The sequence below is a fragment of the Rhodococcus sp. BP22 genome, from assembly GCF_014281965.1.
Classification (GTDB): domain Bacteria; phylum Actinomycetota; class Actinomycetes; order Mycobacteriales; family Mycobacteriaceae; genus Rhodococcoides.
Map to the genome: position 1 here is coordinate 56,168 of NZ_JACFTB010000003.1, position 56,654 is coordinate 112,821.

Consider the following 56,654-nt stretch of genomic DNA (forward strand, 5'->3'; position numbering starts at 1 on the left):
AAGGACGAGACCACCATCGTCGAGGGCTCGGGCGATTCCGACGCTATCGCCGGTCGCGTCAGCCAGATCCGTGCCGAGATCGAGAACTCCGATTCCGACTACGACCGCGAGAAGCTGCAGGAACGTCTGGCCAAGCTGGCCGGCGGCGTTGCAGTCATCAAGGCCGGAGCAGCAACCGAGGTCGAGCTCAAGGAGCGCAAGCACCGCATCGAAGATGCTGTGCGTAACGCCAAGGCTGCTGTCGAAGAGGGCATCGTTGCCGGCGGTGGCGTCGCGCTGCTGCAGGCTGCGCCCGCACTCGATACCCTCAAGCTGGACGGCGACGAGGCAACCGGCGTGAACATCGTTCGCGTCGCCCTCGAAGCACCGCTGAAGCAGATCGCGTTCAACGCCGGCCTCGAGCCTGGCGTCGTCGCTGAGAAGGTCCGCAACTTGCCCGCAGGTCACGGCCTCAACGCCGCGACCAACGAGTACGAGGACCTGCTCGCTGCAGGCATCAACGACCCGGTCAAGGTCACCCGCTCGGCACTGCAGAACGCAGCGTCCATCGCGGCTCTGTTCCTCACCACCGAGGCCGTCGTAGCCGACAAGCCCGAAAAGGCCGGAGCGCCCGCTGGCGATCCGACCGGTGGCATGGGCGGCATGGACTTCTGAGTCCGTTCCCCCCGCTTCACCGCTGAAAAAGCCCGACTCCCTCGTGGGGTCGGGCTTTTTCGTGTGCACGCAAGAATCTGCAGCGATGCGGCGGAGCTGCACCTAGGCTTTCGAGATGGCCCGCGCAGCATCACCGGCGATCGAACTCGAGGTGGGGGAACGCACGGTGCGCATCTCGAACCCCGATCGGGTGTATTTTCCCGAGAGCGGAGCGACCAAACTCGACTTGGTGAACTATTACCTGAGCGTCGGAGATGGGATCGTTCGCGCGCTGCGTGAACGCCCCTGCATGATGCACCGCTTTCCGAGTGGCCTCGCAGGGGACAAGGTCCACCAGAAGCGAGTGCCCAACGGCGCACCTCCGTGGCTCGAGACCGTACGCGTGAAATTTCCGCGCTACAACCGGACGGCCGACGAGCTGTGCGTAACGGAATTGGCGCATGTGGCCTGGGCAGTCCAGATGTCGACGGTCGAGTTCCATCCGTGGAACTCGCGGCGGGCGGATGTCGAGAGTCCCGACGAGTGGCGTATCGACCTCGACCCGATGCCGGACTGCCCGTTCGACCGAGTTCGACGCGTAGCAGGCGTCGTGCGCGAGGTTTTGGAAGACCTCGGAGCCGTCGGCTGGCCGAAAACCTCTGGTGGACATGGCCTTCACGTCTACGTACGGATTCAGCCGGACTGGGGTTTCAAGGATGTTCGAAGGGCCGCACTGGCTTTCGCGCGTGAAGTCGAGCGCCGGGCACCCGAGGACGTGACTACTACCTGGTGGCGTAAGGACCGTGACCCGCAGAAGCTCTTCGTCGACTACAACCAGAATGCCCGCGACCACACGATCGCGAGCGCCTACTCGGTACGAGGAAACCCGAAAGCAACTGTCTCGACGCCAATTTCCTGGGACGAGGTGGTCGATGTCGATCCACACGCATTCACGATGTTCACCGTCCCGGCGAGGTTCGCCGAACTGGGCGACCTGCACGAGGGCATCGACGACGCCGTGTTCTCCATCGACCCGCTCTTGGAATGGGCCGAACGCGACGAGCGGCAGGGATTGAAGGAACCGGACGAATAGCCGAACCGAGTCGACATCGTTGCTTGGAACAATTCGATGACTCGGTGAACCGAGCAGATACAGTGACAGCCGAGTCGGTGGGGAGCCGACTCGGAACCAGGAGTACCAATGACCGTCGCTCGGAAATACGTCATGCTCATCGGAGTTCTATCGGCTGCGCTCCTGACAGTCGGTGCCTGCTCGGGAGGAGAGCCGGAGAGTACTGGGCCCGCGTCGTCGGTCGTCGACCAGACCTCCACCGTCGGAACAGAACCAGAGCCATCTCAGTCGATCGCCATTGTTCCGGGCATACCTCCCACGGAGGTATCGGACCTGAAGCCGACGACCCCCACACGGCCGAGCCTGGACTCGGGAAATGTCGACCCGACGCTGTTTGCCTCCGATCCGAGTCGGTTCGGCTTCACGACGCCGACGGGCAATATTCAGTGCAGCATCTGGGCCGGTGGTTCACCTGCAGGCCAGGTGGGCTGTCAAGCCAGAACCAGTGTCAATCCAGCGTCGGGTAGGACATGCACCAACGCCGAGAACGACAAGTTCGCGGTGCGCGTCAACGACGGCGGCGCGCAACATATTTGTACGACCCAGGGTATCTACACGTCCAACGAGCCCCGTGTTCTCGAGTATGGTCAGGTGCTTGCCACGGTGGGTGTGGTGTGTTCGTCCGACGCAGCCACCGGAGTCACCTGCTGGGGGACCCAGGGTGGTTTCACCTTCTCGCGCGACATCAACGTAACCTTCTGACGACAGAGGGCTGGTATCAGCGACGCGAGGACTCCACTGCGCCCCGAACTGCGTCCAGGTGCACACGTCGCTTGGCGGCGCTCGGCATCATCAGTGCGTGGGCTGTCAATGAATGGTTTTGTGCTGCAACAGGATTCGCACTCTGCAGCCGAACGAGAGGTATGACTTCTGTGTCTCACATCGCCCTGCTGACCACTGGCGGAACCATTGCCAGTAGCCGTGACGAGAACGGCATCAGCCGTCCGGGCAGTGATCCGCTCGGGTTCGCGTTGGCCGCCGACGTCGAGGTTCGTGAGGTCTTGTCCAAGGACAGTTCGGCGTTCGACTTCGCCGACATGGACGCCGTTGCCGACGCTGTCGCGAATGCGCTGACCGATCCGGACTGCGTCGGCGTCGTGGTTCTGCACGGTACGGACACCATGGAGGAGACGGCACTTCTCGTAGACCTGTTCCACGATGATCCGAGGCCGGTGGTGTTCACCGGTGCGCAGCGGACATCGGATCACAGCGAGCCCGATGGGCCCTACAACGTCACGGCAGCGATCGAAGCAGTGCGGAACCCGAGTAGCAGGGGAAGGGGAGTCCTCGTTTCCTTCGGTGGCAGAACGTTGCCTGCGCGCGGCTTGATGAAATGGCATACATCAGACCTGGACGCATTTTTCGGATCGGCGCAGGAACGCTCCGTCTTCGACCGTCGGAAAATTTCGAACACCAGAGTCGACATCGTTGCGCTGTACCCAGGTGTGGATGCGGTCGCCATCGATGCGTACCTCGGCGCAGGAAGTCAGGGGCTCGTGCTGCAGGCACTCGGTTCGGGGAACGCGAACAGCATGGTCGTGGCGGCGGTGAAGCGTGCCACGGCCGCAGGGATCCCTGTCGTCGTTACGACGAGGGTTCCGCTCGGCTCTGTCGAACCGAGCTACGGCGGCGGAGGTGGCGGTGCGGACCTCGTCGATGCCGGCGCAGTGTTCTCACCGCTGCGAGCGGGTCAGGCGCGAATTCTGCTCGCCGTGCAGATAGCTAGTGGTCGAGACCCGGAGACTCCTCCGCGAGAACGGTGAACTCGTCCCCGACCGACAGCCGGCCGACGGTGTTCACCGAGAACTTCGCGCCGAAGACGACGCCTTTGGTGGGGCCGCGGCGGTAGGCGGCAAGAGTGCGCAGTGGTTCGGGGCCGGAGCGGATGCCGGTTGTTTGCTCGACGGTCGTGACGGCGCACCGGATGGCAATCTTGTCGAACGCGAGTTCGCAGGTGCCGACGGAGGCCAGGCGTACCAGGTCCTCCCGGTGCGCATCCGCCCAACCGGTGACGACGATGTTGGGCCGGAACCGATCGAACGGAATCGGTGCGTCGAGCCGGGCGTTGAGGCCGCGCATCGACGCATCGGACAGGATGTGGACTGCGGTACTGTCCGCGAAGCTGGGGGCAGTCGAGGTGATCCTGACCAGTCGACACTCCTCGCCGAGGATCTCACCGAGCCAGCGTGCAACGTCGTCGCCTTGGTCGATGCCCTGAAACGGTTCGTCGAACATCGTGACATCTCGTAGCTGCGAATGCCGATTCACCTCGACGGTGATCGATCCGAAATCGTCGTGCGAGAGGGTGAGGACGTCGTCGACGATAGAGGGATGGACGACGGCGAGGACAGGGTCGCTGCGTTGACTGCGGAACGATCCGTTCGCGCCCACGATCATGAACTCGCGATCGTGTTCGAGTCCCCGGAACAACATCGACGCGGTGCGGAGAGACAGGCCCGCGCATCCCTTGACCGGGTAGCAGATTATGTCGGCGACACTGCCGTTGTCTGTCAGCGACTTTCGATCCACGACCGAAGACTACTGCCACGGGTTCGACTGCCGGTAAAGCTGCCCCGTTGCCGATGATCGGTGGGACGATCGGGACATGAGCGAAACAGCGTCGGTTGTCGTCGGAGTCGATGTAGGCGGAACCAACATCGAAGTCGGTGCCGTCGACGAACGTCATCACGTACTTTGCCGGGCGAAAGCTGCTACTCCTGAAGGTGGACCCGAAGATGTCCTGAAGGTCATCATCGAACTCGTAGGTTCCCTCGACGCCGACCCCATCGCTGTCGGAGTCGGGATTCCAGGAGTCGTGCACGAAGGACGCGCTCTCACCGTGCCCAACCTGGTCGGTTGGACCGAAGATGTCGACCTGATCGGGCCACTCTCTGACGAACTCGGAGTTCCGGTCACCTTGGGGAACGACGCCAACGTGGGTCTGCTGGGTGAATGGACAGCAGGAGCAGCCCGAGGCGGTCGGAACGTCCTCGGTCTCTGGATGGGAACGGGGGTCGGCGGCGGCCTCATCCTGGATGGTCGGCCCTACGTCGGAACGCGAGGAGCAGCCGGAGAAATCGGACATGTCATCGTCGCTGCCGGTGGTGCACTCTGCACGTGTGGGCGCAGGGGATGCGCCGAGGCCTATGCGGGACGACGATCGATGCGTGGCGTAGCAACGACGATGGTCGATGCAGGTAGGAAGACATCTTTGTTCACGATCCGCGACGACGAGGGCAAGACGAAGTTGACATCCAAAGTCTGGGCCCGCGCCCTCGAAGAAGAAGACACACTTGCAACGACACTGTTCGACACGGCGATCGAGACCCTGGGTGTTGCGGTCGGCTCCACCATCAACCTGCTCGATCTGGATCGGGTCGTCGTAGGTGGTGGGCTGGCCGAAAAGCTCGGGCAGGATCTCGCCGACAAGCTGTACAAGGCGACCAGACCATGGATGCTGCAACCGAGCCCCGACCTACAGTTCGTCGTGTCCGAGTTGGAAGATGATGCGGGGGTCGTAGGCGCCGCAGTACTCGCCCGAGCAGCCGTGGTCACCGGCTGATCGAAACTCGAGTCGACCTTTGCTTCACCGCCGAAGAATGCGGCTCCGAGCATGCGGGGTGTGACGGGTTAGTTTGGACGCATGACTCGTGCTTTGTTGGTAGTGGATGTACAGAACGATTTCACCGAGGGCGGCGCCCTGGGCATCGACGGTGGCGGTGAAGTAGCGCGCAAGGTCAGTGAGTTGTTGGCGAAGAAGGGCGACGAGTACGACGTCATCGTTGCCTCGCGTGACTGGCACGATGCTGTCGGCGACAACGGTGGCCACTTCGCGACCGATGAGGCGCCCAACTTCGTCGACACGTGGCCCATGCACTGCGTCGCGGACACGGTCGGGTCGGAGTACCACGGTGAGTTCGTCACCGGATCGGTGGACGTGCACGTCTACAAGGGCCAGGGGAAGCCGTCGTACTCGGCGTTCGAAGGCATCACCGACGAGGGCGTCACTCTGGCGGAGGTGCTGCGAGTCAACGAGGTGACCGATCTCGACGTCGTCGGACTGGCTACCGACTACTGCGTGCGAGCTTCGGCTCTCGACGCGATCGCTCTCGGGCTGAAGGTACGTATTCTCACCGATCTGATCGCCGGCGTTGCTCCCGAGTCTTCGGAGAAGGCGCTGACCGAGCTCGTCGCCGCGGGTGCAGTGCTGGTCTGACGAGTCAGTCGTCGATGGTGGTGGTTATGTAGGTGACGCTCGGGGCCTGGGGTGTGGAACCGAATCCGAATCGGACCGGTGGCGTGACGCGGGTCAGTGAGCCGAGGGTCTTTCCGTCCCACGACGCCTCGACTGCGGTGACGCGGTATTGGGTGTGAGCTCCGTAGTACTCGCGACGCCCACCGCCGGCACTGCCGCGGGTCCGTACGCCGCGGAGCGCCACTCGGGCGATGGGGTCGGTCAGTGTGCAGAACCACGGGGCGGTCGAGATGGCTGTGGGGACGAGCTTCAGCAGCACGCCGAGCGGTGTGATTCGGCCGGTGTGGATTTGCAGGTCCAATCGACCTGCCTGCACTTTCCTCGATCCGTCCGGTAGGCGCTCGAAGGTCACCGACGTGAGAACTGTCTCGTCGAATGTGTATGTCGCCGAAACGAATTCACGTACTGCGTCATCAGGGGCCAAGAGTAGGCGGTGGCCGTTCTCGAACTCGACCATGACGTCGGTGAAGGTACCGAGCGGAGACCGCGTCCAGTTGCCGACGACGATGCGTGTGCCCGAGGATGTGCCCATCCCGTAGATCTCGCCGTGGAATCTCGATCGTGTCACCAGATCGACTTTAACCACACCGCACGATCGGTGCGGGCATGATGGAACCCATGGCGTCTCTGCAACCAACGATATTCGTCCTGTTCGGTGCGACCGGTGACCTCGCGAAGCGCATGGTCCTGCCCTCGTTCTATCAACTCCATGTCGAGGGACTGCTGCCGGAGAAGTGGCTGCTCATCGGCAACGGTCGTCACGACACCTCCGACGACGAGTTCCGCGACCACGTCCACGGTGCGTTGAAGGATTACGGCTCCGAACTCGGCAACAAGGACTGGGACGAGTTCGCGAAACGGATCCGATTCGCAGGTAACGGATTCACCGTCGAAGACCCGGGTGCGCTACCGGAGGTGGTGGCGTCGGCCAAAGACGAGGTGGGCGAGGACGCGCAGTTGGTGCACTACATCGCACTGCCGCCGAACACGTTTCAGGACTACACCAAGGCCCTCGGTGCGCACGATCTCGCCGCCGGTGCACGGGTGGTGTACGAGAAGCCGTTCGGCACGTCGCAGCAGGCTTTCGAGGAGCTCGACAAGGTCGTGCACGAGGTTCTCGACGAGAAGCAGGTCTACCGAATCGACCATTTCCTCGGCAAGGAGGCGACCCAGAACCTGCATGTCCTGCGGTTCGCGAACGGAATGATCGACGGCATCTGGAACGCCGAACACGTGGCTCAGGTGCAGATCGATGTCCCCGAGACTCTGAACATCGACGATCGAGCCGAGTTCTACGACAGCACCGGGGCCGTGCTCGACATGTTGGTGACTCACCTCTTTCAGGTCGCTGCCGAGATCGCGATGGAGCCTCCTGCGTCGTTGGCCGCCGACGATCTGCAATCCGCCCGAGAAACGGTCATCGGCTGCTTCCGGCCGATCGACACGGCCGAGGTCGTACTCGGTCAGTACGACGGATATCGCGACGTCGAGGGTGTCGCGGACGACTCGACCGTGGATACGTTCGTCGCCGCCAAGCTGTGGGTCGACACCGATCGCTGGCGCGGCGTGCCGTTCTTGCTTCGAACCGGAAAGATGTTGGGGGTCAGTGCTCAGCGCGTGTCGCTGGTGTTCCGGAAGCCGGAGAACAGCCCGCTGACCGATCTCCCGGACGACGGGGCGGTGCTGTCCTTCGACTTGTCCGGCAGCGGTTCGATCGATATGGCGATGACGGTGAAGGAGCCGGGACCGGAATTCGATCTGTCCGTCGGGCATCTGTCTCTGCCGTTGCCGTCCGTTCCCAACGCCGACCCACTGTCGCCGTACTCACGCCTGATTCTCGACGTGCTCAACGGTGATCGTTCGTTGTTCACCCGGCCCGACGGGCTCGCACACGTCTGGGAAGTGGCGGCACCGCTGTTGAACGATCCACCCGAGGTGAAGCCGTACGCGGAGGGGTCGATGGGTCCGGAGGGATCTGCGGACCTCGCGGCGCCGTGCGGGTGGTTGGTGCACTGACTCAGTGGTCGGCCGTGCCGGGTTCGACGGGGCGATGAGTTTTGCGCTTCGTCGAGGTCTCAGGCCCATGATCATTGTTGCTGGTTATCTGACTGTGGACCCGAACGAGCGAGACTCGTATCTGCAAAGTTGTGTCGAGGTGGTTCGGCTCGCGCGAGAGTCCGAAGGATGCGAGGACTTCGCGATCGCTGCGGACCTGTTCGACGCGCGACGGATCAACGTGTACGAGCGTTGGGCCGACGAAGCGCAGCTGCACGCCTTTCGTGAATCCGGTCCCGATTCCGAACAGCAGGCCGCGATCCTCGACGCCGACGTCCGCGAATTCGACGCGTCCGAGCGGCCTCAGCGGTAGATCCGGCGTGTCGCTTCGGTAAGGCGGGTGGCAAAACTGTGCTTCAGATATGAAGTCCCGCATAGTCGGTCGGCGTTGCGCACCGAATTCGGGTGTATCCGGCGTAGCGTGCACGGTGCAACGCCAGTGCAGTGACTGGCATGTCATAGGTGAGGATTCCGAATGGCACAGCGAGCATCTCGTGGCGACATGGACCGGCGAATCGATAGCACGTCGTGACGGTGCGTAGTGGCGACGGGAAGACTGTCACCGCTGTTCGAGGCGCCGTCTCGACTCTCAACCCGGGTTACTTCGCGCTGGTCATGGCCACCGGGATCATCTCCGTCGCGATGAAGAACAACGACCAGCCGTTCATCTCTGCTGCACTGTTCGTGATCGGAGTTTTCGCCTGGGTCGTCCTGGTGGTGCTGACTTGCTGGCGGTTGCTGCGCTTCGGGTCACTGCTGCGCGCGGACTTCACCGACCCGCGACGCGGATTCGGATTCTTCACCTTCGTCGCCGCCACCGACGTCCTGGGCACCCGCTTCGCGGCCGGGGGAGCGCACACCGTGGCGCTGGGGTTCCTGGCACTCGGGGCGCTGAGTTGGTTCGTGCTCGGTTACGTGGTGCCCTCGACGGCGATACTGAATCCGTCGATTCGCCCAGCACTCACGGGCGCGAACGGTACCTGGTTCATCTGGGTGGTTGCCTGTCAATCCGTTGCCGTACTCGCTGCTGCCCTCGAACCTGTGGTCACAACCGGTAGGAACGAACTCGCACTGGTGGCCGTGTTCTCCTGGTCTGTCGGCGCCTTTCTCTATGCGGGCGTCGCGATTCTGGTCGCGGCGAGGCTGTTGCTGTATCCGCTGAACCCGGTCGACCTCACTCCGGTCTACTGGGTTGCGATGGGCGCGACCGCGATTACCGTCCTCGCAGGTGCCCGCATCGTGCAAATGGCCGATGCTCCGATGGTCGACGCCACCCGCGGCCTCATCAGTGGCACTGCGGTGATGTTCTGGGCCTTCGGTACTTGGCTCATTCCTGTACTGTTCGCCGCGGCGTGGTGGCGGCACGTCAGCAATCGAGTTCCGTTGGTCTACGACGCGACTCTGTGGAGCATCATCTTCCCGCTCGGGATGTACGGCGTCGCCTCGCACTACCTGGGTCAGGCGGATGACTTACCCATGATGGAAGTTGTCGGCGACGTGGTGTCCTGGGTTGCGTTGGGTGCGTGGTCGATCGTTTTCGTGGCGATGATCTGGCATCTCGTCGACCGATTGGTGGTTCACCCCTGACGATTTCGGCTCTACTTGCGTCGCTACTCCAATTCTCGGGAGGACTTTTATGAGCGCCACCATGAACAGTGGATTGACAGATGCTTTGATCAAGACTCGTCGCTTCTTTCGGAGCAACCAGCCTGTGTCTGCCGATGGGCGGACGCTGCTCGCGATCGGCGGGCGTTCGGGCGATTCTTTCTACCGGGATCGTTGGAGTCACGACAAAGTGGTCCGGTCGACCCACGGGGTGAATTGCACCGGATCGTGCTCCTGGAACGTCTACGTCAAAGACGGCATCATCACGTGGGAGACCCAGGCCGTCGACTATCCGACTGCCGGGCCGGACAAGCCCGAGTACGAGCCGCGCGGGTGTCCTCGCGGTGCATCCTTCTCCTGGTACACCTACTCGCCGACGCGAACCCGGTATCCCTACATTCGTGGGGTACTGCTCGAGATGTACCGGGAAGCGAAGTCCCGGTTGGAGGATCCAGTACTTGCCTGGGCCGACGTGACCGAGGATCCTGAGCGCGCCGCGCGCTACAAGCGCGCGCGAGGCAAGGGCGGCTTGGTGCGTGCCACGTGGGACGAGGCCATCGAGATAGTGGCGGCAGCGCACGTGCACACGATCCGGAAATGGGGTCCCGACCGTGTCGCCGGGTTTTCTCCCATTCCCGCGATGTCGATGGTCTCGCACGCTTCCGGTGCCCGCTTCGTGAACCTCATCGGGGGATCGATGCTGAGCTTCTACGACTGGTACGCGGACATGCCGGTCGCTTCCCCGCAGATGTTCGGGGATCAAACGGACGTCCCCGAATCCGGGGACTGGTGGGATTCGAGCTACCTGATCATCTGGGGTACCAATGTGCCGGTCACTCGGACACCGGACGCGCACTGGATGATCGAAGCCCGCTACCGCGGACAGAAAGTCATCGTCGTCTCACCGGACTTCGCCGACAGCACCAAGTTCGCCGACGAGTGGCTCCCTGCCGAGCCTGGTACCGATGGCGCTCTGGCGATGGCCATGGGTCACGTGATCCTCAAAGAGTTCCACGTCGACCGGCAGACTCCCTACTTCACCGGTTACGTCAAGAAATTCACGGATCTGCCGTTTCTCGTCACTCTCGACGAAACACACGATCCGGACGGCGAGGTCACATATACCGCCGGAAAGTTCTTGACCGCATCGGACCTCACCGACGAGATAGCGAGTGAGCAGGAGAACTCCGAGTTCAAGACGGTCATGGTCGACGCCAGAACCAACCAACTCGTCGTGCCCCCTGGCACGCTGGGCCATCGCTACGGTGAAACCGGTGAGGGCAAGTGGAACCTCGATCTCGGCGACATCGATCCGACACTGTCTCTGATCGACAGTGCGGATCAGTACGTCCCGATCGATATGCCGCGCTTCGATGCCGGCCAGGGCAATGTCGGCGTGATTCGACGCGGCGTACCAGTACGACGCGTCGCAGGGAGACTCGTCACCACGGTCTTCGACCTGATGCTCGCCCAGTACGGCGTCGGTAGACCCGGGCTACCCGGGAGCTGGCCCAGCGGTTACGACGACGCAGAATCCCCCTACACGCCCGCGTGGCAAGCCGCGATCACCGGAGTCTCGGCGGACGCTGCCGAACGTATCGGCCGTGAGTTCGCCCAGAACGCCGAGGACTCCAAGGGCCGGTCGATGATTCTGATGGGTGCGGGCACCAATCATTGGTTCCATTCCGACACCATCTATCGGACCTTTCTGACGATGACGACGATCACGGGATGCCAGGGCGTGAACGGTGGCGGTTGGGCGCATTACGTCGGCCAGGAAAAGGTCCGTCCGCTGACCGGGTACAACCAGTTGGCCAATGCCCTGGACTGGGTACGGCCGCCTCGAAACATGGTGCAGACCGCCTACTGGTACCTGCATACCGACCAGTTCCGCTACGACCAATTCGGTGCCGACACGCTGACAGCGCAGACCGGCAAAGGCCAACTGGCGGGCAAGACGACTGCCGACGTGATCGCACAGTCCGCGCGTCTGGGCTGGATGCCGTCCTATCCCACGTTCGATCGAAATCCTTTGGTGATCGGTGCTCAGGCCAAGCAGAAGGGGCAGTCGGCCAAGGACTATGTCGTCGAGGAGCTCAAGGCCGGGCGGCTGAATTTCGCGGCCGAGGATCCTGATGCACCGGAGAACTTTCCGCGGGTTCTATCGTTGTGGCGGTCGAATCTGTTCGGATCCTCGGCGAAGGGAAACGAGTACTTTCTCAATCACCTCCTCGGCACGTCACACACCGTCAGCGCCCAGGAGACTGCGCAGCGCTTCCGACCGCAGGACGTTCGCTGGCATGACGAGGCTCCCATCGGCAAGCTCGACCTTCTGACGACCCTCGATTTCCGGATGACGAGTTCGACGCTTTTGTCGGACATCGTGCTGCCGGCTGCGACCTGGTACGAAAAACACGACCTGTCGACGACGGATATGCATCCGTTCGTCAACTCGTTCAATCCCGCGATCTCCCCGCCGTGGCAGTCGCGTACCGATTGGGATGCGTGGCAACAGATTTCCCAGGTATTCAGCAAGCTCGCGGTGCGTCACCTCGGTACGCAGACCGATGTGGTTGCCGCACCTCTGACCCACGACACCCCGGATGCGATGGCAGTACCGCATGGGAAGGTCCGGGACTGGAAGTACGGAGAATGCGAACCGGAGCCCGGTGTCACGATGCCGAAAATTATCGAAGTCGAGCGGGACTACACGGCGATCGGTGACAAGATGCGCGCCGTCGGGCCGTTGCTGGACACCTTGGGTGCGACCACCAAGGGAGTCACTTTCGATCTGAGCCGAGAGATCGCTGATCTCAAAGAGAAGAACGGTGTCGTGCGCGGTGGTCCGGCCGATGGCCGTCCCGACATTCTTCGTGACATCCAGGCCTGCGAGATGATCCTGGCCCTGTCCGGCACCACCAATGGAAGGCTCGCCACTCAGGGCTTCAAGACACTCGAAAAGCGCACCGGCAGAATGCTGCACGACCTGGCCTCCGAAAACGAGGGCAAGCGCATCACGTTCTCCGATACCCAGCACGGCCCGGTTCCGGTGATCACCTCACCCGAATGGTCCGGATCCGAGACCGGTGGCCGTAGATACTCGCCGTTCACGATCAATGTCGAACGGGAAAAGCCGTGGCACACGCTGACCGGTCGTCAGCACTTCTACCTCGATCACGACTGGATGACCGAGCTGGGAGAAGGGCTGCCCACCTTCCGGCCACCGCTGAACATGACCGCACTCTTCGACGAGCCCGAGATCGGAGCGACGCCCGACCACGGGGTCTCGGTCCGATACTTGACGCCGCACAACAAGTGGTCGATTCATTCCGAGTATCAAGACAATTTGCTCATGCTCTCGCTGTTTCGCGGCGGGCCAGGAATCTGGATGAGCCCGCAAGATGCGGAGAAGATCGGTGTGCGAGACAACGAGTGGATCGAAGCCGTCAACCGCAACGGTGTGGTCGACGCGCGTGCCATCATCTCGCATCGGATGCCCGAAGGCACTGTCTTCATGTATCACTCGCAGGACCGCCTCATCGACACACCGATTTCCGAGACGACCGGCCAGCGTGGCGGTAATCACAATTCGCTCACCAGGCTCATGATCAAACCCACGCACATGATCGGCGGATACGCCCAACAGACGTACGCCTTCAACTACATGGGACCTACCGGCAATCAACGCGACGAAGTCACCGTGATCCGCCGTCGTAATCAGGAGGTGGAGTACTGATGCGAGTAATGGCTCAGATGGCGATGGTAATGAATTTGGACAAGTGCATCGGGTGCCACACGTGCTCGGTCACGTGCAAGCAGGTGTGGACCAATCGCTCCGGCGCCGAACACGTCTGGTTCAACAATGTGGAGACGCGGCCCGGCCAAGGTTATCCGCGAACCTACGAAGATCAGGAGAAGTGGAAAGGTGGCTGGACACTCGACAAGCGCGGCCGGCTGAAGCTCAAGGCAGGCGGTCGACTGAAGAACCTGGCCACCATTTTCGCCAACCCCAACCTGCCCGGCATCAACGACTATTACGAGCCGTGGACCTACGACTACGAGAACCTCACCACCGCCCCGGCTCAGGATCATATGCCGGTAGCACGGCCCAAATCCTTGCTGACCGGTGAGAATACGAAAGTCACCTGGTCCTCGAACTGGGACGACGACCTTGCCGGGTCGGTCGAGCACGGGCACAACGATCCGATACTCCAGCAGATCGGCAACAAGATCAAATTCGAATACGAGCAGGCATTCATGTTCTACCTGCCACGTATTTGTGAACACTGCCTGAACCCGTCCTGTGTGGCGTCGTGTCCCACCGGGGCGATATACAAGCGAGTAGAGGACGGCATCGTCCTCGTCGATCAGGATCGCTGCCGTGGCTGGCGGCAATGCGTCAGCGGCTGCCCGTACAAGAAGATGTACTTCAACCACAAGACCGGCAAAGTCGAGAAATGTACTTTCTGCTACCCGCGTATCGAGATCGGCCAGCCCACAATCTGTTCCGAAACTTGCGTGGGACGGCTGCGGTACCTCGGACTGATGTTGTACGACGCAGACCGGGTGCTCGACGCGGCCTCGGTGACCGACGAACACGACCTGCTGCAAGCTCAACGCGACGTCTTTCTCGACCCGAACGATCCGGAAGTTGTTCGACAGGCGCAGCGTGCCGACATCCCCGACGACTGGATCGAAAGTGCACAACGCTCACCTATCTGGGCGTTGATCAACGAATACAAGGTCGCGCTTCCGTTGCATCCGGAATTCCGGACGATGCCGATGGTCTGGTACATACCGCCGCTGTCTCCGGTTGTGGACGCAGTCCGCGAAACCGGTGAGGACGCCGAACGCAAGGGAAACCTGTTCGCTGCCATCGACTCGCTGCGGATCCCCATCGAGTATCTCGCCGGGTTGTTCACGGCAGGGGATACCGCTCCGGTGGACAAGGTGCTTCGCAAGCTTGCCGCGATGCGTTCGTTCATGCGCGATATCAATATGGGTTGGGAGGTAGATGAATCCATCCCGGAGTCCGTCGGGATGACCGGGCAGGAAATGATGGACATGTACCGTCTGCTCGCCATCGCAAAGTACGACGAGCGCTACGTCGTACCGGCGGCCCACTACGAAGACGCCCACAAGCTCGAAAACATCGCCACCGAGTGTTCCCTCGACGTCGAGGGTGGGCCCGGGATGGGCGGGATGGACGGCTCGTTCGGTGGCGACCCCGGTATGGGTGCCGATCCCGGTGTCGGTACACCGGCCGGGCCGGGACGCCCGGCGGGTGTGCGGATCAACCTGATGGACTGGAATGGGCAGGGCACCCCCGATGGGCTTTTCCCCGAGGCTGCCGGACCGTCCGAGTCTGCGGAGACGGAGCACCGGTCATGACCCCACGCGTGCCCAAACTCAGATACTCGACCGACGAACTCACCCGCACGTGGCAGTCCGCCTCGATGCTGATGGACTACCCGGACGCGCACCTGATGTCTCATCTCGACCTTCTCGGCCGAGTCGCTGCCACCCTGCCAGCGAAACTCGGTACGGGACTGCAGGAAACGATCGATCACTTACGCACTCGGCCGCTACCGGAGTCCGAGACCGACTACGTCGACACCTTCGACACTCGCAGGCGCGGTTGCCTGTTCTTGACCTACTTTTCGAACGGAGAGACTCGAAAACGGGGGCTCGCGCTGCTGCGTATCAAGCAGGTCTACACCAAGGCGGGGCTGATGCTTGCCGAGGATCAACTACCCGATCATCTCTGTGTCGTATTGGAATTTGCCGCTACGACCGATCAGCGCGCCGGCCTGAAGATGATATTGGACAACCGAGCCGGCCTCGAGTTGCTCCGCCTGCATCTACGCGACATCGAATCGCCGTGGAGCGGGGCGATGGAGGCAGTGTGCGCCACCTTGCCCCCGCTCAAAGGCAAGGATCACGAAGCTGTCGAACGATTGATCGCCGAGGGGCCGGAAGACGAGCAGGTGGGTCTCGATCCCTATGGTTCGCCCGATTTGTTACCGATGCCTGGAGGTGCATGATGGATAATGTCCGGGATGTGTTCCTGTGGTTGATCTTCCCTTACATATGCCTGACCATTTTTGTTCTCGGCCACATCTGGCGCTATCGCTACGACAAGTTCGGCTGGACTTCCAGATCGAGTCAGATGTACGAAAGCCGCATTCTGCGCTGGGCGAATCCGATGTTCCACTTCGGCATTCTTGCCGTATTCCTCGGGCATGTAATGGGCCTGGGCATTCCCGAGAGCTGGACCGAGGCCGTCGGGATTTCGGAGAGCATCTACCACTTCATGGCGGTCACGGTGGGCATCGTGGCCGGTGTCTTCACCCTCGTCGGCTTGGCAGGTCTGCTTTATCGTCGGCGCTTCACCAAGGCTGTTCTGGGGGCGACGACCAGGATGGACAAGCTGATGTATCTCATGCTTACTCTCGTGATCCTGGGCGGTCTGGTCAACACCGGGTCCGGCGTCGTCGGAGAATACAACTACCGCGAAGGTGTGTCCGTCTGGTTCCGTGGCATCTTCTTCTTCGACCCGCAGCCCGAATTGATGGCGCATGCCCCGTTCAGTTTCCAATTCCATGCGCTGGCCGCCATCAGTCTTTTCGCGGTATGGCCTTTCACCCGGTTGGTGCACGTATTCACCGCCCCGTTGGGATATTTCTTTCGGCCGTACATCATCTACCGCAGCCGCGATGCGCACGAAGGGTCCCGTGAACGCCGTCGTGGCTGGGACAAGGTCGACACGATACCTCGGCGAAGGTGAGCGTCGAATTACGCTGTGCCGCAGAAGTTGTGGTACCTAGGAGTAGGTGCGGGCGCTGAACCGCTCGGGGTCATCGGCGAAGAGACGTATTCGGTGATCGGGCTCGAAGGCGCCGACCCGATACACAATGAGGTCACCGTCCGGGTCGAGACCGACGGGAAGGTCCGTGAGCTGACGGCGACGGTGCGCATCGATACCCCCGCAGAAGCGGCGTACTTTCAGCACGGAGGGATCCTGCCGTACGTCCTGCGCCGTATGCTGGCTGACTGATGACAGCCGACTCAACGCCAGATCCCCACTCCTACAGTTCCGATGCTGTCTCCGACAGTGATGTCGAGCGTGTCCTAGTACTGGCCGCCCATCCCGACGACGTCGACTTCGGTGCGGCCGGCACGGTCGCCCTCTGGACCGAGCGCGGAATCGTGGTCAGCTACTGCTTGGCCACCTCGGGCGACGCCGGCGGGTTCGAGGACATCCCGCGCGAGGCGATGGCGGCGATGCGTGAAGCCGAACAACAGGCTGCTGCGGCTGCGCTCGGTGTGCACGACGTGGAGTTCCTCCGGTTCGCCGACGGCGCGTTGTACCCGACGATGGAGCTGCGCAAAGGGTTCAGTCGGGCTATCAGGAGGGTCCGCCCACAGCGGGTGCTGATCCAATCGCCGGAGTTCGATTGGAGCCGGGTTGGTGCCTCGCACCCCGATCACCGGGCGGCGGGCGAGGCCGCCTTCGCCGCCGTGTACCCCGATGCCAGGAATCCGTATGCGCATCCGGAGCTGCTCGAGGACGAAGGTCTGCAGGCATGGTCGGCGCACCAACTGTGGATCATGGGCGGACCTCACAACAATATGACCGTGGACATCACGGCAACGTTCGATTCCAAGGTCGCGGCTTTGCGGGCTCATCGCAGTCAAACCGAGCATATCCACGAACTCGACGCACTGTTGCGTGGTTTCGCGGGTGCGGCCGCGTCGCAGGCAGGGCTGCCCGAGGGCCGACTTGCAGAGGCGTTTCAGGTGGTCGCAGTTACCTGAGCTGCCCGCAGGCAGTCAGGACTGATTATCTGCTCGGCATGAGCATCCACGCGGCAAAGTAGATCAGCGCGACGGTTCCGCCCGAGACGACGGTACCCAGCACCGTCAGGACTCGTACGAGGTTGGCGTCGACGCCGAAGTATTCTCCGATGCCGCCGCACACACCTGCGATCATCTTCTGCGAGTTGGAGCGGACAAATTCTTTGGGTGGGTTGGTGGAAGTCATGCCGACAAGTCTGCGATGTGGTGGTGCCGGCGCACATCGGGAAATCCACCCATCTTCACCCTGAAGTTGCCGACGTTGTGCGCGGCGCCCGGACCTTTCAGGCAAGACTGAAAACAGCTTCCAGATAACAAACCTTACGCCCGCATGGAAGCCGAAAGACTTTTCTTTCGTGTGGTTTTCGCTGTGTCTCCAGTGAAAAAAATGTTGTACGGGTACCGATGAGGGCGTAGGAATTCGACACGACCGCTCAATGCTGCGCCGCGCTGCCAAGTGCGGTAGGAACGACATCAGGTCGTACTTTCTACGGCTGTTCCAAATGACTAGTACAGGAGTTTTCATGGGTTCAGCAGCAGGGTTCATCAGCGACATTTTCTCGGGCGTTCTCGACGGACTCGTCGAGTCGATCGTGGACCAGATCGTGGGCGTACTGACATCCGGTAGCGCTGCCTGATTTTGTTCTCGGTGCACGCTGTAGTCGCAGTCGGGGGCGGTTACGGTGTCATCGAGATCGTGGCCGATAAGTGATATTCAGCAATTCAATATGGATCGAATTTTAGATTTCGACGTACAAGATGTAATCCCGTGAGGTAGAAATACTGCTACAGAGACCGTTTTGTGATAACCGTCACAGAATCTCTGAGCCATTTCCTCTCACGAAGGAGTTCTCATATGGGATCCGCCGAACTTGCTGGACTTTTCGGTCTGCTGGCCAAGCTTCTCGGAGCGGCATCGGGTAGCTCAGCAACCCCTCCCGCCTAAATCTCTTCGACGATAGCCGGCATCCACCTAAGTCGAGATGCCGGCTATCGGTCTGTCCGGGGACGTACGCCCTAGTCTGGTTCGGTGCACACCGTTCCTATTCAAATGCCCGACGGTTCGACAGTGCCGGTATCGCTGTTTCCGGCCGACGGACCGGACGACGCCCCGGTCGTGGTGATCCTGCCGGGTCTCGGAATTCCGGGCGGCTACTACCGCCTCTTCGCCGAAGCCCTCGTCGCCCGCGGTTTCCATGCCGCTGTCGGTGATCTCCGCGGACAAGGCGACAGCGTCCCCAAACCCAGTTCCGCCAGCAAATACGGCTATCAGGAACTGGTATCGGTGGACTTTCCGGCCATCTTCGAGGTGGTGCGCGAGGAATTTCCGGCCGCCACTCCCTATCTTCTGGGCCACAGCATGGGTGGCCAACTCGGGTCGATGTATGCAGCTCGAATCCGCGGTCGACTGGCCGGGCTGATCTTGGTGGCCTCGGGGTCGCCATACCACCGAGGCTTCGGAACCGTGCGCGGTGTTCCATTGCTGTTCGGCGCCGCAGCCATGGCATTGACGAGCAGCATTGCCGGCTTCTGGCCAGGGGATCGCGTCGGTGTCGGTGGTTTCGGGCGGCAGTCGCGTGTGCTGATCGACGACTGGTCCAGATTCGCTCGAACCGGACTGATCGAGCCGTCCGGCGCAGATATGGACTACGAGGAGCGGATGCGCCGACTGAAGCTACCTGTTCTGACGATCACGATCGAAGGGGACGAGGTGGCACCGCCTGGGTCGATGAAGAACTTGGTCGACAAACTCGCCAACGCCGACGTCACCGCCGAACACGTCGCCGAGTCACTCGGCCACAACGGCTGGATTCGAAATCCAACGGCCGTCGCGGACCTCGTGAGCTCGTGGATACACCGCTGAAAGATCCCGTCGCCGACGCTATGGCCGTAGCGCGTTCCACAGGAATTGGAAGGACAGCGCCGTCTTGAAGGCCAGCTGAGCGTTGTCCGCTGCGCCGCCGTGCCCGCCTTCGATGTTCTCGAAGTAGGTGACGGGTTGGCCCAGTTCTTCGAGCCGCGCGGCCATTTTGCGGGCATGACCAGGGTGCACCCGGTCGTCGCGTGTCGAGGTCGCAATGAGGATCGGCGGATAGCGTTTCTCGTCCGGGGCCACGATGTTCTGGTACGGCGAATAGTCGGAGATGAATGCCCACTCGTCGGGGTCGTCAGGGTCGCCGTATTCCGCCACCCACGACGCCCCTGCCAGCAGCAGGTGGTATCGCTTCATATCCAGCAGTGGTACCTGGCAGACCAGCGCGCCGAACAGTTCGGGGTACTTGGTCAGCATGATTCCAATCAGGAGTCCGCCGTTGCTTCCGCCCTGAGCGCTGAGCTGGCTGGGTGTGGTGATCTCGCGCTCCACGAGATCCTTTGCGACCGCCGCAAAATCTTCGTGGACCTTGTGTCGGCCTGCGCGCAGCACCTGGGTATGCCATTCGGGGCCGTACTCGCCGCCGCCTCGAATGTTGGCCACTACGTACGTGCCGCCTTGCTCGAGCCAGGCCAGACCGGTTGCACCGCTGTACGACGGCGTCATCGAGATCTCGAATCCACCGTAGCCGTAGAGCATCGTCGGACCGGGGCCCATGCCTTCCTTGCGGACCACGAAGTAGGGCACGGAGGTGCCGTCGAGTGAAGTCGCAAAATACTGGGTGACGGCCATCGAATCGGTGTCGAAGAACGACGGCGCCTGTTTGAGGATTTCGAGGTCGCCGCCGACCGTGCCGAACAGCAGCGTGGCAGGCGTCAGATAACCACTCGACGACAGAAAGAACTCGTCACCGTTCTCCTCCGCATCGGTGCCGACTATCTCGGTGGAGGTCGAATCCGGTAGGCCGAGCAACGGCTGATCATCCCAGGCACCGGGCCCCGGAGTGAGCACTCGGAACTCGCTGCGCACGTCTACGAGCGTGACGACGAGCAAGTGGTTCTCGGTCCAGGCGAACTGATGCAGGGAGCGGTGCGCGTCGGGCGAGAACAGTACGGTCATCTCGCGGTCCCCGGCGAGGAAGCTCTCGAAGTTCGCGGCCAGTAGCGCGCCGGACGGATACGTCTTGTCGCCGATCGTCCACTCGGTCATCGTGCGGACCAGTAGCCACTGCTTGTGGACCGAAGTCGTCGCATCGGTCGGCGTATCGATCAGCGTCAGGTTCGTGCCGTCGAGCAGATACATTTCGGCGTTGAAGAAGTCCGTCGCGCGTTGCACGAAGTCACGTTCGAATCCGGGAGTTCGGTCGTGCCACGCCGAAATCGAGATGTCGTTCGGCGTTCCCTCGTACACGGTTTCGGCCTCGGCAAGCGGGGTACCGCGGGTCCACCGCTTGGCGATACGCGGATATCCCGAGTCGGTGAGCGAACCGGCGCCGAAGTCGGTCCCGACATAGACGGTGTCGGCGTCGATGTACCCGATGTCGGTCTTGGCCTCGGCAACGAAAAATCCGCCGTCCGACGGGTCGCGGAACGTGCGCGTCCGCAAGTCGAATTCACGGACGATCGACGCATCGGCGCCGCCGCGGGACATCGTGACCAACGCAAGGTGCTGATCGGGGCGCAGCACTTGCGCACCGCTCCACACCCAGTTCTCGCCTTCGGCTTCGGCGACGGCGTCCAGATCGAGCAGGATGTCCCAATCTGGAGAGTCCTTGCGGTATTCCGTCATCGTGGTCCGACGCCACAGTCCTCGGATGTGCTCGGCGTCGCGCCAGAAGTTGTACAGGTACTCACCGCGCCGCCGCGCGTACGGAATTCGTGCGTCGGTGTCGAGGACCTCGCGGACGCGCGCTTCGATCGCGTCGAATTCTGGGCCGGCCAACGCGGCGGTGGTGGCGGCATTGCGGGTGCGTACCCAGTCCAATGCGCGCTCTTCGGTGACCTCTTCGAGCCACAGGTACGGATCAGAGGTGTTGCTCATGCCCTATTTGTACCCTCGTAGGTACTGTCCCTCCCAAGGTGACCGGCCCACGTGTCGGTGCTCACTCTCGTGTCGGAGTCGTGGTGTTCGAGGAAGGATTGCCCGAGATGAATCTGTGGGAACAGCACTGTTGTCTGCCATTGGTGCCGACTGCGGACATCACGGAGCTGGCTCGCTACCCGCTCGGGTCGTACGTATCCGTCAACGTCGGTTTTTCGCCGCATTCCAAAGCTGTCGTCACTGCGCTGTCGCAGGATTTCCGTCGTAAAGCCCTCGCCGACGGGCGTTTTCGCATGGTCGACGCGGTGGACGAGCTCGAAGCTGCCGAGCTGATCACCCTGGCGTTCGACCTGGAGGATTCCGGTCCACTCGAGGGCGACCTCGACAATGTTCGCTACTTCCACAGCCTCGGTGTGCGTTCCATGCTTCCGACCTACAACCACGCCAATGCGGCAGGCGGGGGATGCCTCGACGTCGAAGACACGGGTCTGACGGCGTACGGGAGGGATGTGGTTCGCGAGATGAATCGTGTGGGGATGCTCGTCGACGGCTCGCACTGCTCGATCTCGACCGGGCTCGACGTGGCGCGCAGCACCGAGTGCCCAATGATCTACAGTCACTCCAATTTTGCCGCACTGTGGCAACATCCGCGGAACATCACCGATGAGCAGGCGCTCGAATGTGCGCGTACCGGAGGCGTCGTGGGGATCAACGGCGTCGGCATCTTCCTCGGCGTCAATGCGCCCGAGGACGATGACAAACGGGTGCAGGCGATGGCGGACCACATCGAGTACGGCGTGGAGTTGCTCGGCATCGAGCACGTGGGTATCGGCTCGGATTATTCTTTCGACCACGAAGACTTCAATCACGAGCTGAGAATCCACCCCGAGGCGTTCTCGGACATGTACACGCGTTGGGGACCGCTGCAGTGGGTTCCGCCGGAAGCAACGCTCACCCTGCCGGCGGTGCTGCGTAGTCGTGGTTTCGACGACAAGGCCGTCGAGGCCGTGTTCGGTGGGAACTTCCGGCGGGTCGCCCAGGCGACACACGCAGCTACCGGCAGGTAACCGGACCGTCTCGAGACAGGGAATCCGTACGCGACTAAGCTGGGGAATCGTGACCTCACACTATGACGTCGTTGTCCTCGGAGCCGGTCCCGGTGGGTACGTCGCTGCTATCCGCGCGGCACAACTCGGACTGAGCACTGCCATCATCGAGAAGAAGTACTGGGGCGGTGTCTGCCTCAACGTGGGCTGCATCCCCTCGAAGGCGCTTCTCCGCAATGCCGAACTTGCGCACCTCTTCACAAAAGAGGCCAAGTTGTTCGGCATCTCGGGCGAAGCGACCTTCGACTTCGGCGCAGCCTTCGACCGCAGCCGCAAGGTCGCGGAGGGGCGCGTCAAGGGAATTCACTTCTTGATGAAGAAGAACAAGATCCCCGAGTTCGACGGCCAGGGCACCTTCACCGACGCCAACACCATCGAGGTGGAGTTGACCAAGGGCGGCACCGAGACGATCACGTTCGACAACGCCATCATCTCCACCGGCAGCACCACCAAACTGCTGCCGGGAACGTCGCTGAGCGAGAACGTCGTCACGTACGAAGAGCAGATCATGACCCGTGAACTTCCGGGTTCGATGCTCATCGTCGGTGCAGGCGCCATCGGCATGGAGTTCGGCTACATCATGAAGAACTACGGTGTCGACGTCACCATCGTCGAATACCTCGATCGCGCGCTCCCCAACGAGGACGCCGACATTTCCAAGGAAATCGAGAAGCAGTACAAGAAGCTCGGCGTCCGCATCGTCACCGGTGCCGCTGTACAGAGCATCGACGACGACGGCTCCAAGGTGACCGTCAAGTTCAAGAACAACAAGTCCGGCGACGTCGAAACCGTCACCGTCGACAAGGTGATGCAGTCCGTCGGCTTTGCCCCTCGCGTCGAAGGGTTCGGTCTCGAGAAGACCGGTGTCGAGCTCACCGATCGCGGTGCCATCGGCATCACCAGCACGATGAAGACCAACGTCCCGCACATCTACGCAATCGGTGACGTCACTGCCAAGCTTCAGCTCGCTCACGTGGCCGAGGCTCAGGCCGTCGTGGCGGCGGAGACCATCGCCGGCGCCGAGACGCTGCCGATCGAGGACTACCGCATGATGCCGCGTGCGACGTTCTGCCAGCCGCAGGTCGCCAGCTTCGGACTCACCGAAGAGCAGGCTCGTGAAGAAGCGCAGGCACGTGGCTCCGACATCAAGGTCGCGAACTTCCCGTTCGCAGCCAACGGCAAAGCACACGGGCTGGGGGACGCTACCGGTTTCGTCAAGCTGATCGCGGACACCGAGCACGGCGAACTCCTCGGTGGTCATCTCATCGGCCCCGACGTTTCCGAGCTACTGCCGGAACTGACGTTGGCCCAGAAATGGGATCTGACCGTCAACGAGCTCGCTCGCAACGTCCATACACATCCGACGTTGTCCGAGGCATTGCAGGAGGCCATTCACGGCCTCGCAGGACACATGATCAACTTCTGACCCTCCATAGCAGTTCGAAGCTCGTTCGTCTTGTGTGCGCACAAGACGAACGAGCTTTTTTCATGCCCTGTCCGGACTCGTCATCGCGTGGCAGGATGGGCTGCGGATCGGGCGATTCGCGCGGTTGCATGGGGGTTCCTGTTGCCGACCGGTGTTTCTCGCGGCCAGGACGATACGACCGAGGCGAAAGAAGTGCATCGATGAGGAGTTTCGACAACAAGGTTGCCGTCGTCACCGGGGCCGGATCGGGGATCGGCCGCGCGCTCGCCCTCGATCTCGCGCACCGCGGCGCCAGGCTGGCGCTCTCGGACATCGACGGCGAAGCGTTGACGGAGACGGTCGTGTTGTGCGAGAAGATCGGTGCACGAACAGTGTCCTACCAGTTGGATGTCTCCGACCGCGCGGCAATGTATTTTCATGCCGATGCGGTCGTCAGCGAATTCGGACGCGTCAACCTCGTGGTCAACAACGCAGGTGTCGCGCTCGGCGCGGATGTTCTGGATATGACCTGGGACGATTTCGAGTGGGTCATGAACATCGATTTCTGGGGAGTTGTCAACGGCTCCAAAGCATTTCTGCCGGCACTCATCGAGTCCGGCGATGGTCACCTGGTGAACGTGTCGAGCGTGTTCGGGTTGATGGGCATCCCCGGTCAGAGCGCATACAACTCGGCAAAGTTCGCGGTGCGCGGATTCACCGAGGCGCTGCGCCAGGAAATGAAGGTCGCTCGCCATCCCGTCGGAGTCAGCTGTGTTCATCCCGGCGGAATCAAGACGAACATCGTTGCCAACGCGCGAGGAATGGCAGATCTGGGAGATCACGACGCTGTAGTCCGACGCTTCGAGCAGATCGCCGTCACCTCGCCCACACGCGCGGCCAAGGTGATCCTCGGCGGCGTCGAGCGCAACAAGCCGCGTATCCTGATCGGCCCGGATGCGCGACTGTTCGATCTGATCCCGCGCGTAGTGGGGCCACGGTATCAAGATATCTTGGCGCCGCTCAACAGAATTGGGCGAGCCACCGGTGCCAAGTTCGGGTCGAACAAGAGTTAGCCGCAGCGAATCTTTTGTCAGAAGTCGCGTTCTATTCGCAGAGTTTCGATAGTCGTCGCCAAGCTGTCGTACTGCCCGACCAGCAACAGGAATTCGATCAGCTGACGTTCGTCGAACTCGTGTGCCAAGGCTGCCCAGGTTTCGTCCGACAGATTCTTGGTGGCCAGTAGTTCGTCGGTCGCGGTGAGTATCGCTCGATAGCGATCACCCAGACCGACCGCTGCCGGCCCTTCTTTCACTTGTGCAAGAAGGGCTTCGGTCACTCCGACGCGTCTGCCGATTCGGCGGTGATGGTCCATCTCGTAACCGCAGTCACGTACGTGTGCGACGCGGTTGATCACCACTTCCGTTTCCTTGCGTGAGATCCGGCCGCCGGGCATCAGCTTCCCGCTGTAGAACAACCAGCCTCGGAAGAGGCCGCGGGTGCGTCCCAAGGTGCTGAAAAGATGCGCGTTGGGTGCGCCTGCGGCTTTCGACAGGACGCGCCACAACACCCAGTTGACCGGGCCGAGATCCTTGAACGTTCCGGACGCAATACGCGGTGAGCTCACGCCCCGACGCTACCTGCGGCTCCTGCCGTGTACCACCGAAAAGCGTAATCGGTGCTCGTGGACAGTCGATGTGCGTAATTCACCGATCGTTACACCCGCGACAGCACTACCTTGGCCGCATCTGCTGGGTGGGTATACGGCCACCAATGTTCGGCGTCGACTTTCATCACATGTAGGTCCGGTATCCAGCGCTCGAGTCCGTCGGCAAGGTCGGCGGAGAGAAACCGGTCATGGAGTGGAACGACGACGGTGGTGGGCACCTCGCACTTCGGATCCTGTCCGAAGAGAAGACGGCGGAGAATGTTCGCGCGATACAGCGCAATTCCGCGTTGTTGGTTCCGGCGCTCCGGTTCCGGGGCATCCTCGCTGCCGATCGATGCCATCATCGATGGTACGAACCGGCGAAGAACAGGAACGTGGAAACTCCAGATGTACCAGGACCGCACGAGTTGCGTCGCCAGCGAAGCCCACTGTCGGGGCGAAACGGCGCGGGCGCGAGAGACCTCGCGCAGGTGGTCCAGGCTCGGTCCGGACACCGATACGAACGATGCGAAAGTCGTTGCAGCACGGGGTGCGGCCATTGTTTCCCACATCTGGACCGAACCCCAGTCGTGTGCGAACACGTGCAAGGGCCCGGTTCGATCGGGGATCGAATCGACCACGGCGAACGTATCCTCGGTCAAACGGGCCAGGGTGTAGTTTTCGACACTGTCCGGATCGTCGACAGTGGTGGCGCCGCCGCCGCGGGTGTCGTAGGCAACAATCCGCACGCGCTGTCCGAGCGCACGGATCATCGGCTCGAAGATGCGATGATCGTCGGGATAGCCGTGAACGAGAAGCACCGTCGAGGATGCCAGCGGATCTCCGTACTCGTACACCGCGATACGGGCTCCGTATGAATCGACGGTCCAGGTTCTCACATCGCCTCGATCCGGTTGTAGATGGTTTCGCCCCGTAGTAGTCCGGCGATGAGATGGAATCGCAACTCCTCCTGCTCCGGCTGCGGATGCACGATTGCAGAGAGCGCTTCGCCGTCGAGCAGGTGCACCACGGTGAAAATGACCGTGTCGAGTTGCGCGGGTGGGATGCTGCCTGCGATCGGAAGTGTGCGAGCCAGCGCCGAAATCTGCTCGTGGTAGCGAACAGTGAAGGGAATCAATCGTTCCCGCAGGTCGATATCACTGCGCGCCGCAATGAGAAGTTCGTACCAGGCACCGTTTATCGGGGCTCGGCATGCAGCCCGGAGTAGAAGCAGACAGTGCTCGACGGACGCCGTACCGAAGCCGGCGAGGCCGGTTCGAAACTCGTCGAACTGCCGTCGCCGCACCTCGTCCGCAGCAGCCACGACGATGTCGAGGCGTGTGGGGAAATGTCGAAACAGCGCACCCGAGGATACCCCCGCACGGGAGACGATCTCGCTCACCGTCGTTGCAGCGTAGCCATTTTCGCACAGTGACACGATCGTTGCATCGAGCAGCTTCCCGATCGTCTCGGTACGTCGTTCCTGCTGGGTTCTGCTCATACTCGCTCTCGTGGATGCGGTGCCGTGGTGGTACCGGCGCGCAGGAAGCTACCAGCGCGTTCCGATACGCCGAACCATGGCGCGAATTCACCTTCACGGTAGACGATCCGCCCGGCGATCAGCGTCGCGGTGACGGCCTGATCGTTCCGGTTGACCATCCGGCTCAAGCCACCGAACTCGGGCATCGTCTCCTCGCGATACGCGAGGACCTCGTCGTCGAGGCCTGCCGGATCGATGACGACCACATCGGCGCGGTCGCCCACCCTCAGGTGTCCTGCGTCGACGCCGTAGAAGTCCGCGAGCTCGCCACTGAGCTTGTACACGGCATTTTCCACGGACATGAACGGCCGTCGATCGTCGCGGGCGCCGTGCACACGATGCAGCAACCGGATCCCGAAGTTGTAGAAGGCCATGTTCCGTAGATGTGCCCCGGCGTCGGAGAACCCGACGGTGACCCCCGGCCTCGTGATGAGCTTGTCCATCTGCTTCCGTCGATGATTGGCGATAGTTGTGTGCCAGCGCAGTTTTCGGCCATGCTCGACGACCAGATCGAGGAATGCGTCGACCACGTGGATGCCCCGCTCGGCCGCAACCTCGGCGATGTTCTTACCGACTACCGAGGCATCCGGACATTCGGTGATCTGGGCATCGGCGAAGTCTCGGTGCCATACCCGTGAGCTGAACTTCTTCTCGAAGTCGGCGCGGAACCAGCGGCGGTAGGCCTCGTCGGACAGCAGGTCGTTGCGGCCCAATTCCTCTCGTAGATGCAGAGCTGCGCGGCCGGATCCGAACTCCTCGAAGACGACGAGGTCGATACCGTCGGAGTAGACGTCGAACGTGGTGGGCAGGTGTTGCCAGCGGAACTGTCCGCGCCCGGGCCCGTTCACCAGTTGTGCGAGCGGACCGAAGATGCGGTGAATCCAGGGGGATGCTTTGGCATCGGCGGCAGCAAGAAGCGAGATTTTGAGTGGGGTTCGGCCCAGTCCCGTTGCGCTGCCGAGGAAGAAGAGCATGTCGTATTTGGTGTTGAGGTTAGGGATGCTCTGAAGCAATCGGCCGCGTCGGCGCAGAATCTTGTGCAGTGCGCGGAATTCCTTCCAACGCGCATACGAAGACGGCAGTGACCGCGAACGGTACCTATCACCGTCAAGTTTGTCCCAGGGGTTGGTCATGGTGGACATGCCGAGAAGCCCGGCGTCCAGGGCAGTGGTCAGCGCATCGGCCATCGCCGAGAATTCTTCACGTGTCGGTTTCTGGCTGCGGTCGGTTGCCCGATCCAACCCCATCACGTGGGCACGCAGGTCCGAATGCCCCACCAGCGAAGCGATATTGGGCCCGAGTGGGAGTCGCTCGAGCGCGTCGATGTACTCGTTCGGGTTCGTCCACGTCTTGTGTGCATCGACGGCCTTCAGCACGTGCTCGCGCGGCAACGCCTCGACTCGGCTGAACAGGTCGGCGATGTCGACAGGAGTCGAGTACAACGTCGACAACGAGCAATTCCCCAGCAGGACCGTGGTGACCCCGTGTCGAACCGACTCGGTGAGTCCTGGTCCGACCAGGACCTCCGCGTCGTAGTGGGTGTGTACGTCGACGAATCCCGGCATAACCCACTGGCCGGTCGCGTCGATGACCTCGGTACTCGGACCGACCGCGAGCGGTTCGGTCGTGATCGCGCGGACGACGCCGTCCGAGATGCCTACGTTGCGAACTACCCCCGGCCCGCCACTGCCGTCGTAGACCGTCCCTCCGGTCAGCACTGTGTCGTACGGCAGGCTCTCGTTCATGTGACCTCCATCACTACGTTTGCCGCAACCATAACTTAGAGAGTGAACGCTCGCAATCCTTCGCTAGTAAGAGATAGGCTACGTACATCCTCGATGTCCGCGCGGTTGTCATGGTCGGCTCAGATCGCCATGGCTGCGCGGACATCGGCCTCGGACTCGCTACCGCCCGCACCGGTGGACGTGATTCGCCCGGCCTCGAGAATGTAGTAGTTCTGGGCAGATTCGAGCGCGAACCCGATGTGTTGTTCCACCAGCAACACTCCGAGTCCGCCGCGGCGGGTGAGATCGAGAATCGTTCGTTCGATCTCGGCGACGACGGATGGCTGAATGCCCTCGGTCGGCTCGTCGAGAATGAGCATCTTCGGCTCGGTGATGAGTGCACGGGCTATCGCCAACTGCTGACGTTGACCACCGGACAGAAGACCCGCACGCCTGGTGAGCAGTTCCTTCAACGCGGGGAACAGGTCGAGGGCCTCACCGATCAAAGCCTTACCCCGCTTGCGTCCGTCGGCGACGACCTGCAGGTTCTCGGCCGTGGTCAACTGGCCGAATGATTGCTGGCCCTGCGGAACGTAAGCAAGACCGCGCGCGACGCGAGCGCTGGGTCGTAGCGAGCTGACGTCCTCACCATCGAAGAGGACCTTGCCCGAGTTGACCGCGAGCAGGCCGACGGCGGCACGGAGCAGAGTCGTCTTGCCGGCACCGTTGTGGCCCATGACCGCGGCGACGCCGTCGGCGGGGACGGTGAGTGAGACTCCATGGACGACCTCGCTGCGGCCGTAGCCGGTGCGCACGTCGATGAGTTCAAGCATGCTTGTCTCCTAGTGTGGCTTCGGCGCTGTCCTGTGCAATCTGATCGAGTTCGCCGCCCGCGGCAGCGGTGCCGAGGTAGACCTCTTGAACCTTGGGGTCGGCCTGTACCTCGGCGACGGTGCCTTCGGACAGGATTCGCCCAGCGGCAAGAACTGTCACCGACGTCGCGAATGCTCGCATGAAGTCCATGTCGTGCTCGACGACGACGACGGTCCGTTCGCCGCCGATCCGACGAAGCAATTCGCCGGTCTGCTCGCGTTCGTCATGGCTCATCCCAGCAACCGGTTCGTCCAGAAGCAGTACATCGGCGTTCTGCACCAACAGCATTCCGATCTCGAGCCACTGCTTCTGACCATGGGCAAGGATGCCCGCCGGCTTGTTCCTCTCTTCGGTCAGACCGATGGTCTCGAGCGCCTCCTCGATCTCGGGCGAGATCGCACTGCGGCGGCGCAACATGGTCATGATCGAACGTCCCGCCCCGGCTGCGATGTCGAGGTTCTGCAGGACGGTGAGCTGTTCGAAGATGCTGGCAGTCTGGAACGTTCGTCCGACGCCGAGTCTGGCGATCTGGTGCACCTTCTTGCCGAGCAGTTCGACGCCGGACTTGGTGATCGACCCGGTTGCGGGTACCAGTCCGGTGATGGCGTCGATCAGGGTGGTCTTGCCGGCACCGTTGGGTCCGATGAGGAACCGCAGATCGCCCTGCATGAGCGTCAGGTCGACGTCGGTGTTGGCCTTGAATCCGTCGAAGCTCACGGTAAGCCCGCGTACTTCGAGGTACTGGCTCGACATACCGGCGTTGCCACCGAAAGTCGGCTGATGGTTGTCGAGGTGAATCATGTGACGAGTTCCTTCTCTTCGACATCGACGACGGCACCGGGTTCGTCTGCAGCTTTCTTGCGACGTCGGAGAGCGAACAGACCTGCGACGCCTGCGGGGAAGAACCCGACCACGACGATGAACAGCAGTCCTTGGGCGTAGGTCCAACCCGAAGGAAATTGTTCGGACAGAGTTGTCTGCGCCCAGGCCACACCGAGTGCGCCGAGGACCGGTCCCAGCAGCGTGCTACGTCCGCCGATCGCCACGCCGATGAGGAACGCGATAGAAGGAACGATGCCGACGTCGTTGGGGGAGACGATGCCGACGATCGGGACGAAGAGTGCCCCGGCGAGGCCGGCGAAGAATGCAGCAGTCACGTAGGCGACGATCTTCACATTGGCGGGGTCGTACCCCAGGAAGCGCACTCGTTCTTCCTGATCGCGGACGGCGACGAGCAGTTCTCCATAGCGGGAATACATGAGCTGTCGGGTGATGGCGACGACCGCCAGCAGTACACCGGCCGCGATGAAGAACAGCATCTGCTTGTTGGCCGGATCCTTGAGATCGAACCCGAAGAACGTCCGGAATCTGTTGAGCCCGTTGGATCCGCCCGTGGTCTGCTGACCCACCAACAGAATTGCGAATGCAGCAGCGAGAGCCTGGCTCAGGATCGCGAAGTACGCGCCCTTGACACGTCGTTTGAAGACACCGAGGCCGAGAACGAGCGCGACGAGAGCCGGGATGAACAGAATTCCGAGAATCGTCACCAACGGCGAAGTGAACGGAACCCAATACGACGGCAGTTCGCGAATCCCGGCGATGGACATGAAATCCGGCACCGCGTCGCCGCGGAGTTCGGCGTCGGAGATCTTCAGATGCATGGCCATGATGTAAGCGCCGAGCCCGAAGAACACCCCCTGGCCGAGGGTGAGCATTCCGCCACGGCCCCAGGCCAATCCGATACCGACCGCAACGATGGCGTAGCAGATGAACTTGCCGAGAAGGTTGAGCCGGAACTCGCTGAGCACGGCCGGTGCGACCGCGAACAGGAGGACGGCGGCGAGGGCGAATCCCATCCACGCGCCGCGCTTCTGGACGAAGGTGCTCATACCAAACTCCTTGTCTTGACCGCGAACAGACCCTGTGGGCGGGCTTGAAGGAAGAACACGATCAGCACGAACACGATGACCTTGGCGATCGAGGCAGTCGTGTTGTACTCGATGAACGAATTGAGGATGCCGAGCGCGAACGCCGCGATCACCGCTCCCTTGATCTGGCCGAGTCCGCCGACGACGACCACCAGGAAAGCATCGATCAGGTAGCTCTGCCCGACGGTGGAGCTGGTCGAACCGATGAGCGTCAACGCGACACCGGCGACACCGGCGAGTCCGGACCCGATGAAGAACGTCGAAATGTCGGTTCGACGGCTCGAGATGCCCGATGTCTCGGCCAGGTCCCGGTTCTGCACGACCGCGCGGATGCGTCGACCCATCGGTGTCTTCGCGAGGGCGAAAGACAAAGCGAGGACGCAGATCACGGCAAGAACCAGAATGAAGATGCGAGTCTTGGGAACGACAGCGCCGAGGATGTCGATGCCACCGGACAACCAGCCTGGTGAGACTACGTTGACGGCGGGGGCGCCGAAGATATCGCGCGCACATTGCTGCAGGATGAGCCCGACACCGAATGTCACCAGCAGCGTGTCGAGCGGGCGGTGATACATGCGGCGGATCAGAGTCACCTCGAGCAGGACGCCCATGGCGCCGCCGACGAAGAACCCGACGATCAGCGAGATGAACAGCGATGCGCCGCCGGTGGAGACGAGCTGCTGTACGACGTACGCGGTGTACGAACCGGCCATGATGAACTCACCATGAGCCATGTTGATGACACCCATCTGGCCGAATGTCAGCGAGAGACCCAATGCGGCGAGTAGAAGAATCGAACCGATACTCAAGCCGGTGAAAAGCTGCCCGACTACGACATCCATGAGCGCTCCTTTAACAGTGCGGCTTCGAACAGACGAGTGGACATGCTTTCGCGATCTGCATGTCCACTCATCTGCGCGAAGTGCCTGGGAATTAGTTGAGGTCGGAAGCCCACTCGTAGGTCTCGAGGAACGGATCGGGTGCGATCGGTGCCGGGGATTCCCACACGGTGTAAATCAGGCCGTCGGGACGAACTTCACCGATACGTGCAGTCTTCGAGATGTGGTGGTTCGCGCCGTCGATGACGACCTCACCTTCGGGGGCGGCGAAGCTGACACCGTCCGCTGCGGCCTGAATGTCACCGACTGCGAAGGAGTTTGCCTTCTCCACGGTGTTCTTCCACAGGTACACCGAGGTGTAGGCGGCTTCCATCGGGTCGGAGGTGGGCTTGTCGGCGCCGTATTTCGCTTTGTAGTCGGCGACGAATTTCTTGTTCTCCGGGGTGTCGACAGTCTGGTAGTAGTTCCACGCCGTCAACTGGCCTTCGATGTTCTGCGCGCCGATTCCGGCAACTTCCTCCTCGGCGATGGATACCGAGAGGACCGGCATGTCAGCAGCTTTGAGGCCCGCGTTGGTGTACTCGCGGAAGAAGGCGACATTGGAATCGCCGTTGAGGGTGTTGAACACGGCGTCGGCGTCGGCGGAGCGGACCTTGTTCACGATCGTGGAGAAGTCCGTCGAACCGAGTGGGGTGTAGTCCTCACCCTTGATCTCGATGCCGTTTGCCGCCGCGTAGGCCTTGATCTCACGGTTGGCGGTCTGCGGGAATACATAGTCGCTACCGACCAGGTACAGCGACTTGACACCCTTTTCCTTCAGGTAGTCGAGTGCGGGGATGATCTGCTGATTCGTGGTTGCACCGGTGTAGAAGATGTTGTCCGAGGACTCGAGGCCCTCGTACTGGACGGGGTAGTAGAGCAGTGCGTCGTTGTCCTCGAATACCGGCAACATCGCCTTACGGCTCGATGACGTCCAACCGCCGAAAACAGCTGCGACACAGTCACTACTGATCAGCTTTTCGGCCTTCTCCGCGAAAACCGTGGGCTCGGACGCACCGTCCTCGGCGACGACCTCGATCTGCTTGCCGTTGACTCCGCCTGCTGCGTTGATCTCTTCGATGGCCAAGGCGATCGAATCACGCACCGTCACTTCACTGATCGCCATGGTTCCGGAGAGCGAGTTGAGTGAGCCGACCTTGATGGTGTCGCCGGATGTGTCCATGCAGGATTCGGCTGCTGCGGCGCCGTCCGCTGAGGCGGTATCACCGGCTTTGCTACCGCACGCGGTGAGCGCCAAACCGACCACGGCCAGAGCGACCGGAACGACCAGTGCACGTGTGGCCATTTTGCTCGAGGAAACTGCAGGCATCTTCGACGCCCTTTCGCTTGTATACGGAGTTGTATTCGCGATTGCAGACAGTAAAGGGGAAGTATTGCGCGGATATGTTTCCCGGTGACGGCACTATTTCGTCGATTACGCCGCTGTTAACTTCTCGGCCCCGTGGCTGATCGGTCCGAGCGGAGGAGGTTCGGCGATGTCGAAAATTCACGCAAGAGAATCTTGCTTGCAGCAGGAAAATGACAAGCAGGGTTGACATCCAATGACAAGTCCGCTTGACTTTCGTTATGGCCGACGCACTCAGGACCAACACGGTGCGCGAACACCGAAAAGCGGCCCGGCTCACTCAGGCGGAGCTGGGTAAGGCATGCGGAGTCAGTAGACAGAGCATCGTCTCCGTCGAAGGAGGCGACTATGCCCCGAGTGTCTATCTGGCTCTCGAACTGGCCGCAGCATTGAACACCACTGTAGAAACACTTTTTGCGACCGAGGAGCGATGACCATGAGCACATCCATCACGGCAGGTCCGTTCATCAAAGCAATGCGGTTCGTCGGTGACCTGGACGATGAATTCTATGACGACGAACGCCAGCGCGATGTGTGGAACGAGGCCTCTGCCATCGGCTTTCAGCTCTTTGCGTGGGCATCGCTGATCAGCGCCGCGATACTGCCGTGGGTAGTCGGTCGAACCGGAGCCTGGATCGGTCTGGGCATCCTCGTCGTCTCGACACTGATCAACTTCGCGACCGCCGGTTACTCGGCGGCCCGCGGAGTCAACCTTTACACGGCATCGAAACTGGTTCGGGTTCGCGCGATCGTGGTGGGAGTGATCAGCGCAGTCGGGTTCGTCAGCGTCCTGGCCACCTTGCAGCCGAGCGTGTACTCACAGGCCAGTTCATGGGCGGGCGGAGTCTTCGGCGCGATAGTCGGCGGCGGCGCTGTGGGAACAGCGATCTGGTATATGCGCAAACGCAATGCCCGCTTCGAAAACGAAGAAATCGAGGACAATTGACCGGGGGCGGTAATGGGCATGGATGCCGAGCACACAGGTAGCGTGCTGACCCATGAGCGCCGGTGAAGGACTGAAACAGATCGCCGACGGGGTGTGGGCGTTCCTGCGACCACCGGGGAGCTGGGGTCAGACGAATACTGGGCTGATCGTCGACCAAGGCGCAGCCTCGATGGTGGTCGACACTGTGTGGGACACCGGATGGGCGAAGCGTGTGGCATCGGCGACGGAACTGTTGGTGACCGATGCACCGATCACCGAGGTGCTCAACACACATTCGGACGGCGACCACTGGTGGGGAAACGACACGGTACCCGCCGCTGCTCGAATAACCACCAGCGTCGCGTCCTTCGAAGCAATGAAGGAGGAGTTGCCGCCCGCAGCCGTGTCGGCGTTCGCGACGCTCGGCAGGTTGGTCGGTCCGATCCCCGGCCCTATCGGCGATGTCGGAACCTACATGAACACAGTTCGTGGAGGGGCGAGGTTCCCACGAAAGCTGCCGAGGCTGCCGGATCACACGTTCGAAGTGACCGAGCGGATCGACGTCGGGGCACGTCAGGTCCAGTTGCGATATCTCGGTCCGGCACACACAGCGGGGGACCTGATCGCCCACGTTCCGGACGCAGGTGTGGTGTTCGCAGGCGATCTGCTGTTCATCGGTTCGACCCCGATCCTCTGGCACGGCCCACTCTCGAATTGGATGGATGCGCTCGACCATCTGATCGCGTTCGATGCGGCGGTCTACGTTCCGGGCCACGGTCCGATCTGCGGCCTCGACGAGGTGCGCAAGCTCCGCGCTTATTGGACGTGGGTGGACGCGGCCGGACGCCAACATTTCGATGCTGGAGTCGAATCGGTGCATGCCGCCCGCAACATGATGGCATCCCCGGAATTCGTGCCATTCTCGAAGTGGGGCTCGCCGGAAAGGCTGGTCCTGAGCATGTCCACGCTGTACCGCCTGTGGGAGGGCAAACCGGCGGCGCCGCCGACACTGGTCCGCCGGGTCGCGGCCTTTGCTGCGGCGGGCGCGATGCTGCGCAAGGAGAAGTGAGCAACGGGGATGCGCCGAATCGGTGACATCACCGAACGCGATACGGCGAGACCGAGCTCCGATGCTCATCGATATCGAGGTCTTTACCGAGCGGGGGGAACGCACGTTGCGGGCAGTTCGACCGCTCGCACACTCGGCAACCCGCACCGATCGGGGTGGCCACAGCCGAACCATGTAGATCGAGCCCATCGGCGTAGACCAACCGAGTTGCATGCCGGAGCTCGCACCCCAAGCCGATGGCGAACGTCTTGGTCGGCTGACCGTAACGCGCGGCCCGTCGCTCCACCGTGCGGGCAATCCACAGGTAGCTACGCCCGTCCGGCATCTCGGCGATCTGCGTCATGATCTTGCCCGGGTAGGCGAAGGTTTCGTACACATTCCACAGTGGGCACGTACCGCCGCTGGAAGAAAAGTGAAAGCCGGTCGCCGACTGTCTCTTGGACATGTTTCCGGCACGGTCGACACGGACGAAAGAGAATGGAACTCCACGAAGCTTGGGCCGTTGAAGCGTCGAAAGGCGGTGGCAGACAGTCTCGTAGCTGACCGAGAAGAAGGCAGACAATCGCTCGATGTCGTAGCGAAATTCCTCTGCCACATCATGGAACTGGCGATACGGAAGAACGGTGGCAGCAGCGAAATAGTTGGCGAAGCCCAAGATCGCGAGCTTCTTCGATTGTTCGCTCGTGAAACCGCCCTCCTCCACCATTTTGTCCAAGAGATCGGCGCATTCGAGGTAAGCCAACTCTGCTGCGTACTTGAAAACCTTCTGCCCGCCCGAGAGGTGCGTGGAAATTTCCAGGACCCGGGTACGCGGATCGAATCGGTGCAGAACATTCTCACCGAGGTCGATTCGATTGACGATCTGCACCTCGTGGACCGTTTCGAGTCGGCGGGCGATCTCACCGCCGACGTCGGCGCGATGGAATCGGATACGAGAGGTCAACTCCTCTGCAGCGGTATCCAATTCGTGTAAATAGTTCTGCCGCTGGTAGAAGTAGTCGCGTACTTCCTCGTGCGGTTTGCTGATGGAGCCGCTGCCACTGCCGTCGCTGAATCGCTCGTCGGTAGCGGCCGCGAGCTGAGCCGTCGTATTGCGGTACCGGCGGTGCATGTTCACCATTGCCCGAGCCAACTGCGGATGAGAAGAGACCATCTGTGCGATCTCGTGAGCGTCGGCAGCGATGCCCATGTCCTGATCCAGGGCGACCTCTCGAAGCTCGGCGACGAGTCTGGTGTCGTCCTCCGAGGAGAAGAACGAGGTATCGACACCGAAAACCTCGGAAATACGAAGCAGCACGGGCACCGTCAGTGGGCGGACGTCGTGTTCGATCTGGTTGAGATAGCTCGCCGAGATCTCGAGCTGACCAGCCAGTGCAACCTGGCTCATCTTGCGCTCGGACCGAAGCTGCCGCAGCCGCACGCCGACGAACGTTTTGGACATGCGCCCAGGCTACGCCTGTGAAGAGAGCCCTTAACAACGTTCGCCTCGGTCGCTCGGGGTCACGATTCGGTGATGTAACGACCCCGAAGTCGCATGTCGGCGTATACCGGAAAGGGAGTTGATTCCAGCCTTCGAACCGAAGATTCAGCCGCGAACAAGAGGGAGTCTGAAGATGTCGGACCACACGAACGAAGTTGTACGCGACACCATCGTCCTGATCACCGGAGTGGTCCTCGTGACGTCGACCATTTGGCTTCCCGTCGACGGAGACACCGGGGTGTCCGGCGCCATCCTCATCCTCGGCATGCTGTCGGCAGGCACGGCTCTCTGGGCGATCTCCAGTGCGTCGAGATCGAGCCACTGGGCGCACGTGGTCCTCGGGGTGACGCTGGCGCTCTCGCCGCTGATTCTCGCGTTCCCCGCTGATCTGTTGGTGACCGATATGTTCGCCATCGTCGGCGGCGTCCTCATTGCGTCCCTTGGTGTACTCGGCGTGGTCTCCAGTACGCGTCGAGCCCCGGAAGCGAGTCGGTTGGTTGCGTCTTCCATCTCGCGGCAGGCGGATCGGGATCACGTGTGGAGTTGATTCGGGGCCGGCACACCAGTGAGCGAACTGTGATTACGCTCACACTCCTAACAAATCGACTTCGTCACTGTTTCGATTCAGACGCCTCCAATCAAACAGTACGAACGTCCGGTAAGGCGCCTGGCGATAGTTTCTTAAATTGCGTTCGTAGCCTGCGGTTTCGGCCTACTGGCCGGTAACCAACCTGTCCGTTCGGTGAGGGTTCGTGTTGGCTGGAACTTCGCAAACTTAGCAACGGGTGTTGAAAAGCTAGCCAAGATTGGCACTAGCAACAGGTGGACGGGCATTTTTGGGTGTGCCATTGTTTTGGAGTACACCCGAAGGGCCTGGCAACGATGTGAAGAATTCCTTTCGACGCAGGCCGAGAAGATGAGAAGAGACTGGAGCTCCGATGTCGACCACCGGCACCCCGAAGACCACCGCCGAGATCCAGCAGGATTGGGACACCAACCCTCGCTGGAAGGGCGTGACGCGTAATTTCACCGCAGAACAGGTTTCCAAGCTGCAGGGCACCGTGGTAGAGGAAGCAACACTTGCCCGCCGCGGCTCCGAGATCCTGTGGGACCTCGTCACCAACGAGGACTACATCAACTCGCTCGGTGCACTCACCGGCAACCAGGCCGTGCAGCAGGTTCGCGCCGGCCTGAAAGCCATCTACCTCTCCGGCTGGCAGGTTGCCGGCGACGCCAACCTCTCGGGCCACACGTACCCGGACCAGAGCCTCTACCCGGCCAACTCGGTGCCGACCGTCGTTCGCCGCATCAACAACGCACTGCTGCGCGCCGACGAGATCGCCAAGGTCGAGGGTGACACCTCGGTCAGCAACTGGCTCGCACCAGTGGTCGCCGACGCCGAAGCAGGATTCGGTGGCGCGCTGAACGCTTACGAGCTGCAGAAGGCCATGATCGCTGCCGGTGCCGCAGGTGTGCACTGGGAGGATCAGCTCGCTTCGGAGAAGAAGTGCGGCCACCTCGGTGGCAAGGTGCTCATCCCGACCCAGCAGCACATCCGCACCCTGACCTCGGCTCGCCTCGCGTCCGACGTCGCCGATGTCCCCTCGGTCATCATCGCCCGCACCGACGCCGAGGCTGCAACCCTCATCACGTCCGATGTGGACGAGCGCGACGTGGAGTTCCTCGACGGAACCCGCACCGCAGAAGGCTTCTACGGCGTCAAGAACGGCATCGAGCCGTGCATCGCTCGTGCGAAGGCTTACGCACCGTACGCCGACCTCATCTGGATGGAGACCGGCGTTCCGGACCTCGAAGTTGCCAAGCGCTTCTCCGAGTCGGTTCGCAGCGAATTCCCGGACCAGATGCTCGCCTACAACTGCTCGCCTTCGTTCAACTGGAAGGCGCACCTGGACGACGCGACCATCGCCAAGTTCCAGAAGGAGCTCGGCGCGATGGGCTTCAAGTTCCAGTTCATCACCCTCGCCGGATTCCACTCGCTCAACTACGGCATGTTCGACCTGGCGCACGGTTACGCCCGCGAAGGCATGACGGCGTTCGTCGACCTGCAGGAGCGCGAGTTCAAGGCTGCCGAAGAGCGCGGCTTCACCGCCGTCAAGCACCAGCGTGAGGTCGGCGCCGGCTACTTCGACACCATCGCCACCACGGTCGACCCGAACACCTCGACCGCAGCGCTGAAGGGCTCCACCGAAGAGGGCCAGTTCCACTGATCGCCACGTCCGACTCGAACGACCAGTGAGGCCAAGGAGCTGACGTGACCAGCGAGAAAATTCAGCGAGTCGGCGTTATCGGCATCGGGCAGATGGGCGCCGGAATTGCCGAGGTGTGCGCACGCGCACACGTCGATGTGCTGGTCTACGAACAGACACGTGAGCTGACGGCTGCAGGACGCGCACGCATCCTGCGGTCGTTGGACCGCGGTGTCAGCAGCGGCAAGATCACCGAGCGTGAACGTGAGCAGGCAGCCTGGCGGTTGCGGTTCACCTCCGACCTCAGTGACTTTGCCGACCGTCAGCTCGTTGTCGAGGCCGTTCTCGAGGACGAGAAGATCAAGGCCGACATTTTTGCCGAGCTCGATTCGGTGGTGACGGACCCGAATGCAGTACTCGCGTCCAACACGTCGTCGATCCCCATCATGAAGCTGGGAATTGCGACCAAGTCACCGGATCGTGTCGTCGGTATGCATTTCTTCAACCCGGTGCCCGTGCTCCCGCTCGTCGAGCTCGTCACCACTCTCAAGACAAGTCAGGCTGTCGCCGAGCGTGCGGAGAAATTCGCCAGTGAAGTACTCGGCAAGCAGGTCGTCCGGTCTGCAGACCGTTCTGGTTTCGTCGTCAACGCTCTGCTGGTGCCGTACCTGCTCTCGGCCATTCGCATGGTCGAGTCCGGGTTCGCCACCAAGGAAGACGTGGACAAAGCGACAGTGCTCGGCCTCGCACATCCTATGGGGCCCTTGGCATTGGCCGACCTCGTCGGACTCGACACCGTCAAGTCGATTGCCGACTCGATGTACGAAGAGTTCAAGGAACCGTTGTTCTCCGCCCCGCCGCTTCTGCTACGTATGGTCGAGGCAGGGCTGGTCGGCAAGAAGACCGGATCAGGTTTCTACCAGTACGAGAACGGTCGCGTCGCAAAATAGGTAGGCGCTTCGCGCAGGTGAGTGGGAATACGTTGTCGGCAACGTATTCCCACTCACATCTGCCGTTGCACCCTCACTGGAAGGAACCCTTTCGTGGCGAGTAGCGCAGCCGAATTCGGTTCGAGCATCCTGGGATACCCGAGAATCGGCCCGCGGCGAGAATTGAAGCGCGCACTCGAGACCTACTGGAACGGTAAGTCGACGCCTGCCGCCCGCGCGGCACTCCAGTCCGTCGGTCGTTCCCTTCAGGAAGATACCTGGGACGAACTCCATGCAACCGGGTTGACACAAGTCCCCGGAAACACCTTCTCCTTCTACGATCATGTCCTCGACGACGCATTGCTTTTCGGGGCAGTTCCGACGCGCTTCGCCCCGCTCGAAGGGGGGATGCATCCGCTCGATTTCTACTTCACCGTTGCTCGCGGCAAGCCGGATCTCCCGCCGCTGGAGCTGGTGCGGTACTTCGACTCCAATTACTTCTACCGCCAACCCGAGATCGACGAGTCGACGCCGTTCTCACTGCACGCGGAGAGCCTGCTGGATGAGTTCGATCGGGCGAAGGCCCGCGGTATCGAACTGCGCCCCGTTGTGCTCGGCCCGGTATCGCTGCTGTTGTTGTCCAAGGCTGGATCTTCAGCAGCGCAAGGATTCTCCCCGCTCGATCGGCTGGGGGACCTGCTTGCGCAGTACAGTGCCCTCTTCGAGTTGCTTGCACTGCGAGGTGCCACCTGCATCCAGCTCGACGAGCCCGCATTCACTGCTGAACGAACAGCTGAGGAACTGGCAGCGCTCGACCGCGCGTACACCTCCCTGTCGACGACGGCGTTGCGTCCCCGACTTCTCGTGACAGGTCAATACGGGTCTCTCGGATCTGCGCTGCCGATTCTCGCAGCCACCAAGGTCGAGGCAATCGGGCTTGACCTCGTCGCAGGCAGACTCGAGCCGGAAGAGCTCGCCGCCATTGCTGGAATGAAACGCAAACGCCTCTACGCGGGAGTCATCGACGGCCGCACGGTGTGGCGTGCCGACCGCGTCGTCGTGCTCGACTACCTCGAGCGACTGAAAGAGGTGTGTGAAGACCTCGTCGTCTCGACGTCGTCGACTCTTCTGCACGTTCCGTACGACGTGCTGAGCGAGTACGACATCGACGGCAACGTCGCCGACCGTCTTGCGTTCGCGAAGCAAAAAGTCGGCGAGGTCGTTGCCCTGGCAAAGGCGCTCACCGACGGGCCGTCGGACAAGTGGCGCAAGAAGCCGACCGAGGTGCACTTCAAGCAGAAGCACGCGGTGCGGCACCGGGTCTACAACGTAACGCCCGACATGCGGGTTCGACAGCCGTACTCCGAGCGGAAGATCGCGCAGCGCAAGAAGCTGAATCTTCCGCTCGTGCCCGCCACCACCCTCGGTTCGTTCCCGCAAACTTCGGCAATGAGGCAGGCGAGATACGAACTGGGACAAGGCCGTATCGAAACCGCTGACTATCGCGCACTCGTCGAGGACGAGATCGAGCAGGTCATTCGGCTGCAGGAGGACATCGGGCTCGACGTTCTGGTGAACGGCGAGGTGGAACGCAACGACATGATTCAGTTCTTCGCCGAAGCGCTCGAAGGGTTCGCCACGACGACCAACGGGTGGGTCCAGACGTACGGATCACGATGCGTGCGTCCGCCCATCCTGTATGGAGACGTGGCAAGGCCGAAACCGATGAGTGTCGAGTGGACAGCGTTCGCGCAGTCGTTGACGGATAAGCCGGTCAAAGCAATCCTGACCGGACCCGTGACGATGCTCGCCCGTTCGTACGTGCGGAAGGACCTCCCACTGCACGAGGTGGCCGACCAGGTTGCCCTGACCATTCGCGACGAGATCGCCGATCTCGAGAAAGCCGGTATCGGGATCATTCAGGTCGACGAGCCGGCGTTGCGTGAACTGCTGCCCTCGCGTGAGAAGGGCCGCAAAGAATACCTCCGTTGGTCGGTCGAGGCGTTTCGGCTGGCGACGTCGGGTGCAAAGGCCGAGACCCAGATTCATACGCATTTGGGGTACTCCACTCGTGCGTCGGTGGTCGACGCGATCGAGAACCTCGATGCCGATGTCACGGCGATCGTGGCAACACGATCCATCGACTGGGTTCTCGGTGCTTTGCAGGAGAACGTCCTCAGCCATGGAGTCGGTCCTGGCGTGTACGAGAGTCGTTCGGCGCGTATCCCCGACATCGACGAACTCGACGAGCTACTGACACAGGCAGCCGCGACGATCGACATCGACCGGTTGTGGGCCAATCCCGACGGCGGCCTCAAAACGCGTAAGTATTGGCAACTGGAACCTTCGTTGCGTAACTTGGTGGCAGCGGCGCGACGGGTGCGCCGACGCGCAGAACAGGGGACAGCAGAGTGAGCAAGTCGAAGAAGTCCGGGGGACTCGTTCCGAAGGTGTTCGGAATTGTATTGGCGGCGACGGGTGCCGCGCATTTCGTCGTTCCAGAGGCGTTCGAAGGAATCACCAAGCGTCCTTTCCCTCGCGACACCAGGACCTGGATCAGCCGCAACGGAGCTACCGAACTAGCTGTCGGTGCTGCAATTGCGTACCCCAAGACTCGTAAGATCGGCCTCATCGGGCTCGGCACGTATGTCGGCTGGCTGGGTCTCAATATCGCCCGCAACGGGTAGAGCGCCGGTCCGGATTGTTGTGAATCACTCCCGCCTGCTGGGAATACCCTGCTGGCGGGAGTGTCCGCTTTGCATGGCTACCGATGCGTAGGTAGCAATGTAGCTATGACTTCAGCTACTGCATATACCGCGACAGCCCCTGATGCTCCGCTCGAGAAGGTCACCATCGAGCGTCGTGAGCTCGGACCCACCGATGTCCTCATCGAGGTCAAGTTCGCCGGTATCTGCCATTCCGATATCCACACCGCCCGGAACGAGTGGGGCGGTACCACCTACCCCGTCGTTCCGGGACACGAAATCGCGGGCATCGTCTCCGAGGTCGGTTCCGATGTAAGTAAGCACAAGGTCGGCGACCGCGTCGGCGTCGGGTGCTTCGTGGATTCCTGCGGCGAGTGCGAGGCCTGCCTTGCCGACGAAGAGCAGTACTGCAGCAAGGGCGTGACGGCGACCTACAACTCCAAGCAGGCCGACGGCACCATCACCCAGGGTGGTTACTCCACGCACATCGTCGTCACCGAAGGCTTCGTTCTTTCCATTCCGGAGGGAATCGAGCTCGACGTCGCGGCGCCTCTCCTGTGCGCAGGCATCACGCTGTACTCCCCGCTCAAGCACTGGGGAGCCGGGCCCGGCACGAAGGTCGCGATCATCGGTATGGGCGGACTGGGACATGTCGGCGTCAAGATCGCCAATGCACTCGGCGCCGAGGTGACCGTGCTCAGTCAGTCGCTCAGCAAGGAAGAGGACGGCAAGCGACTCGGTGCGCACCACTACTACGCCACTTCGGACGCCGCGACGTTCAAGAAGCTTCGTGGTGAATTCGACCTGATCATCAATACCGTGTCGGCAGAGATCGACATGGACAAGCACATGTCATTGCTTGCGATGAACGGCTCGCTCGTCATTCTGGGGCTTCCGTCCGAGCCCATCAAGGTGCGCGGATTCACCCTCGCGGCCAACCGTCGTAGCCTCGCGGGTTCGATGGTCGGTGGCATTGCGCAGACGCAGGAAATGTTGAACTTCTGCGCTGAACACCACATCGGTGCCGAAATCGAGACCATTGCCGCCGACAAGATCAACGAGGCGTACGAGCGCGTGTTGAAGAGCGACGTCCGCTACCGGTTCGTGATCGACGCCAAGACATTCTGAGTTCTCGTACGCCTTTCGTATCCGAAAATGTATGCGAAAGGCGTACTACGCGGGCGTAACGTCGAAGTCGGGTCAGCACAGTTCTCTTCGGCGAAGGGACCCGAGATGAAACTCAATACGTTCGCAGGCTGGGTTGGTTACGGATTGGCATTGTTTGCCGTCACTATGATGGGCTTGTTCCTGGTCGCAGTGGGTTCAGGGTACGACGCTCTAGCAGTGTTGGCAGGCAGTGTCTGCGTGGTGGCAATTGCGGGGGCCATGGGCCTGGTGGGCGGAGTGGTCAAGCACGATCACCGACTCCACCGCACTACCCCAAGACTGCTCTGACGGTTCGGGACTAGCTTTCAGCCAGCCGCCTTTTCTCCAGCTCGACGTCGAAATCGGCAGCGGGCCAGTCGAGTTCGAGCTGTTCCAGTGCATCGATCAGCAACTCTGTAACTGCAAGACGGCTGTACCACTTGTGGTCTGCCGGGATGACGAACCACGGCGCGTATTCAGTATTCGTCCGATCGATGGCGCGTTGGTACGCGGTGCGGTACTGCGGTAGGAATCCGCGCTCGGTGACGTCCCCCGGGTTGTACTTCCAGTGCTTGTCGGGACGATCCAGCCTCTCTTGCAGCCGCGCTCGCTGCTCTTCGGGCGAGACGAACAGGGCGACCTTGATGATGAGCGTGCCCTCTTCGGTGAGGTCCTTTTCGAATGCATTGATCTCGTCGAATCGTGGTTCCCACACCTGGCGCGGAACCAGGTCGTGGACCGCAACGACCAACACGTCTTCGTAATGCGAGCGATCGAAGACCCCGATCTTTCCGCCGCCGGGTAGGGCCTTACGAATACGCCACAAGTAATGGTGCTGCTTCTCTTCCTTGGTGGGAACGCCGAACGAGGCAAGGTCGATGCCCTGCGGATCGACCATTCCGATGACGTTGCGGACCATTCCGCCCTTGCCCGCAGTGTCCATTCCCTGCAGCACCAGAAGAATCGAGCGCAGATCTCCGGCACGGCCGTTGGCGTACAACTTCTCCTGAAGGGCGGAAAGGACTTTGCCGCGCTCGAGGAGGAGGGCCTGACCTTCGGCTTTCGTGCCCTCGAATCCAGGCGTCTCATCGAAATCGATGTCCTCGATACGCGTCGAATCGGTTGCGCGAAGAATCTTGGCGGCCGGGGTAGACCACAACGAAGGCGCCTCGCCGTTCGATTCCGCGTTTTTCGGTAACTCCGACTTCTCGGATGACTTGGCCATTTACCGACCTTAGTCGGCGGCGGAGAATCTACCCTGGAAATCATGGCACCGAAACTTGCGTCAGCGCAGTCCGTCGACCGCTCCGAAATTCTCGACTTCGTTGCTCCTCGACACCACCTGACCCTCATCACCGGTAAACGGGACGGCGGAGTGCAGGTCTCGCCGGTGACGGCCGGGCTCGATTCGGAAGGCCGCATCGTGATTGCGACGTACCCGGAGCGCGCGAAGGTCCACAACATTCGACGCAACCCGTCGGTGACCGCGCTGATTCACTCGGACGAGTGGAACGATGCGTACGTCCAAATCGACGGCACGGCCGAGATCATCGACCTCCCGGATTCGGTGGAACCGCTCGTCGAGTACTTCCGTAGCGTCGCCGGTGAGCATTCCGACTGGGACGAGTATCGAGAGGCGATGCGGAAGCAGGGAAAATCGTTGATACGCATCACCATCGAGAGCTGGGGCCCGATCGCCGAAGGTGGCTTCCCCCCGGGGAGGGTGTGATCAGCCCCCCCGGGGAGGGTGTGATCAGCCTTTTTCGAAGAGCGGTACCGCGTTGTCGAGGGCGTACTGGGTGCCTGCCGCTGATGCGGAAGAGAAGGCGTTGTTCAGGTCCTGGTCTCCGAGGACGACGAGTCGGCCGTCGCGAGCTGAGGGGAGTGCTTGGATGGCAGCGTCGTTGGTGATCGACTCGGCGCTGCTTCCGATCGGAAACATGACGGTCAGGTCGGCGTCGAGGGCAGCTGTGTTCTCGGCAGAGAGTGTGATTGCGTACTTGTTCGGCTCGGCGAGGGTCTGAATTTCGGGCTTGTTGACGAAACCGAGCCTCTTCATGAAGTCCACGCGGACGTCCCCGTCGACGTAGGCGCCGAGTTGGCCGCTGTAGAGCGTGCCGACGGCAACGGTCTTGTCGGCGAACTGCGGGTTCGCCGCGACGGCCTCGTCGAACTTTTTGTTGGTCTCGTCGATGATCTGGCGACCGTCCTCGGATTTACCGAGCGCGTCGGCGATCAGTTGGGTCTGCCCGTCCCATGTTGTTCCGTAGGCGATGTCGGTGCCGACGGGCGCGCCGACGGTCGGGGCGACGTCGGAAAGGTCCTCGTAGAGTGCCTGGTCGTTCGTGCTGCGAGTCCACAGGATCAGGTCGGGCTCGAGTGCGGCCACCGATTCGACGTCGATCTCGTAGGTACCGAGGATCGTCGGGCTGGTGTCGTAGCTTTCCTCGACCCATGGTCCGAGTCCGTCACCGCCGACGGCGAGCCAGTCGCTTGCGGCGACCGGCTGTATTCCGAGTGCGAGCGCCGTCTCGGCGTCCGACCATCCGAGTGCGACGACGCGTTGTGGAGCGGCCGGTACGGTGACCTCGCCGAACATCGTGTCGACGGTGGGGCCGTCGGCCGCGGGTTCGCTGCCTGAGTCGGTGCCACAGGCTGTCATGGTCACGACTGCGAGTGCAGCGATCACCGGGGCGAATGTCGAGAGTCTCCGAAAGTGCATAGGTAACGCTAACCTATGTTTCTCGTTTCGGGTACTTGCCCCCACGCGTCCTGCTCAGGGGCGGTCCTCGTCGACGAGCGGGTGCGGCTGCGATTTGAACTTGGCCGGCGATCCGTCGGCCTGCGCGACGCCGTGGATTCCACCCCACATCAACATGCAGAGATAGTCGATGAGGTCCTCGGCCGACATCGACTTGTTCGAGATCCACCAGTGCGTAGCCAGCTGAACGGCTCCGACGATCGCAAACGCCCAGGGCACCGACCCGCCGGAGTCCATTTCGCGAGCACGCAGTCGTTCGCCGAGGACGGTGGCGAGCAACTCGGCGATCATGCGCTCCGACTCGGCGACAACGTCACGATTGGTGCCGGCATTGTTGGCCATCACATAGAGGTAGACCTCGGGGTCGGTGGCGACCGTCTCCACATAGGCCGCGATGACAGCCCGGGTGAGTTGATATTCATCGAGTTCTTCCGAGATGGCCGTGTAGATCCGCGGGGCGAGGGTCGTCTCGACATAACGAGTCATCGTCGCGTTGGTCAGATCGTTCTTGTCGGTGAAGTAGCGATAGAGAACCGTCTTCGAGATCCCGATCTCCGACGCGATCTCGTCCATGCCGATCTCGCGGCCCCGCAAGCGAATTGCGGCCAACGTACCGTCGACGAGTTCTTCACGCCGGGCGATTTTGTGATCGCGCCACCGCCGTTTTCTACCGTCCGGCTTCGCTGGCTTCGTTGCCGCCTCGGTATCTGCTTTCTTGGTGTCGACTTCTGCTTCGAGTGTGCCGTCTTCCGTCGCTATCGGACTGCTCACTTTTGCCGCTGTCGTCGCATTTCTCGCCACGTGTATCCGCCGTATCCCGTCGTTTTCTTTCCCGCCTCAGCTTAGGCGTCCTCCTGCATCGATTTCTGCCGCACCGAGTTGCGTGTGCGGATCGGTGCATCCGGGACAACCGCTCTCGCCGAACACAGGCACAATGGCGAGGTGCAGCTGATGAACTTCGACGATGCGACCAAGCGTCGCGACCTTCGCAAGATGAAGGGCCTCGCCACGGGGTTCCTGGTATTCGCCACCGTGGTCTACATGTTCTGCAGATGGCAGGAGTCGCGAGGAGCAGGCGAGTGGGTCGGCTACGTCCGGGCCATGGCCGAGGCGGGAATGGTCGGCGCGCTGGCGGACTGGTTCGCGGTGACCGCACTCTTCAAGCACCCGTTGGGTATTCCGATCCCACACACGGCCATCATCAAGAAAAAGAAAGATCAGCTCGGTGCCAGCCTCGGCTCGTTCGTAGGAAGTAATTTCCTGGCGCCCGATGTGGTGTCGGAGAAAATCGCCTCGGCCCATATTCCGCTCCGTCTGGGGACGTGGTTGGCGCAGCCGAAGAACGCGGACAGGGTCGCGGCCGAATCGGCGACGGTGCTGCGCGGGGTCGTCGAAGTGCTGAACGACGACGACATCACACAGGTGATCGACAACACCATCGTGCGTAGGCTCGCCGACCCCGAATGGGGTCCGCCGATCGGTCGGGTGTTGGGCGAACTCATCAAGGAGAATCGCCAGTTGCCGTTGATCGACATGCTCGCCGAGCGTGCTCACCAGTGGGCGCTGGGCAGTCAGGAGATGATCGAACGCGTCGTCAGTCGTGATTCTCCGACCTGGTCACCGAAGTTCGTCGACACCCTGCTCGGGGAGAAGATCTACAAGGAACTCGTCGAGTTCACCTGGAAGGTCAGGTCGACGCCGGAGCACGAACTGAGGCTGGCTGCCAACAAGTTCCTCGTCGACTATGCGCACGATCTCCAGCATGATCCGGCGACGATCAAGAAGGCCGAATCGCTGAAGTCGCAGATCATGGGTCGCGCCGAGGTCACGGGGCTTGCATCCGCCACCTGGAAGGTCGCCAAGCGGTTGATCATGGAGTCGGTGGACGACCCGTCGAGCACATTGCGACGCAAGATCAGCGAGAACGCGGCCGGCTGGGGTGTTCGGCTACGCGACGACGACGAACTCCGAGGCAAGGTCGATGGCTGGCTGCTCGGCGGAGCACGCTACATCGCCGCGAACTATGCAGACGAGATCACCACGATCATTACCGACACGGTCGCGCGCTGGGATGCGGAAGAAGCGAGTTCGAAGATCGAGTTGCAGGTGGGTCGCGATCTCCAGTTCATCCGTATCAACGGCACCGTTGTCGGGGCGTTGGCAGGTTTGGCCATCTACTCGGTGTCGAATCTAATTTTTTGATGCGTCAACCTGCCGATTGTGCCCCTGGGCAGGAGTGCTAGCAGAGTGCTTGCAATAGCAAGCACTCTTGGGTAAGGTCGGACCTGACGCCGAGACCACAAGTTTCGATGCAGGAACGAGTAGCGAACATGACCCCCAGCAATGATGATCAGACCGACAATCAGGGGATAGTCGCCAAGGTCTCCGAAGCTACGGAGGTCGTGGCGGAGGCGAGTGATCTTGTCGCCAGTGTCGTGACCACAGCAGCATCGGACATAGGCAGTTACATCCGTTCGCAACGCGAGGCCGCGCAGGTGTCCATGCGGCAACTCGCGTCGAGGGCGGGGGTGAGCAATCCGTATTTGAGTCAGATCGAACGCGGGCTTCGTAAACCCTCCGCCGACGTGCTCGCGCAGATCGCCAAGGGTCTGCGCGTGTCCTCGGAAGCTCTATACGTACGGGCCGGGTTCTTGGAAGAGCGTCCACACGGTCCGGTTCGAGACACGCTGCTCGGCGACACCGAGATCACCGAACGGCAAAAGCACGTGCTGATCGAAATCTACGACTCGTTTCGTCGTGAGAACGAACAAGCGCGTAAGGCGAGCGACGCAACGTCGATCGAACCGTCGTCGCCGCCCGAACCAGATGTGTCAACAGACCCAGAATCACCCACACAGGAGTCTTCTCATGACTGATCCCAAAAACTTCGATATCCAGACCCCGCTTTACGCCGCAGTCGGCGCAGGCGACGCAGTTGTCCAGGCCGTCGCCGACGTCGTAGCGCAGGTTCGTTCACGCGCCGAGTCCCGCAGTACCGAGGTCACCGAGCGTGTCGATACCGCCCGGGCCCGGATTGCCGACCTGTCCGAAGATGTGACCGAGGGCGTAGAGGGTCTTCGTGAGCGCCTCGCCAAGTTGCCCGCCGAACTCCCTGACGAAATCGCCGACCTGCGTGAGCGTTTCACCCAGGACGAGCTGCGCAAGGTGGCCGAGGCATACCTGAAGGTCGCATCGGATCTTTACACCTCTCTCGCCGAGCGCGGCGAAGAGGCCGTCGAGCGCATCCGTCGCACACCGGCTGTCGAAGAAGGCCTCGATCGTGCGAACGCCGCAGCCAACGACGTCGTCGATCTCACCGAGCAAGCTCTGGGAACCGTTGCTTCGCAGACGCGCGCTGTCGGCGAACGCGCAGCTGCACTCGCAGGCATTGCGTCGGACAAGGTCCGCGAAACCGCGGACGAACTGGCCGACGAGATCGACGAGGCCGGTGACAACGCCAAGGAAGCTGCCACCGATGCCTCGCAGAAGGTCAGCGGAACCGCTGGCAAGGTCGAGTCCAAGACTCGCGGCAACGTGGATGCTCCATTGAAGAAGGCGGCTCCGGCGAAGAAGGCAGAGTCTGCCTCGACTCCCACGCCTGCTACCGCAGCCAAGCAGACCGCAGCGCCCGCCAAGAAGGCGCCTGCAAAGAAGTCCACTAGCTGACTTTCAACGCTGAACTCCCCCTGCATCGAGCGGTGTGGGGGGCGTTTTGCGTAGTATGGGTCTCGTGTTAGCCGTCGACAGTCTCACTTCGTGGATCCTTCTCATCCTTCGCTTCATCGCGCTGGGCGGTGCTGCCTACGCGGTATTCCACGCTGTCAGGCAGCGGCCCGACGCCTTCACTGCGGTGGACAAGCTGACCAAGCCTGTGTGGCTCGCCATCCTGATCGTGGCGTTGCTGGTCATCTTCGTTTTCGGAGCCATCAACTTCATCGGCCTGATCGGTGTGGTCGCGGTGTGCGTCTACCTGATCGACGTGCGGCCGAAGGTGGACAGCATTCAGCGCGGACCGCGCTGGTAGCTGCACCACGGCGTTGCTGCAGCGGCCGGGCCGTTGGCGCACGCGTGTGACCCGTACAGATCCGTTACGACGCTCGAGCTCTCGGCTGCGTCGTACCGGTCAGTCCTGTCACCAATATCGAAGGAGTTCGGTTCGTGGTTTCACGTAGAGCTGTAGAAGGTTCCATCCTCGGCATCGGAGGATTGGCTGCCGCGGCAGGAATCGGTGTCTACCTCGTGCGGCGACGGGCTCGCACTTCGATCACAAGGACCACCGATACTGCCCCGGACGCGTTACTGCGGACGCCGACATTCGTCCCCCGCATCGTCCCTGTCGTCACCGATGACGGCGCAGAACTTCACGTGCGCGTGTACGGCGACCCGGATGGTCCACCGATCGTGTTCAGTCACGGGTGGACATGTTCGGCGGACTACTGGATCCCGCAGATCAACGCGTTCGCGGAGAACTACTCGGTCATCGTTTACGACCAACGCGGCCACGGTCGCAGCGACGTCGGCACCAGGTTGCTCGGACCAGACGTCCTGGCCGACGACCTCGCGGACGTCCTGGCCGCCACCGTCACCGAGGACAACAAAGCCGTTCTGGTCGGGCACAGTATGGGCGGGATGTCGGTTATGGCGTGGGCCGGCCGCTACCCGAAACAGGTCGACCGACTTGTCAGCGCGGTACTGCTCGCAAGCACGGCCACCGACAGCCTCGTTCGCGAGACGACGGTCATTCCACTTCCGGAGCGTTTTCGTCGAATCCCGTTGCCACTTTCGCGCGTCGTACTCGGGTCGGCGGTGCCACTTAGGCCGTCACTGGTGATGCGACAGGCCATCAAGTACGTCTCGATGGCCCCCGGGGCGACACCTGCCGAGGTCGCGTTCTGCGAAAAGATCGTGCTCGAGTGCCAACCTCGGACGCGCGGCATCTGGGGAGCTGCGCTGACCGAACTCGATATTCACGAGGCTTTGGCCAACATGAGCGTGCCGACGAGTGTGCTGGTCGGTAGCGCGGATCGGCTGACTCCACCGGTGCAAGCGCGCAAGCTTGCGCAGGCGTTGGAGAGCCACGATCACCTCAGCAGGCTGATCGAGATACCGCGGATCGGGCATATGAGCTCCGTCGAGGCGATCGACGAGTTCAACGAAGAGGTATTGCGCCTGCGGCTTCTCTGATGACTCTGGGCCTCAGCTGAAGACGACGGTCTTCTTGCCGTGAACGAGGACTCGGTCCTCGAGGTGCCAGCGCAGTCCGCGGGACAGAACCAGTTTTTCGATGTCGCGGCCTTGCCGGACCATGTCCGCGACTTCGTCGGAGTGGTCGACGCGGATGACGTCCTGCTCCAGGATCGGGCCCGCGTCGAGTTCGGCGGTCACGTAGTGGCAGGTTGCCCCGATCAGCTTCACTCCGCGGGCGAATGCCTGGTGATACGGACGCGCACCGACGAACGACGGCAGGAAGCTGTGATGGATGTTGAGGGCACGGCCCGACCAATGAGCGCACAGTTCCTCGGGTAGTACCTGCATGAACCGGGCGAGTACGACGGCATGTGGATCGTACGAGTCGACGAGGTCACGGACTTCGTCGAAAGCAGGGCCGCGCTCAGCGGGGTCCTTGGCGAATTCGACGTGGTGAAACCGAACGCCGTGCGCGGTCGCAACCGACTCGAGAGACTTGTGATTGCCGATCACTGCGGAGATCTCGGCGGGCAGCTCGCCGCCGGCGGCGCGCCCCAGCAGGTCGTGCAGGCAGTGCGCTTCCTTGCTGACCAGAATGACCACACGCTTGCGTTCGCCCGAATCGTGAAGTGTCCATTCGGTTTCCGGGCCGATCTCGGCCGCGACGGCTTCGAAGCGAGCCCGTAATTCGTCGATGCTCATATCGACCGAAGACGCACGGACTGCTTGCCGAGTGAAGAACCAGTCGGTGTCGGGATCAGCGTGGTACGCGGCCTCGACGATCCAGCCACCGACGTCGGCGAGGAATGTCGAGATCTTGGCGACGATGCCCGTGCGGTCGGGGCATCCGAGTGACAGGACGTAGCGACGATCGTCGGCGACAGCAGCGGAGCTCATTTCTCGATTGTCTCAGGTGGTCCGGACAGTAGTGTCCACCAGTGTGCGCGCAGCGCACGAGTCGATGCCGAGGCTGGTCAGTACCTTCCAAAAGCCGCTGGGGAGCGTTCGTCCCAAGCGAGTCCTCCTCGGCCGTCGGGCTGTGGTTGGCTTGCCTCCATGTCTCTCACCCGCGCCGAACTGGCCCGCATGGTCGACCACACGCTGCTCAAACCGGAAGCCACCCGCGCAGACGTGGAGGCGCTGATCGTCGAGGGCCGCGCTCTCGGAGTGCTCGCGGTCTGCGTCTCACCGTCGATGCTGCCCATCCACGCTGAGGGACTGGTGACCGCCGTCGTGGCCGGATTTCCGTCCGGCAAGCATCATTCCCTCGTCAAGGGGGCGGAAGCGCGACTGGCAGTCGATCAGGGTGCCCGCGAAATCGACATGGTGATCGACATAGGTGCAGCGGTCGAGGGGGATTACAACGCGGTGCTCGCCGACATCCTGACGGTTCGTGAAGCCATCGGCCCGTCGGCGATCCTGAAGGTCATCATCGAATCGGCCGCACTGTCCGAGGAAGCGATCGTCGAAACCTGTGTGGCGGCGGAGAGGGCGGGCGCCAATTTCGTCAAGACGTCCACCGGCTTCCATCCCGCCGGAGGCGCGAGTGTCGAGGCAGTGAAGTTGATGGCAGCCACCGTCGGGGGCAGGCTCGGGGTGAAAGCCAGCGGCGGTATCCGGACGACCGAGGCGGCGCTGGCCATGGTCGAAGCAGGTGCAACGCGATTGGGTCTGTCCGGGACGCGAGCAGTACTGGACGGTCTCTGAGTCTGCCCCACGCCTTGTGCGTACCCTCCGGCACGCACAAGGCGCGCCAGGTCAGGCGATCAGGGAGCAGCCCTCGGGCGTCTGCTGGGTCTGGTCCGCCGAAACCGGAGGGAGGGTGTACTGATCTCCCTGCAAGGTGAGTTCGATGCCTGAGTCGGTGACGGTCAGTGAGGTCGGTGCCATGTCGAGCGGGTACTGCTGCAAGCTGTCCGACAGAACCCCGACGATGCTGTCCACCAGATCGGTTGGGATTCCAAGTCCCAGAATCGACGCGCCGACGGTCTGGACATCCACGCTGCCGCCTGCGACGACCGGCTTGACGGTCAGCTCTGCGAGTCCGCCGACTGCGAAGGACAACGTGCCCGCACTTGCGTCGCTCGTCACGCCGGTGACTAGTGCGCCGATGCCTTGCGACTGCAGCGTCGACGCGATGCCTGCCGTGGACCAGTCGATGTCCGCGCTCGACGAGCCGATCGTGCCGTTGCTGTCCGCGCTCTGCTGAAAGTTCACGTCGTTGACCTCGGCGTGCACTGTCATGCCTTCGGCGGGCCCGAACCGTGCGTCGTTGCTGTCCAGGGTCACCGAGGAGACCTGCTTGTCGATCAGCGAGATCAGTATCGGCTTCCAACCGAGGCCGACGTCGACCTGACTGCCGATTTCACTTTCGAGCTGGCCTGCCAGGCAAGACTTGATCTGCTGACGGAAGAACAGTTCTCCGCCGAGCAGCGCCGCGACCACCAGGACGGCAACGAGCACCAAGATCAAGGGAGTTTTGCTTCGTGTCATTCGGAGCAGTCTTCCCGAAGAATCTGAAAGAGCTCTGTGAATCTGGCCGATGCGGCGAGTCGGAGGGTATGGAAGTGAAACGTCGACGCAATCCGCGCCGCGTTTTTGTGACCTGCAACACACCTTCACGTACTGTCTAATGCATGAGCACGATAGAAGGAAGCGACGCCGAACTCCGTCGTCTCGCGGCGAGTCAGGACGGATATTTCACCACCGAACAGGCAGAAGGTCTCGGGTTCGGTCGCTCGGCGCTCCACGCCAATTTCGTCGCCGGTGATTGGATGCGAGTCGAGCGCAACCTCTGTCGACTCAGCGATTGGCCGCGCAGCGACCTCGAACAGTTCGCAATGTGGTGCGCGTGGTTCGGCGGCGACGCCGTCATCTCGCATCAGAGCGCGGCGGAACTACACGGATTCGGTCACCTGCATCCGCAGTTCGTACACGTATCCGCGTTCACCGATCTTCGTCTCACCGACACCCGCCTCGCCGTTCATCGGCTCCAGCTCGCACCGCACGACTTCGAGTCGACGGGCACCTTTCGGCTCACGACGCCGATCCGCACGGTCCTCGACCTCGCGGGAGGCGGAATCTCCCAGATAACCCTCGACGAGGTCGTCGGTGACGCTGTTGCCATCGGTCGCGTCGACGCAGGAGCGTTGTATCAGGAAGCTACTGCTGGATCCGACCGCGTCTCCGAGCGCATCGAATTGGCTCTCTCCGCCTGTATCTAGGCGCCTGTATCTAGGCGTTGGGCCGCACGAGGTCCCATGGCACAGTCAGAACGTTGTCCCGCATCCGTCGACGAGGAAGCACCGTCGGCACTCCGTTGCCTGCCAACTGTCTCAGCGCGGCGTGCCACCGCACCCGAGGGCCGAACGGTGCCAACGGCGCTGCCGTCGACCAGGCGCGGTCTGCGGCCTGTAATAGTCGGTGAATGGGTTCGCCTGGGATATTGCGGTGAATGAGCACTTTGGGTAACCGTTCGGCGATATCCGAGGGCATGGCCACGGTGAACGGATCCCATGCCAGGGTCAGCGAGATCGGTCCGTGAGCGTCTAGCAGGACCCATGCACAGCGTCGACCCAGCTCGTCGCAGGTGCCGTCGACGAGCAGTCCTCCGGGCGCGAGTCCGGACAGAATGCGCGACCAGGCTTCGGGCACAGCTTCTTCGGGATACTGCCGAAGCACGTTGAATGCACGAACGAGGTTCGGGCGGAGTCCTGCCATTTCGAAGCCGCCGCGGGCGAAATTCACACCCTCGACCGAGTCCACCACGCGTGCGGGGTCGATTTCGAGTCCGGTGACGCGCAGGTCGGGCCGGATCGTGCGTAGCCGACGGGCCATCTCCAGAGTGGTGTCCGGTCGCGCTCCGTAGCCGAGATCGACGACGAGCGGATCGGGTGCCTCGATGAGCGTGTGTCGCACGGCCACACTGTGGGTGAGCCACCGATCGCTGCGACGAAGTCGGTTGATTCCGGTAGTGCCTCTGGTTATGACGCCTTCAGGAGTGGAGCCTGCGGAACGACCATGAAAAGCAGGAGTGGAGCTTGCGGAACGACCAGAGTGGGCAGGAGTGGAGCCTGCGGAACGACCAGGAAAAGCAGGAGTGGAGCCTGCGGAGCGGCTGGGGTGGTCAGGAGTTCTGCGCAAGCCAGTCGGCTGTCACTTCGCCTTCACCGCGCCACAGGTCGATGAGGTTGACCAGCATGAGCTGCTCGAGTTTGCTACCGATGAACGGCAGGAAGACTTTGGCTTCCGAGGAGGTTCGAAGGGTCGATCCGGCTTCGGTCGCGAACAGTGAGGTGGAACCTTTCAGGCTGCCGGGGCCGGCCGGGAT

Annotated in this window: 58 protein-coding genes (2 of these 58 running past the window's edge); 37 read left to right on the forward strand and 21 right to left on the reverse strand. The window is 61.9% G+C overall.

The window, feature by feature from the left end; genetic code table 11:
- The 4 genes from groL to H2510_RS07570 all read left to right on the forward strand — a co-directional run.
- Positions 1 to 654, forward strand: partial view of a chaperonin GroEL gene (gene groL / locus H2510_RS07555; protein ID WP_186628107.1) — the end only. The gene continues 972 nt to the left of window position 1, outside the view; 654 of the gene's 1,626 nt are visible here — the last part of the coding sequence; the start codon falls outside the window, past its left edge; its stop codon occupies positions 652 to 654.
- A 115-nt stretch (positions 655 to 769) separates the two neighbouring features.
- On the forward strand, positions 770 to 1,726 hold the full coding sequence (gene ligD, locus H2510_RS07560; RefSeq protein ID WP_186627724.1) for a non-homologous end-joining DNA ligase: 957 nt from the start codon (positions 770 to 772) through the stop codon (positions 1,724 to 1,726).
- A 108-nt stretch (positions 1,727 to 1,834) separates the two neighbouring features.
- Positions 1,835 to 2,467, forward strand: coding sequence for a hypothetical protein (locus H2510_RS07565; RefSeq protein WP_186627725.1), 633 nt, complete (start codon positions 1,835 to 1,837; stop codon positions 2,465 to 2,467).
- A 170-nt stretch (positions 2,468 to 2,637) separates the two neighbouring features.
- Positions 2,638 to 3,528, forward strand: a complete 891-nt coding sequence (locus H2510_RS07570) for an asparaginase (protein ID WP_186628108.1) — start codon at positions 2,638 to 2,640, stop codon at positions 3,526 to 3,528.
- On the opposite strand, the gene H2510_RS07575 is transcribed toward H2510_RS07570, so the two are convergent.
- The gene (locus tag H2510_RS07575) at positions 3,488 to 4,294 is read right to left on the reverse strand and encodes an MOSC N-terminal beta barrel domain-containing protein (RefSeq protein ID WP_315901286.1); all 807 of its coding nucleotides are present in this window, start codon (positions 4,292 to 4,294) and stop codon (positions 3,488 to 3,490) included. The genes H2510_RS07570 and H2510_RS07575 overlap by 41 nt on opposite strands.
- A 76-nt stretch (positions 4,295 to 4,370) precedes the next feature.
- Between H2510_RS07575 and H2510_RS07580 the strand changes: the two genes are divergently transcribed.
- A complete protein-coding gene (locus tag H2510_RS07580; protein WP_186627726.1) occupies positions 4,371 to 5,327 on the forward strand; it encodes an ROK family protein in 957 nt (318 codons plus the stop codon).
- A gap of 81 nt (positions 5,328 to 5,408) precedes the next feature.
- Entirely contained in the window at positions 5,409 to 5,981 is a 573-nt protein-coding gene (locus H2510_RS07585; protein ID WP_186627727.1) for an isochorismatase family protein, read from the forward strand.
- A gap of 4 nt (positions 5,982 to 5,985) precedes the next feature.
- Here H2510_RS07585 and H2510_RS07590 read toward each other — a convergent pair whose 3' ends face one another.
- Positions 5,986 to 6,588: a hypothetical protein gene (locus H2510_RS07590; protein WP_186627728.1), complete on the reverse strand. Its 603-nt coding sequence runs from the start codon at positions 6,586 to 6,588 to the stop codon at positions 5,986 to 5,988.
- 50 nt (positions 6,589 to 6,638) lie between these two features.
- Here H2510_RS07590 and H2510_RS07595 point away from each other — a divergent pair, with 50 nt between their 5' ends.
- The 9 genes from H2510_RS07595 (at position 6,639) to H2510_RS07635 (ending at position 17,498) form a co-directional block, all read left to right on the forward strand.
- A complete protein-coding gene (locus H2510_RS07595; RefSeq protein ID WP_186627729.1) occupies positions 6,639 to 8,036 on the forward strand; it encodes a glucose-6-phosphate dehydrogenase (NADP(+)) in 1,398 nt (465 codons plus the stop codon).
- A gap of 67 nt (positions 8,037 to 8,103) precedes the next feature.
- The gene (locus tag H2510_RS07600; RefSeq protein WP_186627730.1) at positions 8,104 to 8,388 is read left to right on the forward strand and encodes a putative quinol monooxygenase; all 285 of its coding nucleotides are present in this window, start codon (positions 8,104 to 8,106) and stop codon (positions 8,386 to 8,388) included.
- Positions 8,389 to 8,603: 215 nt separating this feature from the next.
- Positions 8,604 to 9,662 (forward strand): tellurite resistance/C4-dicarboxylate transporter family protein, encoded by a 1,059-nt coding sequence (locus tag H2510_RS07605; RefSeq protein ID WP_315901287.1) that lies wholly within the window; start codon positions 8,604 to 8,606, stop codon positions 9,660 to 9,662.
- Between the two features lie 49 nt (positions 9,663 to 9,711).
- Positions 9,712 to 13,416, forward strand: a complete 3,705-nt coding sequence (locus H2510_RS07610) for a nitrate reductase subunit alpha (protein WP_186627731.1) — start codon at positions 9,712 to 9,714, stop codon at positions 13,414 to 13,416.
- Complete coding sequence (narH, locus tag H2510_RS07615; RefSeq protein WP_186627732.1) at positions 13,416 to 15,071, forward strand: nitrate reductase subunit beta; 1,656 nt, start codon at positions 13,416 to 13,418, stop codon at positions 15,069 to 15,071. Before H2510_RS07610 ends, narH begins: the two co-directional genes overlap by 1 nt.
- Positions 15,068 to 15,724, forward strand: coding sequence for a nitrate reductase molybdenum cofactor assembly chaperone (gene narJ, locus H2510_RS07620; RefSeq protein ID WP_136171066.1), 657 nt, complete (start codon positions 15,068 to 15,070; stop codon positions 15,722 to 15,724). The genes narH and narJ overlap by 4 nt, the downstream gene beginning before the upstream one ends.
- The gene (gene narI / locus H2510_RS07625) at positions 15,721 to 16,467 is read left to right on the forward strand and encodes a respiratory nitrate reductase subunit gamma (RefSeq protein WP_186627733.1); all 747 of its coding nucleotides are present in this window, start codon (positions 15,721 to 15,723) and stop codon (positions 16,465 to 16,467) included. The genes narJ and narI overlap by 4 nt, the downstream gene beginning before the upstream one ends.
- A gap of 15 nt (positions 16,468 to 16,482) precedes the next feature.
- Complete coding sequence (locus H2510_RS07630; RefSeq protein WP_186627734.1) at positions 16,483 to 16,737, forward strand: hypothetical protein; 255 nt, start codon at positions 16,483 to 16,485, stop codon at positions 16,735 to 16,737.
- Complete coding sequence (locus H2510_RS07635; RefSeq protein WP_186627735.1) at positions 16,737 to 17,498, forward strand: PIG-L deacetylase family protein; 762 nt, start codon at positions 16,737 to 16,739, stop codon at positions 17,496 to 17,498. Before H2510_RS07630 ends, H2510_RS07635 begins: the two co-directional genes overlap by 1 nt.
- A 25-nt stretch (positions 17,499 to 17,523) precedes the next feature.
- Here the strand turns inward: H2510_RS07635 and H2510_RS07640 are convergent, their stop codons facing one another.
- Positions 17,524 to 17,724, reverse strand: a complete 201-nt coding sequence (locus H2510_RS07640) for a PspC domain-containing protein (RefSeq protein ID WP_186627736.1) — start codon at positions 17,722 to 17,724, stop codon at positions 17,524 to 17,526.
- An 843-nt stretch (positions 17,725 to 18,567) separates the two neighbouring features.
- Between H2510_RS07640 and H2510_RS07645 the strand changes: the two genes are divergently transcribed.
- Positions 18,568 to 19,401 carry an alpha/beta fold hydrolase gene (locus tag H2510_RS07645; RefSeq protein WP_186627737.1) on the forward strand — a complete coding sequence of 278 codons (834 nt, stop codon included), beginning with the start codon at positions 18,568 to 18,570 and terminating at the stop codon, positions 19,399 to 19,401.
- 18 nt (positions 19,402 to 19,419) lie between these two features.
- On the opposite strand, the gene H2510_RS07650 is transcribed toward H2510_RS07645, so the two are convergent.
- Positions 19,420 to 21,450, reverse strand: a complete 2,031-nt coding sequence (locus H2510_RS07650; protein ID WP_186627738.1) for a prolyl oligopeptidase family protein — start codon at positions 21,448 to 21,450, stop codon at positions 19,420 to 19,422.
- Between the two features lie 107 nt (positions 21,451 to 21,557).
- Here H2510_RS07650 and H2510_RS07655 point away from each other — a divergent pair, with 107 nt between their 5' ends.
- The 3 genes from H2510_RS07655 (at position 21,558) to H2510_RS07665 (ending at position 25,034) form a co-directional block, all read left to right on the forward strand.
- The gene (locus H2510_RS07655; protein WP_186628110.1) at positions 21,558 to 22,517 is read left to right on the forward strand and encodes a dipeptidase; all 960 of its coding nucleotides are present in this window, start codon (positions 21,558 to 21,560) and stop codon (positions 22,515 to 22,517) included.
- A gap of 49 nt (positions 22,518 to 22,566) precedes the next feature.
- The gene (lpdA, locus tag H2510_RS07660) at positions 22,567 to 23,982 is read left to right on the forward strand and encodes a dihydrolipoyl dehydrogenase (RefSeq protein WP_186627739.1); all 1,416 of its coding nucleotides are present in this window, start codon (positions 22,567 to 22,569) and stop codon (positions 23,980 to 23,982) included.
- A gap of 200 nt (positions 23,983 to 24,182) precedes the next feature.
- Positions 24,183 to 25,034 (forward strand): SDR family oxidoreductase, encoded by an 852-nt coding sequence (locus H2510_RS07665; RefSeq protein ID WP_186627740.1) that lies wholly within the window; start codon positions 24,183 to 24,185, stop codon positions 25,032 to 25,034.
- 17 nt (positions 25,035 to 25,051) lie between these two features.
- On the opposite strand, the gene H2510_RS07670 is transcribed toward H2510_RS07665, so the two are convergent.
- The 9 genes from H2510_RS07670 to urtA all read right to left on the reverse strand — a co-directional run bounded on the left by H2510_RS07670 (position 25,052) and on the right by urtA (position 33,879).
- Complete coding sequence (locus H2510_RS07670) at positions 25,052 to 25,585, reverse strand: carboxymuconolactone decarboxylase family protein (protein ID WP_186627741.1); 534 nt, start codon at positions 25,583 to 25,585, stop codon at positions 25,052 to 25,054.
- 89 nt (positions 25,586 to 25,674) lie between these two features.
- Positions 25,675 to 26,505: an alpha/beta fold hydrolase gene (locus H2510_RS07675; protein WP_186627742.1), complete on the reverse strand. Its 831-nt coding sequence runs from the start codon at positions 26,503 to 26,505 to the stop codon at positions 25,675 to 25,677.
- Positions 26,502 to 27,107 carry a TetR/AcrR family transcriptional regulator gene (locus H2510_RS07680; RefSeq protein WP_186627743.1) on the reverse strand — a complete coding sequence of 202 codons (606 nt, stop codon included), beginning with the start codon at positions 27,105 to 27,107 and terminating at the stop codon, positions 26,502 to 26,504. Before H2510_RS07680 ends, H2510_RS07675 begins: the two co-directional genes overlap by 4 nt.
- Positions 27,104 to 28,891 (reverse strand): amidohydrolase family protein, encoded by a 1,788-nt coding sequence (locus H2510_RS07685; RefSeq protein ID WP_186627744.1) that lies wholly within the window; start codon positions 28,889 to 28,891, stop codon positions 27,104 to 27,106. The genes H2510_RS07680 and H2510_RS07685 overlap by 4 nt, the downstream gene beginning before the upstream one ends.
- A gap of 119 nt (positions 28,892 to 29,010) precedes the next feature.
- The gene (urtE, locus tag H2510_RS07690) at positions 29,011 to 29,703 is read right to left on the reverse strand and encodes an urea ABC transporter ATP-binding subunit UrtE (RefSeq protein WP_186627745.1); all 693 of its coding nucleotides are present in this window, start codon (positions 29,701 to 29,703) and stop codon (positions 29,011 to 29,013) included.
- Positions 29,696 to 30,544, reverse strand: coding sequence for an urea ABC transporter ATP-binding protein UrtD (gene urtD / locus H2510_RS07695; RefSeq protein WP_186627746.1), 849 nt, complete (start codon positions 30,542 to 30,544; stop codon positions 29,696 to 29,698). Before urtD ends, urtE begins: the two co-directional genes overlap by 8 nt.
- The gene (gene urtC, locus H2510_RS07700; protein ID WP_186627747.1) at positions 30,541 to 31,632 is read right to left on the reverse strand and encodes an urea ABC transporter permease subunit UrtC; all 1,092 of its coding nucleotides are present in this window, start codon (positions 31,630 to 31,632) and stop codon (positions 30,541 to 30,543) included. The genes urtD and urtC overlap by 4 nt, the downstream gene beginning before the upstream one ends.
- Positions 31,629 to 32,513, reverse strand: a complete 885-nt coding sequence (urtB, locus tag H2510_RS07705; RefSeq protein ID WP_186627748.1) for an urea ABC transporter permease subunit UrtB — start codon at positions 32,511 to 32,513, stop codon at positions 31,629 to 31,631. The genes urtC and urtB overlap by 4 nt, the downstream gene beginning before the upstream one ends.
- 91 nt (positions 32,514 to 32,604) lie before the next feature.
- Positions 32,605 to 33,879 carry an urea ABC transporter substrate-binding protein gene (gene urtA / locus H2510_RS07710; RefSeq protein ID WP_186627749.1) on the reverse strand — a complete coding sequence of 425 codons (1,275 nt, stop codon included), beginning with the start codon at positions 33,877 to 33,879 and terminating at the stop codon, positions 32,605 to 32,607.
- Positions 33,880 to 34,136: 257 nt separating this feature from the next.
- Here urtA and H2510_RS07715 point away from each other — a divergent pair, with 257 nt between their 5' ends.
- The 3 genes from H2510_RS07715 to H2510_RS07725 are packed head-to-tail and all read left to right on the forward strand — an operon-like array spanning position 34,137 to position 35,909.
- On the forward strand, positions 34,137 to 34,349 hold the full coding sequence (locus H2510_RS07715; RefSeq protein ID WP_088942876.1) for a helix-turn-helix transcriptional regulator: 213 nt from the start codon (positions 34,137 to 34,139) through the stop codon (positions 34,347 to 34,349).
- 2 nt (positions 34,350 to 34,351) lie between these two features.
- Complete coding sequence (locus H2510_RS07720; RefSeq protein ID WP_186627750.1) at positions 34,352 to 34,861, forward strand: DUF2029 domain-containing protein; 510 nt, start codon at positions 34,352 to 34,354, stop codon at positions 34,859 to 34,861.
- Between the two features lie 52 nt (positions 34,862 to 34,913).
- A complete protein-coding gene (locus H2510_RS07725; protein ID WP_186627751.1) occupies positions 34,914 to 35,909 on the forward strand; it encodes an MBL fold metallo-hydrolase in 996 nt (331 codons plus the stop codon).
- Between the two features lie 28 nt (positions 35,910 to 35,937).
- On the opposite strand, the gene ramB is transcribed toward H2510_RS07725, so the two are convergent.
- Positions 35,938 to 37,350, reverse strand: a complete 1,413-nt coding sequence (ramB, locus tag H2510_RS07730; protein ID WP_186627752.1) for an acetate metabolism transcriptional regulator RamB — start codon at positions 37,348 to 37,350, stop codon at positions 35,938 to 35,940.
- Between the two features lie 172 nt (positions 37,351 to 37,522).
- On the opposite strand from ramB, the gene H2510_RS07735 reads away from it, so the two are divergent.
- The 7 genes from H2510_RS07735 to H2510_RS07765 all read left to right on the forward strand — a co-directional run bounded on the left by H2510_RS07735 (position 37,523) and on the right by H2510_RS07765 (position 44,685).
- The gene (locus tag H2510_RS07735) at positions 37,523 to 37,936 is read left to right on the forward strand and encodes a hypothetical protein (protein ID WP_186627753.1); all 414 of its coding nucleotides are present in this window, start codon (positions 37,523 to 37,525) and stop codon (positions 37,934 to 37,936) included.
- A gap of 391 nt (positions 37,937 to 38,327) precedes the next feature.
- Positions 38,328 to 39,617, forward strand: a complete 1,290-nt coding sequence (gene aceA, locus H2510_RS07740) for an isocitrate lyase (protein WP_084346246.1) — start codon at positions 38,328 to 38,330, stop codon at positions 39,615 to 39,617.
- Positions 39,618 to 39,661: 44 nt separating this feature from the next.
- Complete coding sequence (locus H2510_RS07745) at positions 39,662 to 40,546, forward strand: 3-hydroxybutyryl-CoA dehydrogenase (protein ID WP_186627754.1); 885 nt, start codon at positions 39,662 to 39,664, stop codon at positions 40,544 to 40,546.
- Positions 40,547 to 40,639: 93 nt separating this feature from the next.
- Positions 40,640 to 42,940: a 5-methyltetrahydropteroyltriglutamate--homocysteine S-methyltransferase gene (gene metE, locus H2510_RS07750; protein ID WP_186627755.1), complete on the forward strand. Its 2,301-nt coding sequence runs from the start codon at positions 40,640 to 40,642 to the stop codon at positions 42,938 to 42,940.
- Positions 42,937 to 43,212 carry a hypothetical protein gene (locus H2510_RS07755; RefSeq protein ID WP_084346243.1) on the forward strand — a complete coding sequence of 92 codons (276 nt, stop codon included), beginning with the start codon at positions 42,937 to 42,939 and terminating at the stop codon, positions 43,210 to 43,212. The genes metE and H2510_RS07755 overlap by 4 nt, the downstream gene beginning before the upstream one ends.
- A gap of 105 nt (positions 43,213 to 43,317) precedes the next feature.
- Positions 43,318 to 44,358 (forward strand): NAD(P)-dependent alcohol dehydrogenase, encoded by a 1,041-nt coding sequence (locus H2510_RS07760; protein WP_186627756.1) that lies wholly within the window; start codon positions 43,318 to 43,320, stop codon positions 44,356 to 44,358.
- A 105-nt stretch (positions 44,359 to 44,463) separates the two neighbouring features.
- Entirely contained in the window at positions 44,464 to 44,685 is a 222-nt protein-coding gene (locus H2510_RS07765) for a hypothetical protein (RefSeq protein WP_186627757.1), read from the forward strand.
- A gap of 10 nt (positions 44,686 to 44,695) precedes the next feature.
- On the opposite strand, the gene H2510_RS07770 is transcribed toward H2510_RS07765, so the two are convergent.
- Positions 44,696 to 45,601 (reverse strand): polyphosphate kinase 2 family protein, encoded by a 906-nt coding sequence (locus H2510_RS07770; protein ID WP_186627758.1) that lies wholly within the window; start codon positions 45,599 to 45,601, stop codon positions 44,696 to 44,698.
- A gap of 42 nt (positions 45,602 to 45,643) precedes the next feature.
- Between H2510_RS07770 and H2510_RS07775 the strand changes: the two genes are divergently transcribed.
- Positions 45,644 to 46,105, forward strand: coding sequence for a PPOX class F420-dependent oxidoreductase (locus H2510_RS07775; protein ID WP_186627759.1), 462 nt, complete (start codon positions 45,644 to 45,646; stop codon positions 46,103 to 46,105).
- A 24-nt stretch (positions 46,106 to 46,129) separates the two neighbouring features.
- Here the strand turns inward: H2510_RS07775 and H2510_RS07780 are convergent, their stop codons facing one another.
- Both H2510_RS07780 and H2510_RS07785 read right to left on the reverse strand, forming a co-directional pair.
- Positions 46,130 to 47,065: an iron-siderophore ABC transporter substrate-binding protein gene (locus tag H2510_RS07780; protein ID WP_315901288.1), complete on the reverse strand. Its 936-nt coding sequence runs from the start codon at positions 47,063 to 47,065 to the stop codon at positions 46,130 to 46,132.
- 87 nt (positions 47,066 to 47,152) lie between these two features.
- On the reverse strand, positions 47,153 to 47,908 hold the full coding sequence (locus tag H2510_RS07785) for a TetR/AcrR family transcriptional regulator (RefSeq protein ID WP_397517331.1): 756 nt from the start codon (positions 47,906 to 47,908) through the stop codon (positions 47,153 to 47,155).
- A gap of 180 nt (positions 47,909 to 48,088) precedes the next feature.
- Here H2510_RS07785 and H2510_RS07790 point away from each other — a divergent pair, with 180 nt between their 5' ends.
- From H2510_RS07790 to H2510_RS07810, 5 genes are all read left to right on the forward strand, one after another.
- A complete protein-coding gene (locus H2510_RS07790) occupies positions 48,089 to 49,339 on the forward strand; it encodes a DUF445 domain-containing protein (protein WP_186627761.1) in 1,251 nt (416 codons plus the stop codon).
- A 128-nt stretch (positions 49,340 to 49,467) separates the two neighbouring features.
- Entirely contained in the window at positions 49,468 to 50,013 is a 546-nt protein-coding gene (locus H2510_RS07795) for a helix-turn-helix domain-containing protein (protein WP_186627762.1), read from the forward strand.
- Positions 50,006 to 50,803: a heparin-binding hemagglutinin gene (locus tag H2510_RS07800; RefSeq protein WP_186627763.1), complete on the forward strand. Its 798-nt coding sequence runs from the start codon at positions 50,006 to 50,008 to the stop codon at positions 50,801 to 50,803. Before H2510_RS07795 ends, H2510_RS07800 begins: the two co-directional genes overlap by 8 nt.
- A gap of 55 nt (positions 50,804 to 50,858) precedes the next feature.
- The gene (locus tag H2510_RS07805; RefSeq protein ID WP_084346235.1) at positions 50,859 to 51,161 is read left to right on the forward strand and encodes a DUF2516 family protein; all 303 of its coding nucleotides are present in this window, start codon (positions 50,859 to 50,861) and stop codon (positions 51,159 to 51,161) included.
- Between the two features lie 134 nt (positions 51,162 to 51,295).
- Complete coding sequence (locus tag H2510_RS07810) at positions 51,296 to 52,321, forward strand: alpha/beta fold hydrolase (protein WP_186627764.1); 1,026 nt, start codon at positions 51,296 to 51,298, stop codon at positions 52,319 to 52,321.
- 12 nt (positions 52,322 to 52,333) lie between these two features.
- Here H2510_RS07810 and purU read toward each other — a convergent pair whose 3' ends face one another.
- Positions 52,334 to 53,221, reverse strand: coding sequence for a formyltetrahydrofolate deformylase (gene purU, locus H2510_RS07815; RefSeq protein WP_084346234.1), 888 nt, complete (start codon positions 53,219 to 53,221; stop codon positions 52,334 to 52,336).
- Positions 53,222 to 53,380: 159 nt separating this feature from the next.
- On the opposite strand from purU, the gene deoC reads away from it, so the two are divergent.
- Positions 53,381 to 54,031, forward strand: coding sequence for a deoxyribose-phosphate aldolase (gene deoC / locus H2510_RS07820; RefSeq protein WP_186627765.1), 651 nt, complete (start codon positions 53,381 to 53,383; stop codon positions 54,029 to 54,031).
- Between the two features lie 51 nt (positions 54,032 to 54,082).
- Here deoC and H2510_RS07825 read toward each other — a convergent pair whose 3' ends face one another.
- The gene (locus H2510_RS07825; protein WP_186627766.1) at positions 54,083 to 54,817 is read right to left on the reverse strand and encodes a DUF2993 domain-containing protein; all 735 of its coding nucleotides are present in this window, start codon (positions 54,815 to 54,817) and stop codon (positions 54,083 to 54,085) included.
- Positions 54,818 to 54,960: 143 nt separating this feature from the next.
- On the opposite strand from H2510_RS07825, the gene H2510_RS07830 reads away from it, so the two are divergent.
- Positions 54,961 to 55,548 (forward strand): hypothetical protein, encoded by a 588-nt coding sequence (locus H2510_RS07830; protein ID WP_186627767.1) that lies wholly within the window; start codon positions 54,961 to 54,963, stop codon positions 55,546 to 55,548.
- A 10-nt stretch (positions 55,549 to 55,558) separates the two neighbouring features.
- Here the strand turns inward: H2510_RS07830 and H2510_RS07835 are convergent, their stop codons facing one another.
- Positions 55,559 to 56,290 (reverse strand): class I SAM-dependent methyltransferase, encoded by a 732-nt coding sequence (locus tag H2510_RS07835; RefSeq protein ID WP_397517344.1) that lies wholly within the window; start codon positions 56,288 to 56,290, stop codon positions 55,559 to 55,561.
- A gap of 160 nt (positions 56,291 to 56,450) precedes the next feature.
- Positions 56,451 to 56,654: the 3' portion of a DUF2505 domain-containing protein gene (locus H2510_RS07840; protein WP_186627768.1), read on the reverse strand. The gene runs 300 nt beyond the window's last position; 204 of the gene's 504 nt are visible here — the last part of the coding sequence; its start codon lies beyond the right edge, outside the window; it ends in the stop codon at positions 56,451 to 56,453.

Coding starts and splice junctions, on each gene's coding strand:
- ligD (WP_186627724.1), top strand. CDS start 770: ATGGCCCGCGCAGCATCACCGGCGATCGAACTCGAGGTGGGGGAACGC.
- H2510_RS07565 (WP_186627725.1), top strand. CDS start 1,835: ATGACCGTCGCTCGGAAATACGTCATGCTCATCGGAGTTCTATCGGCT.
- H2510_RS07580 (WP_186627726.1), top strand. CDS start 4,371: ATGAGCGAAACAGCGTCGGTTGTCGTCGGAGTCGATGTAGGCGGAACC.
- H2510_RS07585 (WP_186627727.1), top strand. CDS start 5,409: ATGACTCGTGCTTTGTTGGTAGTGGATGTACAGAACGATTTCACCGAG.
- H2510_RS07595 (WP_186627729.1), top strand. CDS start 6,639: ATGGCGTCTCTGCAACCAACGATATTCGTCCTGTTCGGTGCGACCGGT.
- H2510_RS07600 (WP_186627730.1), top strand. CDS start 8,104: ATGATCATTGTTGCTGGTTATCTGACTGTGGACCCGAACGAGCGAGAC.
- H2510_RS07610 (WP_186627731.1), top strand. CDS start 9,712: ATGAGCGCCACCATGAACAGTGGATTGACAGATGCTTTGATCAAGACT.
- narH (WP_186627732.1), top strand. CDS start 13,416: ATGCGAGTAATGGCTCAGATGGCGATGGTAATGAATTTGGACAAGTGC.
- narJ (WP_136171066.1), top strand. CDS start 15,068: ATGACCCCACGCGTGCCCAAACTCAGATACTCGACCGACGAACTCACC.
- narI (WP_186627733.1), top strand. CDS start 15,721: ATGATGGATAATGTCCGGGATGTGTTCCTGTGGTTGATCTTCCCTTAC.
- H2510_RS07635 (WP_186627735.1), top strand. CDS start 16,737: ATGACAGCCGACTCAACGCCAGATCCCCACTCCTACAGTTCCGATGCT.
- H2510_RS07640 (WP_186627736.1), bottom strand. CDS start 17,724: ATGACTTCCACCAACCCACCCAAAGAATTTGTCCGCTCCAACTCGCAG.
- H2510_RS07650 (WP_186627738.1), bottom strand. CDS start 21,450: ATGAGCAACACCTCTGATCCGTACCTGTGGCTCGAAGAGGTCACCGAA.
- H2510_RS07655 (WP_186628110.1), top strand. CDS start 21,558: ATGAATCTGTGGGAACAGCACTGTTGTCTGCCATTGGTGCCGACTGCG.
- H2510_RS07665 (WP_186627740.1), top strand. CDS start 24,183: ATGAGGAGTTTCGACAACAAGGTTGCCGTCGTCACCGGGGCCGGATCG.
- H2510_RS07680 (WP_186627743.1), bottom strand. CDS start 27,107: ATGAGCAGAACCCAGCAGGAACGACGTACCGAGACGATCGGGAAGCTG.
- H2510_RS07685 (WP_186627744.1), bottom strand. CDS start 28,891: ATGAACGAGAGCCTGCCGTACGACACAGTGCTGACCGGAGGGACGGTC.
- urtE (WP_186627745.1), bottom strand. CDS start 29,703: ATGCTTGAACTCATCGACGTGCGCACCGGCTACGGCCGCAGCGAGGTC.
- urtD (WP_186627746.1), bottom strand. CDS start 30,544: ATGATTCACCTCGACAACCATCAGCCGACTTTCGGTGGCAACGCCGGT.
- urtC (WP_186627747.1), bottom strand. CDS start 31,632: ATGAGCACCTTCGTCCAGAAGCGCGGCGCGTGGATGGGATTCGCCCTC.
- urtB (WP_186627748.1), bottom strand. CDS start 32,513: ATGGATGTCGTAGTCGGGCAGCTTTTCACCGGCTTGAGTATCGGTTCG.
- urtA (WP_186627749.1), bottom strand. CDS start 33,879: ATGCCTGCAGTTTCCTCGAGCAAAATGGCCACACGTGCACTGGTCGTT.
- H2510_RS07715 (WP_088942876.1), top strand. CDS start 34,137: ATGGCCGACGCACTCAGGACCAACACGGTGCGCGAACACCGAAAAGCG.
- H2510_RS07720 (WP_186627750.1), top strand. CDS start 34,352: ATGAGCACATCCATCACGGCAGGTCCGTTCATCAAAGCAATGCGGTTC.
- H2510_RS07725 (WP_186627751.1), top strand. CDS start 34,914: ATGAGCGCCGGTGAAGGACTGAAACAGATCGCCGACGGGGTGTGGGCG.
- ramB (WP_186627752.1), bottom strand. CDS start 37,350: ATGTCCAAAACGTTCGTCGGCGTGCGGCTGCGGCAGCTTCGGTCCGAG.
- H2510_RS07735 (WP_186627753.1), top strand. CDS start 37,523: ATGTCGGACCACACGAACGAAGTTGTACGCGACACCATCGTCCTGATC.
- aceA (WP_084346246.1), top strand. CDS start 38,328: ATGTCGACCACCGGCACCCCGAAGACCACCGCCGAGATCCAGCAGGAT.
- H2510_RS07760 (WP_186627756.1), top strand. CDS start 43,318: ATGACTTCAGCTACTGCATATACCGCGACAGCCCCTGATGCTCCGCTC.
- H2510_RS07765 (WP_186627757.1), top strand. CDS start 44,464: ATGAAACTCAATACGTTCGCAGGCTGGGTTGGTTACGGATTGGCATTG.
- H2510_RS07770 (WP_186627758.1), bottom strand. CDS start 45,601: ATGGCCAAGTCATCCGAGAAGTCGGAGTTACCGAAAAACGCGGAATCG.
- H2510_RS07775 (WP_186627759.1), top strand. CDS start 45,644: ATGGCACCGAAACTTGCGTCAGCGCAGTCCGTCGACCGCTCCGAAATT.
- H2510_RS07790 (WP_186627761.1), top strand. CDS start 48,089: ATGAACTTCGACGATGCGACCAAGCGTCGCGACCTTCGCAAGATGAAG.
- H2510_RS07795 (WP_186627762.1), top strand. CDS start 49,468: ATGACCCCCAGCAATGATGATCAGACCGACAATCAGGGGATAGTCGCC.
- H2510_RS07800 (WP_186627763.1), top strand. CDS start 50,006: ATGACTGATCCCAAAAACTTCGATATCCAGACCCCGCTTTACGCCGCA.
- H2510_RS07805 (WP_084346235.1), top strand. CDS start 50,859: ATGGGTCTCGTGTTAGCCGTCGACAGTCTCACTTCGTGGATCCTTCTC.
- purU (WP_084346234.1), bottom strand. CDS start 53,221: ATGAGCTCCGCTGCTGTCGCCGACGATCGTCGCTACGTCCTGTCACTC.
- deoC (WP_186627765.1), top strand. CDS start 53,381: ATGTCTCTCACCCGCGCCGAACTGGCCCGCATGGTCGACCACACGCTG.
- H2510_RS07825 (WP_186627766.1), bottom strand. CDS start 54,817: ATGACACGAAGCAAAACTCCCTTGATCTTGGTGCTCGTTGCCGTCCTG.
- H2510_RS07830 (WP_186627767.1), top strand. CDS start 54,961: ATGAGCACGATAGAAGGAAGCGACGCCGAACTCCGTCGTCTCGCGGCG.